The 57671-nt window shown below is 58.5% G+C and carries 54 protein-coding genes and 1 tRNA gene (2 of these 55 only partly in view); 17 read left to right on the top strand and 38 right to left on the bottom strand.

Going from position 1 to position 57671, the window contains the following annotated elements:
• On the bottom strand, positions 1-797 hold the 5' portion of the coding sequence (locus tag ASD54_RS10435; RefSeq protein ID WP_062554493.1) for a hypothetical protein. 172 nt of this gene lie to the left of the window's left edge; 797 of the gene's 969 nt are visible here — the first part of the coding sequence; its start codon is at positions 795-797; the stop codon falls past the left edge of the window.
• Positions 798-892: 95 nt separating this feature from the next.
• Between ASD54_RS10435 and ASD54_RS10430 the strand changes: the two genes are divergently transcribed.
• The 3 genes from ASD54_RS10430 to ASD54_RS10420 all read left to right on the top strand — a co-directional run bounded on the left by ASD54_RS10430 (position 893) and on the right by ASD54_RS10420 (position 3479).
• Positions 893-1480 carry a nitroreductase gene (locus ASD54_RS10430; RefSeq protein ID WP_062554492.1) on the top strand — a complete coding sequence of 196 codons (588 nt, stop codon included), beginning with the start codon at positions 893-895 and terminating at the stop codon, positions 1478-1480.
• Positions 1480-2085, top strand: coding sequence for a flavin reductase family protein (locus ASD54_RS10425; RefSeq protein ID WP_062554491.1), 606 nt, complete (start codon positions 1480-1482; stop codon positions 2083-2085). The genes ASD54_RS10430 and ASD54_RS10425 overlap by 1 nt, the downstream gene beginning before the upstream one ends.
• A 260-nt stretch (positions 2086-2345) precedes the next feature.
• Positions 2346-3479 carry a DUF2336 domain-containing protein gene (locus ASD54_RS10420; protein WP_062554490.1) on the top strand — a complete coding sequence of 378 codons (1134 nt, stop codon included), beginning with the start codon at positions 2346-2348 and terminating at the stop codon, positions 3477-3479.
• Here ASD54_RS10420 and ASD54_RS10415 read toward each other — a convergent pair.
• Positions 3476-3886, bottom strand: coding sequence for a hypothetical protein (locus ASD54_RS10415; RefSeq protein WP_062554489.1), 411 nt, complete (start codon positions 3884-3886; stop codon positions 3476-3478). The genes ASD54_RS10420 and ASD54_RS10415 overlap by 4 nt on opposite strands.
• Positions 3887-3964: 78 nt before the next feature.
• On the opposite strand from ASD54_RS10415, the gene ASD54_RS10410 reads away from it, so the two are divergent.
• Complete coding sequence (locus ASD54_RS10410; protein ID WP_062554488.1) at positions 3965-4426, top strand: GNAT family N-acetyltransferase; 462 nt, start codon at positions 3965-3967, stop codon at positions 4424-4426.
• Here the strand turns inward: ASD54_RS10410 and ASD54_RS10405 are convergent.
• Positions 4404-5555: an AI-2E family transporter gene (locus ASD54_RS10405; RefSeq protein WP_082547167.1), complete on the bottom strand. Its 1152-nt coding sequence runs from the start codon at positions 5553-5555 to the stop codon at positions 4404-4406. The two genes, ASD54_RS10410 and ASD54_RS10405, sit on opposite strands and share 23 nt — an antisense overlap.
• Before the next feature lie 355 nt (positions 5556-5910).
• Between ASD54_RS10405 and ASD54_RS10400 the strand changes: the two genes are divergently transcribed.
• Positions 5911-6309, top strand: a complete 399-nt coding sequence (locus ASD54_RS10400; RefSeq protein WP_062554486.1) for a biliverdin-producing heme oxygenase — start codon at positions 5911-5913, stop codon at positions 6307-6309.
• Positions 6302-8854, top strand: a complete 2553-nt coding sequence (locus ASD54_RS10395; RefSeq protein ID WP_062554485.1) for an HWE histidine kinase domain-containing protein — start codon at positions 6302-6304, stop codon at positions 8852-8854. Before ASD54_RS10400 ends, ASD54_RS10395 begins: the two co-directional genes overlap by 8 nt.
• Before the next feature lie 48 nt (positions 8855-8902).
• Here the strand turns inward: ASD54_RS10395 and parE are convergent, their stop codons facing one another.
• On the bottom strand, positions 8903-10966 hold the full coding sequence (parE, locus tag ASD54_RS10390) for a DNA topoisomerase IV subunit B (RefSeq protein ID WP_062554484.1): 2064 nt from the start codon (positions 10964-10966) through the stop codon (positions 8903-8905).
• Between the two features lie 207 nt (positions 10967-11173).
• On the opposite strand from parE, the gene ASD54_RS10385 reads away from it, so the two are divergent.
• From ASD54_RS10385 to ASD54_RS10370, 4 genes are all read left to right on the top strand, one after another.
• Positions 11174-12058: a phospholipase gene (locus ASD54_RS10385; RefSeq protein WP_062554483.1), complete on the top strand. Its 885-nt coding sequence runs from the start codon at positions 11174-11176 to the stop codon at positions 12056-12058.
• A 148-nt stretch (positions 12059-12206) separates the two neighbouring features.
• Positions 12207-12977 carry a triose-phosphate isomerase gene (gene tpiA / locus ASD54_RS10380; protein WP_062554482.1) on the top strand — a complete coding sequence of 257 codons (771 nt, stop codon included), beginning with the start codon at positions 12207-12209 and terminating at the stop codon, positions 12975-12977.
• 104 nt (positions 12978-13081) lie between these two features.
• Positions 13082-13480 carry a preprotein translocase subunit SecG gene (gene secG, locus ASD54_RS10375; RefSeq protein WP_062554481.1) on the top strand — a complete coding sequence of 133 codons (399 nt, stop codon included), beginning with the start codon at positions 13082-13084 and terminating at the stop codon, positions 13478-13480.
• 135 nt (positions 13481-13615) lie between these two features.
• Positions 13616-15244 (top strand): CTP synthase, encoded by a 1629-nt coding sequence (locus ASD54_RS10370; RefSeq protein ID WP_062554480.1) that lies wholly within the window; start codon positions 13616-13618, stop codon positions 15242-15244.
• Positions 15245-15320: 76 nt separating this feature from the next.
• Here ASD54_RS10370 and ASD54_RS10365 read toward each other — a convergent pair whose 3' ends face one another.
• The 11 genes from ASD54_RS10365 to ASD54_RS10315 form a co-directional block, all read right to left on the bottom strand.
• Positions 15321-16781, bottom strand: coding sequence for a deoxyribodipyrimidine photo-lyase (locus tag ASD54_RS10365; protein WP_062554479.1), 1461 nt, complete (start codon positions 16779-16781; stop codon positions 15321-15323).
• A gap of 59 nt (positions 16782-16840) precedes the next feature.
• A complete protein-coding gene (glp, locus tag ASD54_RS10360) occupies positions 16841-18070 on the bottom strand; it encodes a gephyrin-like molybdotransferase Glp (RefSeq protein ID WP_062554478.1) in 1230 nt (409 codons plus the stop codon).
• Between the two features lie 9 nt (positions 18071-18079).
• Positions 18080-18568: a cyclic pyranopterin monophosphate synthase MoaC gene (gene moaC, locus ASD54_RS10355; protein WP_062554477.1), complete on the bottom strand. Its 489-nt coding sequence runs from the start codon at positions 18566-18568 to the stop codon at positions 18080-18082.
• Positions 18565-19380 (bottom strand): indole-3-glycerol phosphate synthase TrpC, encoded by an 816-nt coding sequence (gene trpC / locus ASD54_RS10350; protein WP_062554476.1) that lies wholly within the window; start codon positions 19378-19380, stop codon positions 18565-18567. The genes moaC and trpC overlap by 4 nt, the downstream gene beginning before the upstream one ends.
• A 6-nt stretch (positions 19381-19386) precedes the next feature.
• On the bottom strand, positions 19387-20403 hold the full coding sequence (trpD, locus tag ASD54_RS10345) for an anthranilate phosphoribosyltransferase (protein ID WP_062554475.1): 1017 nt from the start codon (positions 20401-20403) through the stop codon (positions 19387-19389).
• 47 nt (positions 20404-20450) lie between these two features.
• Positions 20451-22337, bottom strand: coding sequence for a peptidylprolyl isomerase (locus ASD54_RS10340; RefSeq protein WP_062554474.1), 1887 nt, complete (start codon positions 22335-22337; stop codon positions 20451-20453).
• A 297-nt stretch (positions 22338-22634) separates the two neighbouring features.
• Positions 22635-23585, bottom strand: a complete 951-nt coding sequence (locus ASD54_RS10335) for a YbhN family protein (protein ID WP_062554473.1) — start codon at positions 23583-23585, stop codon at positions 22635-22637.
• A gap of 197 nt (positions 23586-23782) precedes the next feature.
• Complete coding sequence (locus ASD54_RS10330; RefSeq protein ID WP_062554472.1) at positions 23783-25300, bottom strand: tripartite tricarboxylate transporter permease; 1518 nt, start codon at positions 25298-25300, stop codon at positions 23783-23785.
• Between the two features lie 10 nt (positions 25301-25310).
• Positions 25311-25802: a tripartite tricarboxylate transporter TctB family protein gene (locus ASD54_RS10325; protein ID WP_062554471.1), complete on the bottom strand. Its 492-nt coding sequence runs from the start codon at positions 25800-25802 to the stop codon at positions 25311-25313.
• A complete protein-coding gene (locus tag ASD54_RS10320) occupies positions 25799-26743 on the bottom strand; it encodes a tripartite tricarboxylate transporter substrate binding protein (RefSeq protein WP_062554470.1) in 945 nt (314 codons plus the stop codon). Before ASD54_RS10320 ends, ASD54_RS10325 begins: the two co-directional genes overlap by 4 nt.
• Positions 26744-26958: 215 nt before the next feature.
• Complete coding sequence (locus tag ASD54_RS10315) at positions 26959-28011, bottom strand: ABC transporter substrate-binding protein (protein WP_156379188.1); 1053 nt, start codon at positions 28009-28011, stop codon at positions 26959-26961.
• A 142-nt stretch (positions 28012-28153) separates the two neighbouring features.
• On the opposite strand from ASD54_RS10315, the gene ASD54_RS10310 reads away from it, so the two are divergent.
• Together ASD54_RS10310 and ASD54_RS10305 are read left to right on the top strand one after the other, a co-directional pair.
• The gene (locus tag ASD54_RS10310; RefSeq protein WP_062554803.1) at positions 28154-28831 is read left to right on the top strand and encodes a response regulator transcription factor; all 678 of its coding nucleotides are present in this window, start codon (positions 28154-28156) and stop codon (positions 28829-28831) included.
• Positions 28828-30210, top strand: coding sequence for a sensor histidine kinase (locus ASD54_RS10305; protein ID WP_062554468.1), 1383 nt, complete (start codon positions 28828-28830; stop codon positions 30208-30210). The genes ASD54_RS10310 and ASD54_RS10305 overlap by 4 nt, the downstream gene beginning before the upstream one ends.
• Before the next feature lie 191 nt (positions 30211-30401).
• On the opposite strand, the gene ASD54_RS26815 is transcribed toward ASD54_RS10305, so the two are convergent.
• From ASD54_RS26815 to proV, 5 genes are all read right to left on the bottom strand, one after another.
• Positions 30402-30539 (bottom strand): hypothetical protein, encoded by a 138-nt coding sequence (locus ASD54_RS26815; protein ID WP_162249561.1) that lies wholly within the window; start codon positions 30537-30539, stop codon positions 30402-30404.
• A 221-nt stretch (positions 30540-30760) separates the two neighbouring features.
• A complete protein-coding gene (locus tag ASD54_RS10300) occupies positions 30761-31126 on the bottom strand; it encodes a helix-turn-helix transcriptional regulator (protein ID WP_082547166.1) in 366 nt (121 codons plus the stop codon).
• A gap of 88 nt (positions 31127-31214) precedes the next feature.
• Complete coding sequence (locus ASD54_RS10295; RefSeq protein WP_062554467.1) at positions 31215-32099, bottom strand: glycine betaine ABC transporter substrate-binding protein; 885 nt, start codon at positions 32097-32099, stop codon at positions 31215-31217.
• 75 nt (positions 32100-32174) lie between these two features.
• A complete protein-coding gene (locus ASD54_RS10290; RefSeq protein ID WP_062554466.1) occupies positions 32175-33077 on the bottom strand; it encodes a proline/glycine betaine ABC transporter permease in 903 nt (300 codons plus the stop codon).
• 14 nt (positions 33078-33091) lie between these two features.
• A complete protein-coding gene (proV, locus tag ASD54_RS10285) occupies positions 33092-34324 on the bottom strand; it encodes a glycine betaine/L-proline ABC transporter ATP-binding protein ProV (protein WP_062554465.1) in 1233 nt (410 codons plus the stop codon).
• Positions 34325-34847: 523 nt separating this feature from the next.
• Between proV and ASD54_RS26945 the strand changes: the two genes are divergently transcribed.
• Positions 34848-34997: a hypothetical protein gene (locus ASD54_RS26945; RefSeq protein ID WP_200958461.1), complete on the top strand. Its 150-nt coding sequence runs from the start codon at positions 34848-34850 to the stop codon at positions 34995-34997.
• A gap of 196 nt (positions 34998-35193) precedes the next feature.
• Here the strand turns inward: ASD54_RS26945 and ASD54_RS10280 are convergent, their stop codons facing one another.
• From ASD54_RS10280 to ASD54_RS10245, 8 genes are all read right to left on the bottom strand, one after another.
• Positions 35194-35676 carry a DUF2938 domain-containing protein gene (locus ASD54_RS10280; protein ID WP_062554464.1) on the bottom strand — a complete coding sequence of 161 codons (483 nt, stop codon included), beginning with the start codon at positions 35674-35676 and terminating at the stop codon, positions 35194-35196.
• An 18-nt stretch (positions 35677-35694) separates the two neighbouring features.
• Positions 35695-36519, bottom strand: a complete 825-nt coding sequence (locus ASD54_RS10275) for an MBL fold metallo-hydrolase (protein WP_062554802.1) — start codon at positions 36517-36519, stop codon at positions 35695-35697.
• A gap of 3 nt (positions 36520-36522) precedes the next feature.
• Positions 36523-37308, bottom strand: coding sequence for a TatD family hydrolase (locus ASD54_RS10270; RefSeq protein WP_062554463.1), 786 nt, complete (start codon positions 37306-37308; stop codon positions 36523-36525).
• 8 nt (positions 37309-37316) lie between these two features.
• On the bottom strand, positions 37317-38876 hold the full coding sequence (gene metG / locus ASD54_RS10265; RefSeq protein ID WP_062554462.1) for a methionine--tRNA ligase: 1560 nt from the start codon (positions 38874-38876) through the stop codon (positions 37317-37319).
• Between the two features lie 84 nt (positions 38877-38960).
• The gene (locus ASD54_RS10260) at positions 38961-39989 is read right to left on the bottom strand and encodes a DNA polymerase III subunit delta' (RefSeq protein WP_062554461.1); all 1029 of its coding nucleotides are present in this window, start codon (positions 39987-39989) and stop codon (positions 38961-38963) included.
• Positions 39986-40663 (bottom strand): dTMP kinase, encoded by a 678-nt coding sequence (tmk, locus tag ASD54_RS10255; RefSeq protein ID WP_156379187.1) that lies wholly within the window; start codon positions 40661-40663, stop codon positions 39986-39988. Before tmk ends, ASD54_RS10260 begins: the two co-directional genes overlap by 4 nt.
• Before the next feature lie 91 nt (positions 40664-40754).
• Positions 40755-41924: a D-alanyl-D-alanine carboxypeptidase family protein gene (locus tag ASD54_RS10250; protein WP_062554800.1), complete on the bottom strand. Its 1170-nt coding sequence runs from the start codon at positions 41922-41924 to the stop codon at positions 40755-40757.
• A 65-nt stretch (positions 41925-41989) separates the two neighbouring features.
• On the bottom strand, positions 41990-43204 hold the full coding sequence (locus ASD54_RS10245; protein WP_062554460.1) for a septal ring lytic transglycosylase RlpA family protein: 1215 nt from the start codon (positions 43202-43204) through the stop codon (positions 41990-41992).
• Positions 43205-43548: 344 nt separating this feature from the next.
• Between ASD54_RS10245 and ASD54_RS10240 the strand changes: the two genes are divergently transcribed.
• Positions 43549-43638, top strand: a tRNA-Ser gene (locus ASD54_RS10240).
• 67 nt (positions 43639-43705) lie between these two features.
• Here ASD54_RS10240 and ASD54_RS10235 read toward each other — a convergent pair.
• A complete protein-coding gene (locus tag ASD54_RS10235; protein WP_162249572.1) occupies positions 43706-44638 on the bottom strand; it encodes a LysR family transcriptional regulator in 933 nt (310 codons plus the stop codon).
• A 198-nt stretch (positions 44639-44836) separates the two neighbouring features.
• On the opposite strand from ASD54_RS10235, the gene ASD54_RS26560 reads away from it, so the two are divergent.
• The gene (locus tag ASD54_RS26560) at positions 44837-45847 is read left to right on the top strand and encodes a VOC family protein (protein WP_162249571.1); all 1011 of its coding nucleotides are present in this window, start codon (positions 44837-44839) and stop codon (positions 45845-45847) included.
• On the opposite strand, the gene ASD54_RS10225 is transcribed toward ASD54_RS26560, so the two are convergent.
• From ASD54_RS10225 to ASD54_RS10205, 5 genes are all read right to left on the bottom strand, one after another.
• A complete protein-coding gene (locus ASD54_RS10225; protein WP_062554457.1) occupies positions 45738-46487 on the bottom strand; it encodes an ABC transporter permease in 750 nt (249 codons plus the stop codon). The two genes, ASD54_RS26560 and ASD54_RS10225, sit on opposite strands and share 110 nt — an antisense overlap.
• On the bottom strand, positions 46487-47422 hold the full coding sequence (locus ASD54_RS10220) for an ABC transporter ATP-binding protein (RefSeq protein WP_062554456.1): 936 nt from the start codon (positions 47420-47422) through the stop codon (positions 46487-46489). The genes ASD54_RS10225 and ASD54_RS10220 overlap by 1 nt, the downstream gene beginning before the upstream one ends.
• Positions 47419-48585 carry an ABC transporter permease gene (locus ASD54_RS10215; protein ID WP_156379185.1) on the bottom strand — a complete coding sequence of 389 codons (1167 nt, stop codon included), beginning with the start codon at positions 48583-48585 and terminating at the stop codon, positions 47419-47421. Before ASD54_RS10215 ends, ASD54_RS10220 begins: the two co-directional genes overlap by 4 nt.
• A gap of 74 nt (positions 48586-48659) precedes the next feature.
• Positions 48660-49574: an ABC transporter substrate-binding protein gene (locus tag ASD54_RS10210; protein WP_062554455.1), complete on the bottom strand. Its 915-nt coding sequence runs from the start codon at positions 49572-49574 to the stop codon at positions 48660-48662.
• Between the two features lie 165 nt (positions 49575-49739).
• On the bottom strand, positions 49740-50963 hold the full coding sequence (locus ASD54_RS10205) for an MFS transporter (protein WP_244484723.1): 1224 nt from the start codon (positions 50961-50963) through the stop codon (positions 49740-49742).
• A 245-nt stretch (positions 50964-51208) separates the two neighbouring features.
• Here ASD54_RS10205 and dinB point away from each other — a divergent pair, with 245 nt between their 5' ends.
• Positions 51209-52288, top strand: a complete 1080-nt coding sequence (gene dinB / locus ASD54_RS10200; protein WP_162249577.1) for a DNA polymerase IV — start codon at positions 51209-51211, stop codon at positions 52286-52288.
• Positions 52289-52455: 167 nt separating this feature from the next.
• Here the strand turns inward: dinB and ASD54_RS10195 are convergent, their stop codons facing one another.
• Positions 52456-53019: a J domain-containing protein gene (locus ASD54_RS10195; protein ID WP_244484738.1), complete on the bottom strand. Its 564-nt coding sequence runs from the start codon at positions 53017-53019 to the stop codon at positions 52456-52458.
• A 79-nt stretch (positions 53020-53098) separates the two neighbouring features.
• Positions 53099-54319, bottom strand: coding sequence for an MFS transporter (locus ASD54_RS10190; RefSeq protein WP_062554453.1), 1221 nt, complete (start codon positions 54317-54319; stop codon positions 53099-53101).
• A gap of 220 nt (positions 54320-54539) precedes the next feature.
• Between ASD54_RS10190 and ASD54_RS10185 the strand changes: the two genes are divergently transcribed.
• Positions 54540-54965, top strand: coding sequence for a DUF4864 domain-containing protein (locus ASD54_RS10185; RefSeq protein ID WP_062554452.1), 426 nt, complete (start codon positions 54540-54542; stop codon positions 54963-54965).
• A 22-nt stretch (positions 54966-54987) separates the two neighbouring features.
• On the opposite strand, the gene ASD54_RS10180 is transcribed toward ASD54_RS10185, so the two are convergent.
• Positions 54988-55272, bottom strand: coding sequence for a hypothetical protein (locus ASD54_RS10180; RefSeq protein ID WP_062554451.1), 285 nt, complete (start codon positions 55270-55272; stop codon positions 54988-54990).
• 2218 nt (positions 55273-57490) lie between these two features.
• On the bottom strand, positions 57491-57671 hold the final stretch of the coding sequence (gene tgt / locus ASD54_RS10175) for a tRNA guanosine(34) transglycosylase Tgt (RefSeq protein ID WP_062554450.1). It continues 941 nt past the right edge of the window; only the last 181 of its 1122 coding nucleotides appear in the window; its start codon lies off the right edge, out of view; its stop codon occupies positions 57491-57493.

Here is a 57671-nt window from a genome sequence, read left to right as displayed (position 1 = left end):
CTCACCACGTCGCCACCGGCAGTCAGCACAGACCATGCGGTATCAGCCACGGCTTCGCCGCCGTGCTGAGAAACAAGCTTGAGGGTAATCTGCGCCGCCTTGTGCTGCAGCGTCGCCTCGGTCAACTTGCCTGCCTCGACCTGAAGGTCAGCCCGAACGCTCGCGTTGATGTCGCCATATTCTGAAACAATGTGATAGGTGCCAGTATTCAGCCGGATGATCGTGTTCGGCTTCACATTGGCCATCACAAGCGCACGCTCGCCGTCTTCGCGCACCTCCGCGGAATAGATCGAGAACTTCAGCTTGTTGGCCTGTATCCGTTGATCAGTGCCCGCAACGGCATTCAACACAAGACCGCCTGCATCAAGAACAAACGATAGCTTTTTGACGTCACCATTTTCCGGAACACTCAGTCGCTTTGTGATACCAGCGCGTCCGAATGCGACGTTGACGAAATAATCACCTGGCGCCAGTTGAAGATGGGCTTCGCCGCCTTCCGAGGAGGCAACAAGCTGAAGCTTGCCATCCGGGCCGGCGCTCGGGCTGAATACACGCCAGTTGAGCCCGGTCTGGAGAGATGTTCCATCTGCCGTCAACTTCGCTTCCAGCGTCACATCGCGCAGGGCCGGAACCTTACGGGCAGATGGCGCTGTAAAAGCATTCAGTTTCGGCATCTTTGGCGTGCCTTCCAACTGCTTGAAAGGCTGGAATGCGTCCTGAGCATGAGCGGATGGCGCCAGGGCAAGCGCCGCCAGCAGCGCCATCGAGAGCGAGACCTTCCGAGAAACTGCGTTCATAGTGGTTGCTGACCGTTGACTCTTGAATTCTGAAACGTCACTTCAAAACCAACCTAGCGGCAATTTCAAGATCCCTCCATTCACAGAGTCGTCGGATGCCCATTCAGAAGCCACTCTTCGATTATCTCAGTACGCGTCGATCCATTCCTGCGCTCCAGATGACGGAACCGGGCCCGGACCGGACCGAGCTGGAGCAGATCCTGACGCTCACCTCACGCGTTCCTGATCACGGCAAGCTCGCTCCCTGGCGTTTCATCGTTTATCGGGGACAGGCGAGGGCAGAACTTAGCGAGCAGCTTCTGTCCATTGCGCTGAAGAAGAACCCCGAAATGACCGAAGAAGCCCGGCAGATCGAGCGGTCGCGCTTGACGCGTTCTCCAGTCGTCATTGCTGTGGTCAGCACTGCGGCGGAGCACGTCAAGATCCCGGTCTGGGAACAGGAATTGTCTGCTGGCGCCGTCTGCCTCAATCTGTTCATGGCTGCCAATGCCCATGGTTATGCCGCCAATTGGCTGAGCGAATGGGTCGCCTATGACGCCGATGCCAAGACCGTTCTTGGCGTGAAGCCGGAAGAAAAAATCGCTGGTCTGGTTTACATCGGCTCCACGACGTTCCCGCAAACCGACCGTCCGCGCCCTGAACTCAAGGACATTGTCAGCTGGGTTGGTGAGGGAAGCGAGTAATGTTTTATACCACCGATCTCAACCAGCATGGTCTTGCGCACGACCCGTTCAAGGCCATTGTAGCGCCGCGACCCATCGGGTGGATCGGTACGAAGGGCAGGGATGGTTCGCTGAACCTCTCGCCCTATTCGTTTTTCAACATCGTCTCGGACAATCCAAAGATGGTGATGTTCTCATCCAGTACGCCGAAACACAGTAGCCGGAACGCCGAAGAGACGGGCGTCTTCACCGCAAGCCTCGTCAGCCGCAATCTCGTCGAACCGATGAACGCATCCTCTGCGCCGGTGCCCTATGGTGTCAACGAATTCGATCTCGCTGGACTGACGCCGAAACTTGGTGAGCTGGTGGACGCTCCATACGTGGCCGAGGCCTATGCTGCGCTCGAATGCAAGGTGACGGAGGTCCTTCGACCGAAGGGCTTGAATGAAACCATGTCCGAGTCGGTTATTGTGTTCGGTCAGGTAGTCGGAATCCATCTCAGTGAGATCATTGTTCGAGATGGTCGCATTGATATGGCCTTGGCCAAGCCAGTAGCTCGCATGGGCTACATGGATTACGCGGATGGCGGCAGCGATGTTTTTCAACTGCAACGGCCGACTCGATAGAAACCTTTGAGTATTAGTAGGGTCTGATGCGATAGTGCAGGCTGTTTTGCCTGAGAGCGACCAATTCTGTCTTGCTACGCGCGAAGGGGTTGCTCTGAAGACCCACACATACGCTGGGAATTGATTATATTCGAAGGCTGTTCGCCTCTTTTCACGATCCTTAAGGCGTATGGTGAACCGATCGTAAACTATTTCTGACTAGCTTGGCCTCATGGACGAATGGAGAGCGTAGAGTCGCTCCGGCGTTTGAGGTAGGTCAGTTGATTATCCAGGCTTTTTTGCGATGGGCGGAAACAGCAGGCGCGGCAGATCGCGCCAAGGCAGCGCGCGCCTTGGCCAAGGCCTACTTCCGTCTCCGTCCGGATGATCCGCAAAAGCAGGCGGCCTTGCATGCCATGATTCACCTGCTGGATGACCCTTCGTCAGCCGTTCGCTTCGCGCTTTCCGAGAGCCTTGCTGAAGAGCCGTCAGCACCACGCGCCGTGGTGCTGGCACTTGCTGAGGACCAGCCGGATATCGCATGTCCTGTCATTACGTTTTCACCGGTACTGACGGATATGGATCTAGTCGACATTGCAGGTCGAGGATCCAGCATGACCCGCGGTTTAATTGCGGCCCGTCCTGAACTGGGCCGCGGCGTCGCGGCAGCAATTGCCGAGATTGGTGATACGGCTGAGGCCGTCATCCTGTTGGAAAACGATTCGGCCGATCTCTCCCGATACGTACTCAAGCGGCTGGCAGAGCGCCACGCCCGCAGTTGCGAGGTGCGGAACCTGCTTCTGGACCGCGAGGATCTCCCCGCGGAAGCGCGCGATGTTCTCGTCCGCGAAATCAGCCGCGCATTGGCCGGTTCGCTGCTGGTGCAGGCGACGTTGAGTGCACCGCGCATTGCATACCTGACTGAAGAGGCGGCTACGCTCGCCACGCTACGTCTCGTCGGAAACGCTCTGTCGGATGAAATTCCGCTGCTGGTGCAGACGATGCGTGAGGATGGGCGCCTCACGTCGGCCTTTCTCATGCACGCGCTATGCTCGGGACGGATTGAATTCTTTGCTGCTGCCATGACGGACCTTTCGGGCCTGGACGATCGTCGCGTTCGCTCCATTATGGCAACCGGCCGAAAGCATGCGATCCGCGCTCTCTACGAATCCTGCGGTTTGTCTCGTGAAATCTCGGAAGTCTTTGTCGAGGCGACCATGCTCTGGCGCGAGAAACTGCGGGAGGTGCAAGGCAGCGGCGAGGGAATCTTCGACGCATTGATCGAACGGTATCCGCGCACGGTTGATACCTACACCACCATCAACGAGCTTCTCGACATCGTCGAGTCACTGCAGCGCCAGGAATACAGGGATATGGCCCGCGCTTACGCTGAGCAGACTGCCTACGCTGCCTAGCGCAGTCGCTGGGCGACCCAGGAATACCCACTTTCCACAATCCGTACCGGTCCCTTGATCAGGCTCTCGACGTTATCTCGCGTCGGCAGGATTGTCTTTACACGGTCCATGGCCTTGGCGGCCATCGACTGTTCCTCCTGCCTTGTTTCCTCCGGTGTCGGTGCAGGGGCGTCTGGTGTGTCGGTAGATTTCGGTGCGGTCGGGGATGCGCTCGCCACGGTCGGATCCTGGCAAACGGCAATGACGACGGGGTAGGAAACATTGGCGAACCGGCCCAATTCCTTTTCAGAAACTGCATTGCACAGTTCGACGCTGGGCCAGCGTTGATTAAGCGTTGCCACATATTGGCAGTCCGTGGCGCTGTCGTCGCAGCCAAGTATCGTCATGATGACCATCGCGGTGCGCATATGAACTTCCTTGCATATGATCTTGTAAGAACGTTAAGACGCAGCATAGCGACTTTGTGAAGGCAGGCAGGACAGGCAATGCAGGATTTGGTCATTCAACGAGAAGCGCCTCGGCAGCCGGGTGTGCTGAGATTGCTCGAATTGTCCGACGCCTACGCCGCATCGCTCTACCCTGCCGAAAGCAACCATATGCTGCCGATCGAGGAACTGGAAGCCGAGACGGTTTCGTTCTTCGTGGCGCGTCGGGGTGACGACATTGTTGGCTGTGCGTCCCTTGTCCGGCATGATGATGGCACGGCAGAAATCAAGCGCATGTTCGTTGACGGATCGGCACGAGGATTGAAACTCGGCAAGCGGCTGCTTGATCAGCTCGAAAGCGAGGCCCGGCGCTTTGCCATATCGATCATCCGTCTCGAAACCGGAATCTACCAGCCAGAGGCGATTGGCCTCTATCGGAATGCCGGATACGAGGAGATTCCGCCATTCGGCGGCTACAAGCTTGATCCACTCAGCCTGTTTATGGAGAAGCGCCTTCGTTAATGGGGGCCGGATCAGCCTTGAGGCGTTTGGGAGGCTCCGGGACGGTCGGGGTCTCTACTGCATCAGCGCTTGATGAAAGCTCGATCTCACGCATCCATTCACGCCAGATCGCAACGAGCAGCGCCATCAGAACCGGGCCGATGAACAGGCCGAGGAAACCGAGCGTCTTCACACCGCCCACGAGGCCGAAGAAGGTCGGCAGGAATGGAAGCTTGATAGGGCCGCCGACCAGGCGCGGGCGTATCGTCTTGTCGACGATGAAAAGCTCGACCGAGCCCCAGACAAACAAGGCAACGCCTGCGAAAAGCGATCCGCTGGCAACGAGATAGATCGATACGAGCGTGAACGACAAGGGCGCGCCGCCGGGGATCAAAGCCATGATGCCGGTCAATACACCGAGTGTTACGTGGGACGGAACGCCGGCGATCCAGTAGGCAATGCCAAGAATGATGCCTTCACCGATGGCGATCAGCGTCATGCCGGTCACGGTAGAGCTTATGGTAGCCGGGACCACCCGCGATATGCGCTCCCACCGCGAGGGGAGAATGCGCTCGCCCAGCAAATCCATCTGGCGCGCGAAGGCCGCACCGTCACGATAGACGAAAAACAGGGCGATCAGCATGAACAGCAGCGTCAGAAGCAGGTGAAACGCGCCATCCCCGGCAGCGATCACCGCACGGTAGATGTTGCCGATATTGGCGCCGCTGACCAGTTGAACCAGTTGGCCAATGGCGCCCGGTTCGCCTATGTGGCGCTCCCATTGCGTTGAAAGCCATTCACCAGCGACCGGCAGTTCCACGATCCATTGTGGCGGCGCAGACCCGACCCGGTTGATCTGGAGTGCCCAGCCAATCCAGTCCCGCAATTCACCGATCGCATAGGTCAGAGCGATACTGATGGGGATGATGATGAAACTTAAAACGCAGATAATGGCGATGGTCGCGCCGATGGTCGTGTTGCCGCCGACGCGACGCAACAGATCGCGATAGAGCGGCCAACTCGCAAAACCGATGACGAGGGCCGCGAGAACAGGGATGACGAAGCCGTGGAAGAAGTAGATCCCGGCAAAGACTATGAGAATGAGAAGCCATCGCGCAGCCGATATGGGCGGAATGAGCGCTATGCGCATTGGCGCGACGGGCCCCAGCCAGCGCGGTTCCGTCCTCGGTCTGTCATTCTCACGCACGATTGACTGCCATCCTGTTTGCGTCTCTCGTTTGTCTCCAGGCGCACCTGACGAGAGCTAAGATTAGAGATATTGAAGATTCAAGCTTGCCGTAAAGCGCAGATGCGCTAGAAATATGGGTAACGTCAACTCAGCTTTACAATACATGCCCCCATCGTCACGCCGCTTCCTCCTGCGGGAGCGTACGTCAGATCGCCATGCAGCGGTTGACGCTGCCGTAGGCTCATTTCGTACATTGGTACATTACAAGGCCTATTTGCAAGGTCTGCATGCCTTTCGCAGGCCCTTGGATGACCAAATGTTATCATGCCGTTTCCCCGTTGAATTCGGAACCTGGCGTCCTCAGGCCATAAGCCCTCTTATTGTCGCGGATATGAACGATCTCGCCCTCGCGCCGAAAAAGCCCGCGGATCCAATTTCCTTAACCGCCGATCTGGAAAGCCTGCTGGGTACGCTCTACGTACTGGAGGGCTCGACGCTGGGCGCGCGCGTTTTGTACCGCAGGGCAAATGAGCTCGGACTGAGCGGTACGCACGGGGCAAGGCATCTTCAGGGTCAAGCCGCATCGGATGGATTTTCCCGTTTCCTTCAGATCCTCGATGCCGCACCCGATGTCGATATGAACAAGGTAATAGGGGCTTCAGACCTGGCCTTCCAATGGGCAGAGACGGCCTTCAAGGACAATGTGAATGAATGAAGCGCCAAAGGTCGATCTGACAAATTGCGACCGGGAACCGATCCACATACCCGGAAGCATCCAGGCGCATGGCGCTCTCATCGTTTGCGATGGTACCGGCGGCGACGTTCTTGCTTACTCCGCAAATACTGCAGACATGCTGGGTATCCTGGCACCGGTCGAAGGCAGTCGGCTTGAGGACGCTGTGGGGCCGGATGTAGCGCACACGCTGCGCAATGCACTGGCGACAAGTGATGACCCCAGCCGCCCAGCGTTGCGAATGGGACTCGAGCTTCCTGGCGGATTGTTCGATGCAGCGGTTCACAGGACGCCTCAGGGTGCGTTCATGGAGTTCGAGCCGCACGCCAAACATTCTGACCAACCTCTCGAGACCGCACGAATGCTCATCAGCCGTGTGCGATCGATTGGAGGCATCGATGAACTCGTCGACAAGTCGGTTCGCCTGATATTTGCGATGCTGGCCTATGATCGTGTCATGATCTACCGGTTTGAACATGATGGTTCCGGCAAGGTCGTCAGCGAGCATAAGCGTCGCGATCTCGAGAGCTTCAAGGGACAGTATTTTCCAGCGAGCGACATCCCGAAGCAGGCTCGTATCCTGTATCTGAAGAACACCATACGCATTATTTCCGACGCGCAGGACGAGCGCATTCCAATTGTGTCGAATGGTCGCGCATCGGACGAACCGCTGGATCTGTCCTTCGCTCACTTGCGAAGCGTATCGCCCATCCACTGCGAATATCTCCGCAACATGGGCGTGGCGGCGTCCATGTCGATCTCCATCGTCGTTGACGGGGAGCTGTGGGGACTTGTCGCCTGCCATCACTATTCGCCCAAGTCTCTGGCCATGCAGCAGCGGGTGGCCGCAGAAATGTTTGGCGAGTTTTTATCACTGCATCTGAGCGCCCTGAAACAGAAACAAATTCTGGACACAGCCAACCGTGCGCGCCGTTCGCTGGATCGCTTCCTTCAGGCCGCTTCCCAGAGCGCCGACATCACGCAATTGCTGCGCGATTCCCTGCCTGAATTCGCGCATATCATGCCGAGCGACGGTGTTGGGCTGTGGCTTGAGGGTGGTTGGACGAGCATGGGATCTGTGCCGCCGCTGCCGGATATTGCCAAGATTGCGGAACTGGTCGGAACAGCCTCCGGTGGACGTATCTGGGGGACGGATCAACTGGCGCTACATTTGCCGGAAGCAGCATCCTACGCCTCTGCCGCCTGCGGTGTTCTGGCCATACCCCTGTCGCAAAGACCGAAGGACTACCTCTTCTTCTTCCGCAAAGAGCTAGTCCAGACGCTGAACTGGGCCGGAAATCCCGAGAAATCCTACGAGATAGGACCGCTGGGCGATCGACTGACTCCGCGCAAAAGCTTCGCGATCTGGAAGGAAACGGTTCACCTGAAAGCTCAACGCTGGACGGAGGAAGAGTGGGAGATCGCAGAAGCCATTCGCGCTGTCCTGGTCGAGGTCGTTCTGCATCATAATGAACTGCTTGCGGATGAGCGTGGCAAAGCGGATGTGCGCCAGCGCATGCTGAACGAGGAATTGAATCACCGCGTCAAGAATATCCTGGCGGTCATCAAGGCGCTTGTCGGTCATCCGGTCCGGGAAGGGCGTGACATTGGCGAGTATGTTTCGACTCTGAAGGGGCGAATTCAAGCCTTGTCTTTCGCGCATGATCAGGTTGTGCGCGGAGCAGACGGGGGATCTCTGAAGGAATTGCTTGAGGCTGAACTCAAGCCCTATAGTGGCGAACATCGTACCATCTTGATGAAAGGTGGCGAATTCTGGCTGGATAGCCGCGCCTTCTCCGTCATGGCACTCGTGCTCCATGAAATGTCTACGAATGCGGCCAAGTATGGATCCCTGTCCGAAGTCGGCGGTCGGCTCGACGTGAACTGGAAGCGCACCGAGGCGGGAGATCTGGAGATTTCCTGGCGCGAGTCTGGCGGACCACTGGTGAGAAAGCCCAGTCGCGCTGGTTTCGGTACAGTTCTGATCGAGCGTAGCATTCCGTACGAACTCTCTGGCGACAGTTCGGTTGAATATCTGGAAGGTGGACTAAACGCGCGGTTTCTGGTTCCTGCAAAGCACGTTCAGGGCGGCGAGGGTGCCGAGACGGTCTCGGATGCGGATCTCAATTCCGCCTCGACGCGAGAGATCAGTGACACCTTGCAGGAGATCGAAGTTCTGCTGGTTGAAGACCAGATGCTGGTCGCTGCTGACGTCGAGATCATGCTGGCAGAGAACGGTGTGCACAACGTCACGACCGCACCCTCGGTTGATGAAGCGATGAAGCGGCTGAAGAATTTTACGCCGGATGTCGCCATTCTCGACGTCAATCTCGGTACCGGTACCTCGCTTCCCATTGCAGAAGAACTTGAGCGGCGTGGCGTGCCATTCATCTTCGCCACGGGCTACAGCGATCGTTCCGTCGTTCCGGCCAGCTTCTCGGCTCCGGTCGTGCGCAAGCCTTACGAGGCGACAGCTCTTGTCGGCGCGGTTCTGCGCGTTCTTGCGGCACGAGACAATGTTCACTAGGTCCGTATCGGGTTGTTGAAACCCGATACGGACGTTTTCACGAAATCATCAGATATCGAGATTGTCTGCGAAGGCAGCCCGCTCCTGGATGAAGCGGAAGCGGGCGTCCGCCTTGGTACCCATCAGATTATCGACGGCTTCGCGTGTGCCTTCAAAATCTACCTCATCGATCGCCACGCGCAGCAACGTGCGTTTGGCGGGGTCCATGGTGGTTTCCTTCAACTGGGCGGGCATCATCTCGCCAAGGCCTTTGAAGCGACCGATTTCCACCTTCTTGCCTTTGAACACGGTCTCCATCAGTTCCGCACGATGCACGTCATCGCGGGCATAGACTGTCTTCGCACCCTGACGGATCACGTAAAGCGGCGGCACCGCGAGGAACAGGTGTCCACCGCGCACCAGCTCCGGCATCTCCTGATAGAAAAAGGTAATCAGCAGCGAGGCGATATGGGCGCCGTCGACGTCCGCATCGGTCATGATGATCACGCGCTCGTAGCGAAGATCCTCGTCCCGGTATTTGGTTCGAGTCCCGCAGCCCAGTGCCTGAATGAGATCCGCGATCTGCTGGTTTGCCGATAGCTTTTCGCGGCTGGCGCTACCCACGTTCAGGATCTTGCCACGCAGCGGCAGAATGGCCTGGTTCATGCGGTTGCGGGCTTGCTTCGCGGAGCCACCAGCCGAGTCACCCTCGACGATAAACAATTCCGCACCTTCCGCCGTATTCTGGGAGCAATCGGCCAGTTTGCCGGGAAGGCGCAACTTGCGAACGGCGGTCTTGCGGTTGACTTCCTTTTCCTTGCGGCGACGCAGGCGCTCTTCCGCGCGCTCGATGACCCAGTCGAGAAGTTTGGCTGCTTCGCCGGGATTGCCTGCGAGATAGTGATCGAAGGGATCGCGCAATGCATTTTCGACTATCCGCTGTGCCTCAACGGTGGCAAGCTTGTCCTTCGTCTGGCCAACGAATTCCGGTTCGCGGATGAACACCGAAAGCATGCCAACAGCCGAGATCATCACGTCGTCGGTAGTGATGTCCTTGGCACGCTTGTTCTGCGTCAGTTCCGCATAATTCTTCAGACCCTTGAGAAGAGCAATGCGCAGGCCCGCCTCATGCGTGCCGCCTTCGGGTGTTGGGATCGTATTGCAGTAGGAGTGGATCTGCGGGTCTCCGCCATACCAGGTAACCGCCCATTCCAGTGCACCATGACCACCGGTCTTTTCCGTCTTGCCCGAAAAGATCTCACGGGTGACGGTAAAGTCCTTGCCAAGTGTCGCGGAGAGATAATCCTTCAGCCCGCCCGGAAAATGGAACACGGCCTTATCCGGTATTTCACCGCCGGCGACAACGACGCCCGGATCACAGCTCCAGCGGATTTCAACGCCACCAAAAAGATAGGCCTTGGAGCGCGCCATGCGGAAAATACGGCCCGCATCGAACTTGGCATGCTCTCCGAAAATCTGCGGGTCGGGATGGAAGCGCACGCGCGTGCCACGACGGTTGTGCACATCGCCCAGCTCTTCCAGGCCACCCTGCGGAACGCCGCGGGAAAAACGCTGGCGATAAAGCTTGCGATTGCGCGCAACCTCTACTTCCAGCACATCCGACAGCGCGTTGACGACGGATACGCCGACACCATGCAGACCGCCGGATGTCTCATAGGCTTTTCCGTCGAACTTTCCGCCCGCATGCAGCTTGGTCATGATGACTTCAAGCGTGGATTTGCCCGGCACCTGCGGATGGTTTTCCACCGGAATACCGCGACCGTTGTCAGTGACCGTCAGGAAACCCTGAGCATCCAGATGCACTTCGATGAAATTGGCGTGACCTGCCACAGCCTCGTCCATCGAGTTATCGATGACTTCGGCAAACAGGTGGTGCAGCGCCTTTTCATCCGTGCCGCCGATATACATGCCGGGGCGCATCCGGACCGGCTCCAGACCCTCCAGAACCCGGATCGACGAGGCATCATAGGTGTCGGGGTTGGTCGCAGGGGAAGGTGCCGCAGTGCTTGCCGCAACCGTCGCGGGCTTGGCGGTAGCCTCGGTCTTGCCCTTCGGCTCTGACGGCTTTGCCGGCTGCGCGGGGAGACTGGCAAAAAGGTCGTTATTATCCATATGGGTTCGCTGGCCTTGCCTTGAATGGATGGCATGCTGAACGCAGTCGCGTTGATTGCCCTTATCGGCTTTCGAATCGCTGGCGAGTGTGCCAGATAAAACGGCGTCTCGCGACCTGTTCGTTCACGAATGGTTCGCATCAGGATTTGCGCCGCAGCGATGAAGAACGCAAGTCGTGCTGCTTCAAGGAAACGAAACCGGTCGCCTATGTCCACAGATCATTTGAGTTTGCGCGTACTGGTGGCCCTCTGCCTGTGCTTGTTCGCGTCCGCTACGGCAGCGGCAGACGGGCCGGTTCGCCCTTTTAAGGATGCCTTGTTCTCTTCCCAAGCGGTCCTGAAGACGGAGGATGAAGGCGCCTTCAAGGTGCTCGATTATCAGGAACTGCGCGACATCAACCAGCGCGATGAGGAGCCGGAGCGTCGCGTCAAGCGAGACTATGTCGATCTTGGAGTGCGGGAGTTTCAGGCCAACGAAACGCTGACGATTGCCTCCAGCCGCCTCGATGTTGCGCGCGTCGGGCGCATGCGTGACGCCACATTCACCATCATCTTCATTCATGGCAGGGGCGGGGATCGTCGCCTCGGAGTGAATGACTACACTTTCGGCGGCAACTTCAACCGGCTGAAAAATCTCGTCGTGCAGAGCGGCGGTGCCTATTACGCCCCCTCGGTCAAATCCTTCGATCCCAATGGCGCGGCCGATATCGCCGCCCTCATTCGGCATGTTTTCGAGCTGTCATCCGGTCGTCCTGTCATTCTTGCCTGCGCCTCCATGGGCAACTTCATCTGCCAGAGTGTGACGCGTGACAAGGAAGCCGTTCGATATCTGAAGGGTCTGGTCGTCATGGGCGGCCCGTCGGATCCGGGGTTCCTGACGACGCCTGCGGCCAAGCTGAAGATCCCGGTCTATTTTTCACATGGCAGCGCCGATAGCGTTTACAAGGCGGAGGAGCAGATCGCTCTGTACCGAAAGATGCGAAAGGCCGGTTATCCGACGATTTTCCGGCTGTTTCAGACCGGCGGCCATGGAACGCCGATCCGGATGAGCGATTGGCGGGAAATTCTCAATTTTATGCTCGCGGCAGGTTGATCCTTCGACCGCATCCGCTAAACCGACATTCCTGAAACGGATCCTATGAAAGCAATGGGCTTGCGGCCGCATTGCGGTTATGACGGTTCGATCAGGTCAACGGGGTGGCCAGCGACTGCTGGCCGGGAGCATAAGGGAATTCGCAGATATGACGCCGGATGTTCGTCCGCTTGTAGCGGGAAACTGGAAGATGAACGGAACGCGGGACTCGCTCGATCAGATCAAGGCGATTTCTGCCGGAGTGAGCGGCCCGCTGGCTGAGAAGGTTGACGCGCTGATCTGCCCTCCTGCAACGCTTCTCTATGTGGCGACGGCCTTGTGCACCGACAGCCCGCTGATGATCGGCGCGCAGGATTGCCATCAGAACAAATCCGGCGCTCATACCGGTGACATCTCCGCCGAAATGATTGCCGATTGCTTTGGCACCTATGTCATCGTTGGTCACTCCGAGCGTCGGGTGGACCACGCCGAGACCGATCATCTCGTTCGCATCAAGGCCGAAGCCGCCTATGCAGCCGATCTGACCGCCATCATCTGCATTGGCGAGACGGCCGATGAGCGCAAGGCGGGCCAGACGCTGGAGATTCTCAAGCGCCAGCTTGCAGGCTCGGTGCCTGACGATGCCAATGCCGAGAACACGGTTATCGCCTATGAGCCTGTCTGGGCCATCGGTACTGGCCTCACGCCGACCGTTGACGATGTCGAAAAGGCGCATGCTTTTATGCGCGATGAGTTGAAGAGCCGCTTCGGTGCGGAAGGCGCGAAATTCCGCATTCTCTATGGCGGATCGGTGAAGCCTTCCAACGCCGCGGAACTGATGGCTATCAGCAATGTTGATGGTGCTCTCGTTGGCGGCGCCAGCTTGAAAGCCCCAGACTTCCTCGCCATCTATGGCGCGTATGAGGCATTGGTGCGTTAAATCGCGTTTAATCGGCACTAGCCCCTTGGAATGCCGGTCCGGCTGAGCTAAAGGACCGGCAAAGCTTTATATGTGCCGCAACCCGCGCGCAGGACTGGACTGATATGCAGACCGTATTGATCGTTATTCATCTCATGATCGTGCTTGCGCTTGTTGGCGTGGTGCTGATCCAGCGTTCCGAGGGCGGTGGCCTTGGCATTGGCGGCGGTTCCGGCTTCATGTCGGCGCGCGGCACGGCAAATGCTCTGACCCGCACGACCGCAATCCTGGCGACATTGTTCTTCGTGACCTCCATGGCGCTTGGAATCATGGCGCGTCACGAGTCTCGCCCGACGGACATTCTGAACCGCATCCCGGCAACGCAGCAGGGTCAGGGCAACGGAATCCTCGATTCGCTCGGTCCGGCGGCAACGCCTGGTGCACCGGCAAATGGCACAGCGCCTGCACCGGGAGCTCCGGCCCCGGCTCCGGCAAATCCGTCTTCTGTTCCGACCGGCAACTAAGCCGCGTCAAGCTCCCATCATCCGGCAGGTCGAAAAGCCTGCCGGTTTTCTTTTGTTCAGATTCCACAGCTTTAACCGTCCCGAAGAATTTTTGGGCTGGCGGAATCGATCGTGAAAAGGTATCCGGTGACTCCCATGGCGCGATATGTATTCATCACAGGCGGCGTGGTTTCTTCCCTCGGAAAAGGAATTGCGGCCGCAGCCCTCGGAGCCTTGCTACAGGCGAGAGGTTATCGGGTTCGGCTACGTAAGCTCGATCCTTATCTCAACGTTGACCCGGGCACCATGAGCCCGACTCAACACGGCGAAGTCTTCGTAACCGATGACGGTGCGGAGACCGACCTCGATCTCGGTCACTACGAGCGTTTCACGGGACGCTCTGCGACCAAGACCGACAACATCACCACGGGTCGGATCTACAAGAACATCATCGACAAGGAACGGCGCGGGGATTACCTCGGTGCGACGGTTCAGGTCATTCCGCACGTCACCAACGAGATCAAGGATTTCGTGGTCGAGGGCAATGACGACTATGATTTCGTGATCTGCGAAATCGGCGGCACCGTCGGTGACATCGAGGCGATGCCCTTCGTGGAGGCGATCCGTCAGCTTGGCAACGAACTGCCGCGCGGAACCGCCGTCTACCTGCATCTCACCCTGATGCCGTACATCCCGGCTGCCGGCGAGTTGAAGACCAAGCCAACGCAGCATTCGGTCAAGGAACTGCAGGCGCTCGGCATTGCGCCCGATATCCTGCTGGTGCGTGCCGACCGCGAGATCCCGGAAGCGGAACGCCGCAAGCTTTCGCTGTTCTGCAACGTCCGTCCGTCCGCTGTCATTCAGGCGCTGGACGTTTCCAACATCTACGACGTGCCGATGGCCTACCACAAGGAAGGCCTGGACTCGGAAGTCTTGGCGGCATTCGGCATCGAGCCGGCACCAAAGCCGCGTCTGGAGCCTTGGGAAGAGGTTTCGAACCGCATCCGTACGCCGGAAGGCGAAGTCACCATTGCGATCGTCGGCAAGTACACCGGCCTGAAGGATGCGTACAAGTCGCTGATCGAGGCGCTCTATCACGGTGGCATCGCGAACCAGGTCAAGGTCAAGCTTGAGTGGATCGAGTCGGAAATCTTCGAAAAGGAAGATCCGGCGCCCTACCTCGAGAAGGTCAACGGCATTCTGGTGCCTGGTGGCTTCGGTGAGCGCGGCGCACAGGGCAAGATCAACGCAGCCCGCTTTGCGCGTGAGCGCAACGTGCCGTATTTTGGCATTTGCTTCGGCATGCAGATGGCGGTTCTGGAAGCAGCGCGCAATCTCGCTGGCATTGAAGACGCAAGCTCCACCGAGTTCGGTCCTTCCAAGGAGCCTGTCGTTGGTCTCATGACCGAATGGGTCAAGGGCAACGAGCTGCAGAAGCGTTCGGCGGCCGGCGATCTGGGCGGCACCATGCGCTTGGGAGCTTACAAGGCGGCGCTGAAGCGCGACACGAAGATCGCAGAGATCTATGGCTCGACGGATATCTCCGAGCGTCACCGTCACCGTTATGAGGTGAACGTGGACTATAAGGACCGTTTGGAAAACTGCGGCCTCGTCTTCTCGGGCATGTCCCCGGATGGGCTGCTGCCGGAAACGATCGAGTATCCAGACCATCCGTGGTTCATTGGCGTTCAGTATCACCCCGAACTGAAGAGCCGCCCGCTGGATCCGCATCCGCTGTTCTCCAGCTTCATCACGGCGGCGCTGGAACAGAGCCGACTGGTCTGATCAGGTACCAGATTGAAATCCAAAGGGCCGGTGGTGATTATCCTCCGGCCCTTGTCACATCTAAACGGTCGAATGCTCAATCGCGTGGATCTGCGTCACTGCTGCGGCCCGTCACATGTGCGTAGGCGGCTAGTGCCTTGTCACGCGCCTCACCGTGATTGACGATGGGCTTGGGATAGGTCTCGCCAAGTTTGATCCCGGCACGCTCCAGAACTTCCTTTGGCGCCTCGAAGGGTCGATGGATATATTTCTTCGGCAGCTTGCGCAGTTCCGGCACGAAACGGCAGACATAATCGCCATTCGGATCGAACTTCTCGCCCTGCAGGATCGGGTTGAAGACCCGGAAGAAGGGGGAGGCATCAGCGCCGGATCCCGCGACCCACTGCCAGTTGCTGGCGTTTGAGGCTGGGTCCGCATCCACGAGCGTGTCCTTGAACCATTCCTCGCCCTTGCGCCAATCGATCATCAGATCCTTGATCAGGAAAGATGCGGTGATCATGCGAACGCGGTTATGCATGTATCCATGGCGCCAAAGCTGGCGCATTCCGGCATCCACGATCGGGTAACCGGTCATGCCTTTGGTCCAGGCAGAAAATTGTGCCTTGCTGAAATGCCACGGAAAGGCATCGAACTTATCGTTCCAGTTATCGGTGGCAAGCTTCGGAAACTCGACGAGAAGATGGTAGGAAAATTCCCGCCAGACCAGTTCCTTGCGGAAATGGATGACGTCATTCGTTGCCTCCAGCCCCTTGGTCTCATGCCAGATCCGGGCGGGCGAAATCTCGCCGAAGGCGAGGTGAGGGGAAAGCAGCGATGTCGCATCCTCAAGACCGGGGTGATCGCGATCGCTCTTGTAGGTCTGTATCGGCTTCTTCAGGAAACGCTTCAGTTTCTTGTGCGCGCCTGCTTCCCCCGGTTGCCATATCCGTCCGAACTCGGTCGCCCAGTCCGGTTTCGTCGGCAGCAGGCTCCAGTCCTTGAGCGCCTCCGATTTGGGGAAAGAGCCCGGCGCGGCGATCTTGGATGGAGCCGACACCGGATCGCGCGGCTCACCATCCTTCTCCAGCGCGCGCCAGAACGGCGAATAAACCCGGTAAGCACCACCAGAACCGGTCTTCATCGTCTCTGGATCGTGCAGTAGCTGGCCACGAAAGCGCTTGATCTCCAGCCCTGACGACTTCAGGGCACCGACGATATCCTTGTCGGCCGCATCACGCTCATAGTGACGGTTATAAAAGAGCGCTTCGGCCTGCGTCTCCTTGGCCAGTCCGGAAAGCACCTTGGCTGCTTCGCCGCTCCGCAGTATCAGCCTGTTGCCCTTGTCGGCAAGCGCTGCAGCCAATGCATCCAGCGAGTGATGCAGCCACCATTCCTGAGCACCGCCCAGCGGACCGATGCCGTCCTGCTTCGGTTCGCGGATGTAGACGCAGACAATCGGTCTGCCGCTTTCGCAGGCCTGCGACAGCGCACCATTGTCGTCGAGACGGAGATCCTTGCGAAACCAGAGAAGGATTGGCGGCTGATGATCTGACGACAAGGCGTAAACTCCGGTTATCGAATAATTACCGGTATTTACGTCTCAACATCAAACGCGGATCACCGATCGAAATCCCTCAGCAGAAGGATAGGGCAGGGCGTCAGTGCGGCAAGTTCCGGTGCATGCGGGGGGCGCACGATAAGGCAATCCGAATCGGCAAAAATCTTCATCATCGAAGAATCCTGCTTGTCGAAAGGTTCAGCAATCAGACGGCCGTCAGCGTCACGGCTCAGCCGTGCCCGAAGGTAGTCCTGTCGCTGGTCATTGGCGGCAAGCGGCTTTCCGGCAAGGGCTTCGGCCATCCGCGCCTTCGGTCGTGTGCCGGAAAGCTTGGCGACGACTGGCTCCAGAAACAGCGTGCCGCAGACAAGGCTCGCAACCGGATTTCCCGGAAGGCCCAGCACGCGCATATCTCCCAGCGAGCCCACCATCAGTGGCTTGCCCGGGCGCATGGCGATACGCCAGAAATCGAGCGACATGCCTTGGGCTTTCAGGCTGGCCTGCACCAGATCGTGGTCACCGACCGATGCCCCGCCCAGCGTTACCAGCACGTCGACTTTTTCCGCCACAGCCTTCGCAATCGCATTCTCGATCAGATCCTGGCGATCTGGTATGATTCCGAGATCGATGACTTCGCCACCGTTGGCGCGAATGAGGGCGCTGATGCCAAATGTATTGGATGCGATGATCTGTGAAGGCTGCAAACTGCTGCCGGGGTGCACCAGCTCATCACCGGTCGCCAGCACCGCCACGCGCGGCCGACGCAGAACCTCGACCTGCGGGTGGTTCGTCGCCGCTGCAACGGTCAGATGGGCATAGTCGAGCCGGACCCCAGCGCGCAGCACCGTCTCGCCTTCAGCAAAATCCTGCCCGCGCGGGCGAATATGGCGCCCGACCGTTACCGGAAACTTCGTGCGAATTCGGCTTTCAGACAGTCGCTCCGCATCCTCCTGAATGAGAATGCTGTCGGCACCTTCTGGCAATGGAGCACCGGTGAAAATGCGCACGCATTCTCCCGGTCCTACCTGGCCGTTGAATGCATGGCCCGCCGCTGCCTGGCCGACGACCGTCAGTTCTGCCCCAAGATCTGGAGCATCGGCGGCGCGAAGAGCATAGCCATCCATGGCGGAGGCGTGAAATGGCGGCTGTGTGAGTTTCGCGACCAGATCAACGGCCAGAATGCGGCCTGCTGCCTCATCAAGGGGAACGCTCTCGTTATCCGCAACCGCTCGCACCGGTTCCAGCAAACGTGTCAGAGCTTCGGAAACGGGAAGGAGAGGTGACGCCACAGTCAATTCCTAGGTTTTTCGCCAGTCGCCGGATTTTCCGCCGCTCTTGGCAAGCAATTGAATACCGCCGATCTCCATGCCTTTGTCGGCGGCCTTCGCCATGTCGTAGATGGTGAGACAGGCAACGGACACCGCCGTCAGCGCTTCCATCTCGACGCCCGTCTTGCCGGTCAGCTTTGCTGTCGCCGTGACCCGCAGGCCGGGGAGATCCGCGTCTGCCGCTATATCAACGGATACCTTGGTCAGCATCAGCGGATGGCAAAGTGGAATGAGACTGGAGGTTTGCTTGGCCGCCATGATGCCCGCCAGCCGGGCCGTACCGATGACATCGCCCTTTTTGGCATCGCCCTTGCGGATGAGTTGAAGCGTTTCCGGCAACATTCGCACGAAGCCTTCGGCGGTTGCCTCACGCACCGTCTCAGCCTTGCCGCCCACATCCACCATGTGAGCCTCGCCGCTTTCGGTAATATGCGTCAGGCCCTGCTCGGTCATGCTCATTCTGCTGCCTGGCTTGCGCTCTCACCGGTCAGCAACAGCCTTGTTGCAGCCGAAACATCCTGCTGACGCATCAGGCTTTCACCGACCAGATAGGTGGAGATACCGACCGCCTTCAGACGCAGGCAATCCGCATTGGTGAAGATGCCGCTTTCGCCCACCAGCAACCGGTCCGCTGGCACCATTGGGGCCAGCCTTTCGCTGTTCGTGAGGCTGACTTCGAAGGTACGCAGATTGCGATTGTTGACGCCGATCATGGGCGAGGCGAGCTTTAACGCACGCTCGGTTTCCTGTTCGTCATGCACCTCGATCAGAACGTCCATACCAAGCGAAAATGCTTCATCCTCAAGACGCTTCGCATCGTCGTCGGTCAGCGATGCCATGATCAGGAGAATGCAATCGCCGCCCCAGGCGCGAGCCTCATGCACCTGATAGGTCTCAAACATAAAATCCTTGCGCAAGGCCGGAAGCGAGCAGGCATTGCGTGCTGCCGTCAGAAACTCGGGCGCACCCTGGAAACTCGGAGCATCCGTCAAAACGGAAAGGCAGGCCGCACCGCCGGCCTCATAGGCTTTGGCCAGCATTGGAGGATCGAAATCCGGGCGGATCAGTCCCTTCGATGGACTCGCCTTCTTGATTTCGGCTATCAGGCCAAGTTCGCCGCGCGCACGACGGTCCGCGAGCGCTTTGTAAAAGCCGCGTGGCGAAGGCTGATCCTGTGCCATGGCCTTCAGGTCTGCCAGGGTAACGCGCGCTTTGGCTGCTGCGATTTCCTCGCGCTTGTAGGCCTCGATTTTCTGCAGAATGTCGCTCATGACAGCTTAGATATCCTCGTTCGAGACGGCGACAAGCTTGTCGAGCACAGAGGCCGCGCTGCCGCTTTCAAGTGATTGCGTCGCAAGGATCATGCCCTCCAGAACATCGGCTGCCTTGCCTGCGATGACCAGCGAGGCCGCAGCGTTGCAAAGTGCGATGTCGCGATAGGCGTTCTTTGCGCCGCCAAGGACAGCCCGCAACGCCTTGGCGTTCACTTCGCCGTCGCCACCCTTCAACTCATCGATCGTTGCACGCCCAACGCCAAAATCTTCCGGTGTCAGCTCGAAGCTGCGGATCTGCCCGTTCTCGAGAGCCGTAACATGAGTCACGCCCGTTGTAGTGATTTCGTCCATGCCGTCGCCATGCACGACCCAGATCGCCTCGGAACCGAGATCGCGCATCACCTCGGCGATTGGCTGCAGCCAGCGAGGAGAGAAGACTCCCAGCAATTGCCGTTTGGCACCTGCCGGATTCGAAAGCGGACCGAGCAGGTTGAAGATCGTGCGTGTTCCAAGCTCCACGCGGCTGGGACCGACATGTCGCATGGCGGCGTGGTGCACCTGAGCGAACATGAAGCCAATCCCGGCCTCGGAAATGCATCGTGCGATCTGCTGCGGCGGAATATCAAGTTTCACGCCCAAGGCTGTCAGGGCATCTGCCGTGCCAGACTTGGAGCTGAGCGCACGGTTGCCATGCTTGGCAACGGGAACCCCGGCACCCGCCACGATGAGAGCGGCGAGGGTCGAGATATTGTAGGTGCCAAGCCCATCGCCGCCGGTCCCGACGATGTCCATGACGCCTTCAGGCGCCGCAACCGGCAGCATCTTCGCCCGCATGGTCGAAACCGCACCGGCAATTTCCTCGACGGTTTCGCCGCGAACCCGCAGAGCCATGAGAAAGCCACCGATCTGCGATGGTGTAGCCTCACCCGACATCAAGATGTCGAAAGCGGCGCGCGCCTCCTCGCGCGAGAGCGGATCTCCCGTCGCCACTTTGCCGATAAAGGCCTTCAGATCCGGCATTGTTCAGTTCCCCCTAAGGCCAGCCACCGACCAGGTTTTCCCCGGCGTTAGCGAACCATTGCCTGTTCGGCGAGCGCGCGATTGATGGAAACGCCATAATCGTTTTGCAATTGCACGACCATCTGATCCAGAAGATCGTCACCTGCCGCGCCTGCAATCTGCTTGATCTGCTGATCATTGGCATCGAGCGCGTCGGACGGCTGCTGCTGCACGTTGGTCACGTGCATCAGAAGACGCGATTCGCCATCGGCTGCCAGTGCCGTGGCATAGATTCCATTCGGACCCGAGAAGGCCGCTTTGGCTGCGTCACCGCCCAGGATTGCGTCATTGCTCTGGCGGCGCAGACCCGTCTTGGTTTCCACGGTCAGGCCGAGTTCGGTCGCAATGGCGGCCAACGTCAATCCGCCCTTGTCCAATTGCGCCTTCAGGTCCATCGTCTTCTTCGAAAGCGCTTCGCGCTGCTGTTCTGCTGTCCAGTCGGCAGTGGCGCGCTCACGCACTTCGCTCAGCGCACGATCACGCTCAGGAATGACTTCGCGCACATCAAACCAGACATAGCCGTCGTTGCCGAGGTTGGATGGAATGGACTCAGCGCCCACATCCGTCCGGAAAACATCGGTCAGAAGTGTGTCGGCAGGCGGCAGGTCGATCGTTTTTCCGTCGCCATCATGGCCGGTACGATCGCTCGCTACTGTAACAGTCTTCAGCTTCAACTGAGACGCAGCTTCTTCGAGCGACGAGCCGGAGCCGCGCAAGTCTTCGAAACGGTCATGTACGGATTGAACGGCCTGGCTTGCGGCAGCAAGCGCCAGTGTCTTGCGAACCTCGTCCTTCACTTCATCGAACGACTTCGTGGTTTCGGCGCGCACATTGGTCACACGCAGCATCACCGGACCAAAGGAGCCCTGAATGATGCCGGTCGTGCCACCAGCGGCGGGCACCGCGAATGCCGCATCAGCAATCGTCTGATCCGGAATCTGGTCCTTGGTGAAGTCACCGAGCATCACGTCCGCAGCCGTCTTGCCCTGATCGGCAACCAGCTGGTCAAAGGTCAGCTGGCGCTCCTTCATCTGCTGAAGCGCTGCAACGGCCATTTCCTTGCTCGGGAAAGCCAGCTGCTCGATGGTGCGGGTTGCCGGTGTCTTGTAGGCATCCTTGCGACGATCATACTCCGCGCGAACCTGCTCATCGGTCACGGCTGCCGGGTCGGCAACATCCGTCGGCTGCAGGGTCACGTAAGCGAACCGACGCAGTTCCGGTGCGCGGTACTTGTTCTTGTTGGTCTGGAACCATGCGGCAAGAACGGCCTCGGTCGGCGCCTTGATCGGATCGATATTCGCATTGGAGAGAACGAGGAATTCCAGATCGCGGCTTTCGTCGCGGTACTTCTTGAGCGCATCGACCATGACTGTCGGAGCCTGGAAGCCGTCGGCGATGGCGTCCACCACCTGGCTGCGCACGGCGACCTTGCTTCGTTCGGTAATGTAGTCCTGTTCACGCAGTCCGGCATTGCGCAAGCGCGCACTGAACACGTTGCGATCGAACTGGCCGTTGTTTCCGTGGAATGCAGGATCTTCTGCAATCAGGTTGGCAAGCCGGTCCTGAGACAGGCCCAGGCGCATCTTGGAAGAGAGTTCATCCAGCGCGGCACCGGCAGAAAGCTGCGAGAAGGTCTGCTGTTCGATGCCGAAGGCACGTGCCTGCTCAGAGGTCAACTGCATGCCGAGCTGACGGCTGATTGCGCCCAGCTGCCTCTGATAGGCCAGGCGGAACTCTTCAGGTGAGACGCGCTGGTTGCCCACCGTCATGACCGAGTTGCTGGCACCACTGAATATCGATGCAGAGACGCCCCAAATGGCGAAGGAAACCACGAGCAGCATCAGCAGCAATTTCGCGACCCAGGACCGGGCGGCGCTTCTAAGCGTATCAAGCATCGATCGACATTACCTTGCAAAACATACGAAAGCCGCCATTCCGGCGGGTCTGGAGCAATGTCTCTAGAACAAACTGCACGAGAATTGAAGGTATGTCCGACCAAAAGAAGCGTGAGAATTCATGTGTGGGAGCGGAAAAGGAACAGGTTCTCCGTCAAATCAACTTGCACAGCAGGCACTGCATTCGCAGCGTCGCGCCAATGGGAACAGGATTTCATCGTGAGCAGATCCCGATTCTTGCTCTCCGCGGGCGGAACCCGATCCTGTAGCCTATCGGATACCGTCCAGACATGAACCTCAGACAGATGCGGCGGGTTCAGTCTTATCGCGTCCCTTGCGGGCCCGAAAGACCGCTTCACCAATCAGCGAAATCGGCAGTGCCACGAAGAATGGGATGAAGAAGTAGATAACACGAAACGCAACCAGCGCACCGATGGAAGCCTGCTCGCCCATCACATGGCGAACCGTTACTTCCAGAACACCGAGCCCACCTGGCGCATGGGTGATGAGAATAGCAATATTGCCCAGCACGAAGGCCGTTGCAGCCTTCAGGTAGCTGACGTTTTCAGTCGCCTGCATCAGCTCCATCAAACAGGCAGAAACCAGTGCGAAGTTGATTGTACCGATCACGATCTGTGCGACCGCTAGACGCGCCGTCGGCATCTTGAACGTCCACTTGCGGATCTTCACCGGTGCTCGGGCAAACGCTGCCAACAGCACATAACCGGCTGCCGCGAGCAGAAGCCCGATCCCGATCAGCAGAACTGCGGAGGGACCGATTTTCAGGATCTTTGCCGTGTCATCCGGGTTCAGCACCATCACGAATCCGCCCAGAACCATGAGCCCAAGCCCAACCGTCACGCCCGACAAAAGAACGATCTTCGCAACATCCTCGGTCGAGAGGCCCCAATGGGCGTAGTAGCGATAGCGGATGGCGCCGCTGCTGAGACCTGCGAGCCCGATGCTCTGGCCAAGGCCCAAGGCAACGAAGGATGCGAGTGCGATCTTGGGGTAGGGCAGGTCGCTTTTCACATAGCGAACGCCTGTCCAGTCGAACCCCGTCAGGCAAATGTACGAACCGGCGCAATAGGCCAGCGCCAGAAGCAGGTTCTTCGTCGGAATCGCAGTAACAGACTGGACGATTTCATCCCAGGTAAACTGGCTCAGGCCGCGATAGAGAAGATAGGCGGCGATCGCAAAGCCGAACACCATTGTGCCGTAGGTGAAGAGGCGCTTTTTGCCGCTCATTTTCCGCACCTCGCGCTATGCCGAAGTGTGCAAGTTGCAATGCGCGTCGAGCGAAGGAAAAAAGGCGCCGCAAGGCCTGTCATGTATGCTGTCCCCAATGATCCGCCTAAACGCGACCCTGGGACAATGGTTCCGTCTTTGCAGCCTCGAACGGAATTACCCCCGCTCTGAAATGAGCGGGGGTAATCGGTTTTGGATCAATCCTCGTTGGCAGCCATTTGGGAGAGAACTTCTCCGCGACCGCGTGCCCGCAGGATAAGCGGTACGATCAGCGCCAGCGCGGCAATGGCAAGAAGTACGGCCGCAATCGGTGATGTGAAGAGCACTGTGAAGTCACCTTGGCTGATCGCCAAAGCGCGACGCAACTGCTGCTCCGCAAGAGGCCCGAGGATCAGGCCAACGACGACCGGTGCGATTGGGTAGCCCAGAACGCGCATGATGTAGCCCATCACGCCGAACGCAAGCAGCATGCCCAGTTCGAAGACGGAGGGGTTCGCACCGATGGTTCCGAGTGTGGCAAACACGAGGATGCCTGCGTAAAGCCAGGGCTTCGGGATTGTCAGCAGGCGGACCCAGAGACCGATCAGCGGAAGGTTCAGCACCAGCAGCATGAAGTTGGCAATCAGCAGCGAGGCGATCAGGCCCCAGACCAGTTGCGGATTGGTGGCAAACAGCAGTGGACCCGGCTGGAGACCATATTGCTGGAAGCCCGCAAGCATGATCGCGGCAGTCGCGGTCGTCGGAAGGCCCAGCGTCAACAGCGGCACGAGCGTTCCCGCAGCAGATGCATTGTTGGCAGCCTCCGGCCCGGCAACGCCTTCGATTGCGCCGTTGCCGAACTCTTCCGGATGTTTCGTCAGTCGCTTTTCGGCGGCATAGGAAAGGAAAGTACCGATTTCAGCGCCGCCCGCCGGCATTGCGCCGATAGGGAAGCCAATCGCTGTGCCGCGCAGCCACGGCTTCCAGGAACGCGCCCAGTCATTCGCGCTCATCCAGATCGAGCCTTTGACAGCCTCGACCTTATCAGGACCAAACGACCCCTGCGCAGCGATAAACAGCGTTTCGCCGATGGCGAACATGGCAACCGCCAGCGTGGTGACCTCGACGCCGTCCAGAAGGTCGGGCACACCAAAGGCGAGGCGGGTCTGTCCGGTCAACTGGTCGATGCCGATCAGCGACAGGGCAAGACCGATGAAGAGCGATGTGAGGCCTCGCAGCGTGGAATCGCCGAATGCGGAGGAGACCGTGATGAATGCGAGCACCATGAGTGCAAAATATTCGCGGGGGCCGAAAACCAGCGCCAGCTTGACGATGTAAGGAGCAATGAAAGCAAGGCCGACGGTGGCAATGAGGCCCGCAACGAAGGAGCCGATCGCCGCTGTCGCCAGCGCAGGCCCGCCGCGTCCGGCCCGTGCCATCTTGTTGCCTTCAAGCGCAGTGACGATGGAGGCACTTTCTCCTGGCGTGTTGAGAAGGATCGACGTTGTCGAACCGCCATACATGCCGCCGTAATAGATCCCGGCGAACATGATGAGAGAGCCGGCCGGGTCCAACTGGTATGTAACTGGCAGCAGAAGGGCGACCGTCAATGCCGGACCGATGCCCGGAAGCACACCGACAGCCGTGCCGAGCGTAACGCCGATCAGGGCGTAGAGCAGGTTCATGGGTTGCATGGCAACCACGACGCCCTGCATGAGGAACTCAAAAGTGCTCATGGCAATACCTTTACTGGAAGAGGCGCTCGAGCGGACCGGCAGGAAGCGAAAGCTGCAGCAATCCGGCAAAGATCAGCCATACGACAAGACAGAGCACGATCCCGATGGGCAGTGAGATCCAGATCTTGCGCTTGCCGAAACCGGCAGCAGTCGCGGCAAACAGGATGCCGGTCGCAATGGAGAATCCGGCCGTATTCAGGAGAAGCATCTGTGCCGCAAGGCCGCCGATCACCCATACAACCGGCTTGATTTCCTGCTTTTCACGCTCTGGAAAATCGCCTCGGAAGGCTGCAATGATGGTCCAGATGGCCAGAAGAACCAGACCGATCGCGATCCAGTGGGGAACCGTTGCGGGACCGACCGGAGAATAACCGGTCACTTCGCGCAGCCGTGCAGCATCGAAAAAGATGACGCCAGCAATGGCAATGAGGATAGCGGCGATAACAAGCGCCGCCCAATCGGGGCGGCGCTGTTCTGCCTTGATCAAAGGCTCTTGGCTCATTTCACCAGACCGATATCTTTCAGGATGCCTTCGGTGGCGGAGATGTCCTTGGCAAGCTGCGCCTCAAAAGCCGGGCCTGCGAGGAAGGTGTCCTGCCAGCCCTTGGTCTTCAGCGTTTCCTGCCAGGTCTTGGAGGTTGCCAGCTTCTGCACGTCAGCCGTTACCTTTGCCTTCTGTTCTGCGGAAAGGCCAGGAGCTGCAGCGACCATGCGCCAGTTCTGAACGGCAACATCCACGCCGGCTTCCTTCAGCGTCGGGGCATCTACGCCCGGAATGCGCTTCTCGCCAGACGTGGCCAGCAGGCGAAGCGTTCCGGACTTGACCTGGCTTTCGAATTCACCGTAGCCGGAAATGCCGACGGTCACCTGCGAGCCGAGAATGGCAGCAAGCGCTTCACCGCCGCCGGAAAACGCGATGTAGTTGATCTTGGTCGGATCAACGCCGGAAGCCTTTGCAATCAGGCCGGCAGCGATGTGGTCCACGCCGCCTGCGGAACCGCCACCCCAGGAAACCTTGCCCGGATCCTTCTTGAGGGCAGCGACGAGGTCGGCCATCGACTTGATCGGCGAGGATGCAGGAACGACGATCGCTTCGTCTTCGCCGGTCAGACGTGCGATCGGGGTAACGTCCTTCAAGGTGACCGGGGACTTGTTGGTCAGGATTGCGCCAACCATGACGTAGCCGCCGACGATCAGGGCGTTGTCCTTGCCCTTCTGCTGGCTGGCGAACTGTGCGAGACCGATGGTGCCGCCGGCGCCCGGAACGTTCATGACCTGTACGTTCTTGGAAACCCCTTCCTGCTGGAATGCCGTCTGCAGAGAACGCGCCGTCTGGTCCCAGCCGCCGCCTGGCGCTGCGGGAGCCATGATGGTGTAGTCAGCGGCATAGGCCGGAAGAGCGATGGAACCTGCAATCAGGGATGCGAGAAATACGTGTTTCAAGTGTTATCCTCCGTTGGCGCACTGGCTGCGCATGTTCTGGCTGTGCCGGAAGGAGAACGGTTCACGTCATTCGGCCAATCCTGGCTCGGATCGGCTCACTCCCCCCAGTCACATCGGGAGCGCCTCCACGATCCCGAATGCCATTAAGCGACCACATTATCCTGACATTTAACTGACGTTTAACAAATTCCCCTGATACGCGAATTACAATTACTTTATTGCAATCTCAGGACGTCGTTCCACTTCGCTATGAGTCGCGAGCGCTTGACCTGATCCAAGTAGACCATGAGGCCGGGGCTGACTGGTACCGGCTTCAACTGACCTCCCAGCATTTCGCGCATCGTCGTCGCCGTATTTCCAACCGCAACGTCAGGATTAACGGCCGGGATCTGCAGTTCCTGTGTCAGGATGGTCTGGCCCTCCCGCGACATGAAGAAATCGAGAAACTTGCGCCCCAGTTCCGGCGTGGCTGCCGCCTGCGGAACAAGCCCGATTCGTGACATGACGACGGTGTAATCCTTTGGCAGGACGATGCCGACATCGGGGTGACGTGCCGCCCAATCAGCGGCGTAGGAGCCCAGGATATTGTAGCCCAGCACGAAGCGCCCGTCCGCAACCCGTTCCAGAATCGCCTGGCTTGTAGAATAGAGCTTCACGCCCGCTGCGCCCATTGCCTTCACGACGGACCAGATATCGTCGAACTGTTCCTGATCCCGAGACATGAAAAGAAAACCAACGCCGGATCTCTCGATATCGTAGGTTGCGATGCGCCCGTGTACGGCATCGCCCTGGCTCTGCAGGAACTGAATGAATTCGGCGCGGGTTGAAGGCACCGTCAGGTCCTTGAAGCTCGGCTTGTGATAGACGAAGACAGCAGGTTCGAAGGTCAGCGCATAGGCGGTATCACGCCAGTTCGCCCAGTTCGGCCACCGAAGGCTCATCGGCAGATGGCTCGCCTGCGCATAGCCATCATTGGCCAGTTTGACCTGCAGGTCCATGGCCGATGAAAACGCGAAATCCGCCGTTTTCCGCCCGGCGTCCGTTTCCTGTACGATCCGGTCGTAGATGACACCGGTCAGCATATCCTCATAACGGACGGCAATGTCGGGGTTCGCCTGCTGGAACTTCACGATCATCGGCTTCGCGAGTGGTTCGTCCAGCGAGGAATAAACCACCAGTTCCGGCGCGTTGGCCCGTCCGGAAATCGCCGGAAACAGTGTGACTTCCGCATGCACGACCGATGCGGAGAAAAAAAGTGCGATGAACATGGCAAGGCGTGAGGCTTTCATGCTGGCCATGATGCCGAACGCCATCGCTATCCACAAGCGGAAGCTCGCGAATCTGGGTCACCGCGGCGTGACAGGCGCTCATTTCGCCTCTATCGTGATGCATATCGAGGGGGAGATTTCTTTGCGAATTCTGCTGGTTGAAGACAACGCAACGCTTTCGGAAGGTCTGGCGACAATCCTGCGCGGCAGCGGCTACACGGTCGATGTCGTGGGTGACGGTCTCTCGGCAGAATCGGCCGCAAGAGCGGAAGCCTTCGATCTCATCATCCTCGATCTGAACCTTCCGGAGATGGATGGGCTGGATGTGTTGCGCTCTCTTCGCTCGCACCAGAATCAGGCAGCCGTCATCATCGTTACCGCGCGTGGCGCGCCTGAAGAACGGGTGAGGGGGCTGGATCTTGGCGCAGACGATTATCTTACGAAGCCGTTTGATGTTTCCGAGCTTGAAGCGCGCATTCGCGTCCTCCTCAGGCGTCAGGCGGGTTTGCGCAGTTCGCGTGTCGAGTTTGGAGCGCTGGCTTTCGATCTGACATCGCGCAGCTTCACAAGTGCAGGGCGTCCGGTCGATATTCCGGCGCGTGAACTGGCTCTGCTGGAGCTTCTTTTTTTGCGGGCTGGGAAAGTGGTCAGCAAGGATGCCATCATCGGCTCGCTCTCCGGTTTCGATGATGATCTGTCCGCGAATGCGATCGAGCAATATGTCAGCCGCCTGCGCAAACGGCTGCAAGCCTATGGGCTGACCGTGAAGACCGCTCGCGGAATAGGATATTACCTTGATCAGGCACAGACCGAGACATGAGGTCTGTCACGCACTCCATCCGCGGACGCCTGCTTCTCTGGCTACTGGCCGGTACGGCGGTGCTCGGCAGCATTGCTCTGGTCGATACCTGGAGAGAGGCGCAGCAAACGGCCAACGAGGTATCTGACCGCGTTCTGGCTGGCTCTGCGCTGGCAATTGCCGAGCGGGTGGTCGTTGCCGAAGACGGCTCGTTGGAAGTGGATATTCCCTACGTTGCGTTGGAAATGCTGACATCCGCTGCGCAGGACCGTGTGTTCTACAGGGTCGATGGCCCATCGGGCAGCTTCATCACGGGCTATCAGACCTTGCCGACGCTTCCCCAGAAGGAAGGGCAGGCGGCGGTCTTCGACAATCTGCTGTTCCGGGGCGACCCTATCAGAGTGGCTACCCTTGCCCGCTCTGCCTCCACAGGCATTTCCTCTGTTCCCTTCACGGTTACGGTTGCAGAAACAACGATTGCACGGCGGCAACTGGCGCGGTCGATCCTTCTGCACTCGGCGTTGCGGCTGATCCTGATGATGTCTGGAGCGGCTGTCATCGTTTGGGTGGCGGTTTCTCTTGCCTTGCGACCGCTCAATCGTCTGGGAGCGGCCATTGCCCGGCGCAATCCCGAAGATCTGGAACCCATTCAGGAGACAGTCCCGTCAGAGGTCGAGGGCCTCGTGGAGACCATCAATTCCTTCATGATCAGGCTTCAGTCCTCGCTGGAGGCGCTCCGTCACTTCACCGGCAATGCCAGCCATCAGTTACGGACACCGCTCGCTGTGGTGCGAACGCAGCTTGCTCTGGCCGCCAGGTCGAATGATCCGACTGTTGCACGAGAAGCGATCGAGCATGCCGACGCGGCAATCGCTCGTGCCGAACGGGTGCTTGCGCAACTGCTGACCATGTCGCGGCTCGACGCAACCGCATCTTCCATTGCCAAGCTCGAACAGGTCGACCTTGTTCATCTGGCCCGCGATGTCACGGGCGAATACGTACCGGCGGCAGCAGAAGCCGGAATTGATCTGGGTTTTGAGGGCGAGGGGGAGGCGTTCATTCGGGCAGAACCGCTTCTCATCGCTGAACTTCTGAAGAACCTCATTTCGAACGCGCTGCTCTATGCCGGGCAGGGCGCCGAGGTCACAACGCGCGTCATACGAACCGAGCGTTTCGTTCGATTGGAGGTCGAAGACAATGGACCGGGAATACCGCAGGACAAGATCGAAACCGTCATGAGACGGTTCGACCGGGCAGACCGGGCTGATGATCGTGGCACGGGTCTCGGCCTCCCCATTGTCGAGGAAATAGCCACTGTGCACGGTGGGTCTGTTTCATTGTGCTCGGGGTTAAACCAGCGTGGCCTGATCGTGAAAATTGATCTTCCCGCCTCACTGTAGGATAAGGTTTACCCGCTTACAGGCACCCAGGCAAAGCGCTGGAACTCTTTATCGCCGTACACTCAAATGCACGGCGATGGACCGGTCAAAACATGTCGTAGCCAACAGTGTGCAGCAATTTTGCGATAACGACATGCGTCAAAACAAGGAGCTAAAGAGTCAGGAGCGAGCCTGAAAGATCGCGACGCGCTTTAGTGGAGGGTTTCGCGCCCGGCATCTTCCTGCATCAGGCGAAGGGCGTCATCAAGCGCAGCAACGAGGATATCAGTCAGCCGGTCACCGTCGTTCTCTTCGAGGTAGAGTGCGAGTGCTGCTTCTTGTGAGTCCATATGTTGTTCCAAGTCGGTCATATCATTGCCCCTTTCTGCGCCCGGTTCATCCTGGCTGTGACATAAGGGTTACCACCTCATGCTTGCGTCTGGCTGGAATCCGCCCCAGCCATCACGCCGATCTACATCGACAAAACGTCCCAATTTGGGTCACGGTTCCAATTTGGACCGGACCAAATCAAGATTCGGATTCGTCGGTGCGAGGAGGCGAGAGATAGCCGTTAACGACGAGCAGTCAACCGGCTTGACGGGAAAAAGATATCGACCAGAGGGGAAGGCTCCATCGCTTGCCAGCAGCACTCCAACGTAGAGGCCGAAATCTCAATGAGATCCTGCCAACGCGGCCCGACTCCACGTCCAGTCAACAGCCAGTAGAGGGTCACCTGCAGGGTCTCGGCAATACGAGCCAGCATTTGCGGTGGTGGCTCGCTGCGATCGCGTTCCCAGTCAGACCAGACGGCTGGGCCGACATCCACTGCCCCGGCGGCTTCGATTGGAGAAAGGTCCAGCGCCTCACGGGCGAGCGAGATACGGCCGCCGATCGTGTCCTGTTCCGGCTCGTCACCCGCAGTACCGTTGCATCTCATTTTCCGCTCCCTTGGCTCCATTGAGGCGCTGTCATGCAGACTTCCTGCCACCGAAAAAAGGTCGGCACGAATGCCGACCCTCGAAAGCTTAACCTTCCTGGCCAAGCCACGATTTGATCTGGTCCGGGTGTTCGGAAATATATTTGTCGACGGCCTTCTCGTAGGATGTCTCCTGTGCGTCAAACATTGCTGCTTCAAGATCGGCGATCGGAAGCTTCATCCGCGACATGAATTCTGCAACTTTCGGATTTTCGGTCTTGAACTCCTTGCGCGCCAGAACGTCGACATGTTCCGCCTCGCCAAGCGCACTCTTTGGATCCTTCAGATAACGAAGTTCGTACTTCCCGAACATCCAGTGAGGGCTCCAGGAGGTTGCGACGAACCATTTCTCGCCACGATAGGCGCGATCGACCGTCGTCAGCATCCCGGCTTCGCTCGAGATCTGAAGCTTGTAGTCCTTCAACGCATAGGTTTTCAGCGCTTCCTCGGAAAGGCGTGTCAGCCCCGCACCCGGATCGATACCCTGAACCGTTCCAGACAGCTTCTTCTGGACGTCTTCCTTTTTGAGATCCTCGATCGAGCCGATCTCGCTCTCAGGAATATATTTGGGAACGACCCAGCCGAGCTTGGCACCCTCATACACTGTGCCGAGCGTCTCCACCTTGCTCTCAACGCGCTTGTAATAGTCCGCATGTGTTTGCGGCAGCCAGGCCATCATCATGAAATCGATGTCACCGCGGCTGACCCCCTGATAGAGCGGCGCCACATCCGTCTGGACGAGTTCAACCTTCTGACCGAGCTTGTCCTCGATCAGCTTTGCCGCAAGCTTGGTGACGAATTCCGCATCAGACCAGGCAGCCCAGCCGATCTTCACCGGCTTTGCGTCCTGCGCGACCGCTGCTGTCGATGCGCCGAAGGCGACGCTGGCGGCAAGGGTGAGGGTAGCGCCGAAGGACGCGAGCGATTTCAACATGGTATCTCCTTTCGGGAGGTTTGCATTTGCGGGTTCAGCACCCGCCATAGTCAGCTGACCCGATGGCCAGCGTGATCAGGTCGTTGGGTTGAGGACTGCGGCAGCCTGTGCCTCGCTTCCGGTCCGGGTAGGCCGGAAGGCGAAGAGCCGGGTCAAGGTTGCGGGCTTTTTGCCAAGGCTCTGCGTGATGCGGTCCAGAATGACAGCGAGGATCACGACGGCCAGACCGCCTTCGAAACCGGTTCCGACGTCAAGGCGCTGGATGCCGGTGAGGACCGTGTTTCCAATACCGCCTGCTCCGATCATCGATGCGATGACCACCATGGAAAGCGAGAGCATGATCGTCTGGTTGATACCGGCCATGATGGAGGGCAGGGCATTCGGCAGCTGTACCTTGAACAAAAGTTGTGACGGCGTGCAGCCAAAGGCGTGACCGGCTTCGATAAACTCCGGATGCACCTGCCGGATGCCGAGATTTGTCAGGCGAACGACAGGAGGCATCGCGAAGATGACCGTTGCAATCGTGCCCGGTACTGCACCCAGCCCGAAGAACATGGCGGCCGGGATGAGATAGACGAAGGCAGGCATGGTCTGCATCAGGTCCAGGATCGGCCGAACACCGGCCGCAACACTATCGCGCCGCGCCATGGCAATTCCGAGCGGAAGGCCGATAAGCATGGCGATGAAGGTCGATGCCACGACCAGCGAAAGCGTCTCCATCGTTGCCTGCCAAAGCCCCATATGCTGCACGAGCCACAGTGCGATGACGGTGAAGACCGAAAAGCCGACACCGACGCGCCACAGCGAGAGCGCTGCAAAGATGGCGATTCCCACCGGCATGGGAACGGCGGTCAATGTGTTCAGGATTCCATCCGTCACGAAGCCGATGCCTGCGGCGATGGCGTCCAGCATCGGACCGAAATTGTCGAGAATATAATTGACGACGCTATCCACGCCGCTACCGATTTCAAAATCCATGATGGGCTTTCTCCTCAGTTGGTGCGGTCAAGCGTTTCGAGCAAGGTGGACTTGCTGATGGAGCCCAGATAGCGTTTGTGCTCATCGATAACCGGAACGGGCCAGACGCTGCCCGCCACACGACCGAGCACATTCGACAGCGGTTCGTCAGCGGCGATTGGATCGATGTCTCGAAGAAACGCGCTGCGATAAGGATCCGGATCCTTCGCCTTCAGCTTCTCGATCAGGGAATTGCGGGAGACGACACCGTGATAGGTCTTGTCGCGACCGAGGATGATTGCATAATCGCGGTCAAAGCTCTTCATCCGCTCCAGTGCTGCCGCGGCTGTCACACCCTGGCGCTCGATGATCGTTACCTGCGTCTTGCGCGCAACATCGCCTGCCTTGAAGACGTGAGAAATATCCACATTGCGGAAGAATGAGCGGACATAATCATTGGCAGGCTGGGTGACGATCTCGTCGGGCGTGCCGACCTGGATCACCTCGCCGTCCTGCATGATGCAGATTCGGTCGCCGATGCGCATGGCTTCATCGAGATCGTGGCTGACGAAGACGATTGTGCGGCTGTGCTCTGCCTGAAGACGCACCAACTCATCCTGCATCTCGGTTCGGATAAGCGGATCGAGCGCCGAAAAGGCCTCGTCCATCAGAAGGATTGTCGGCTCACTTGCCAAGGCTCGCGCCAGCCCGACGCGTTGCTTCATGCCGCCGGAGAGCTGGTCCGGCATGCTGTTGGCGTAACCGGAAAGCCCCACGGCCTCAAGTGAAGCCATGGCGCGCTTGTTGCGCTCGGCTTCTGCCATGCCTGCTACTTCCAGACCAAAGGCTGCATTGCTGAGAACAGTCCGGTTGGGGAGAAGCGCAAAGGACTGAAACACCATGCTGATTTCGCGCCTGCGCAGTGCAATAAGCTCCTGTCGCGACATGCGCGTAATATCGATTCCGTCGACCTCGATCGCGCCAGATGTGGGCTCGATCAGACGGTTCAGCAGGCGCAGCAGCGTGGATTTACCAGAGCCGGAAAGCCCCATGATGACGAAGATTTCGCCGGCGTGAATGTCGAAACTGGCGTTGGAAACACCAATCGTGCTGCCTGTGGCCTTGTGCACTTCGGCTTTCGATTTGCCTGCTTTGAAAAGGTCAAGCGCCTTGTCGGCACGCTCGCCAAATACCTTGTAAACGGATTTGAGACTGATCTTGGGCGTCACGCTTTGCAGCGAAACGTCAGCTTCAGCGATTATGGTCATAGGTTATCCAGCCCCCGGCTCGACAGCCGGGAGAACGCTCCTTCTAGAGGGACGCAAATGCGCCGCCTGCGGTGAATGCAGGGCGCAAGAGGTCCGGTTATTGTAACGCGGCGAGAGGACGCCGCACCTGAGCTGAGTTGTTTCCTGACCGGCCGAAGGCGATGAGTCGGGAAAAGTCGATAAGGATCAGAAAGCGACATGGCCTCTGGATCGACGTTCAATTTCTTTCTACATATAGGCTATATGCTGGAAAGTCCATAAAAAAATCTAGATTTTGTATATCGCGTTTGCGACACGTGATGTTTTTACACGCTCTTTGTTTCAAGCGGGGTAGGGTGCGGCCCTGCTCCGTGTCTCGAATTTGGATATTGCGGTCTCTGAATTGTCCTGTGCATCAGTGATGTTGCCATGAACGATACAGGCCTTAGAATGGCGAACAGACCGGAATCATCACACGAATTGCCGATACGGTGCGACAGCATCGGCCGGACAAACGCAACAGATCAGGAATACGGAATTTCTTATGGGCGACGTCATCAAGTTTAACAAGCCGAAGCCGGTCAAGCCTCCGCGTAAAACGCCACCTGCAGCCAAGAAGGCGCTGATTGTCGTGGGTGTCATCGCAGCCTTCGTTTTGGTCTGGGCCTATTTCCAGTATGTCGGCGGTGCCTGAGCCGTCATGTCCCGCAAATGCGATGCCGTTCAATAGGCTCGGTTATAGATCTACCGGCACTCGGTTCATCGCATTTGCCTCCCATATCCAATCAAGTTCCATAATCTTCCTTATCTGATTTCAATCAGTGGTTGTTCAAGAATATATGTTTGGTTGTGCCCTTTTCTTCCTGGGTTCGGCAATCCTCTGATCATCGCTATGCGATCAGGATCAGCGCGCTCACATACATGCCCAGCGCAAATACCGTGTGAGCTGCAAAATTCAAGAGACGCACCTTGTTTGGATTGGGTGTCTTCGACGCAGCTATCCCAAGCCCCATCCCTGGCTGCATGATGAACCAACCGGCGCCGATGGTCACGATCCCGAAGATCCAGGCCGGGATGAATGTTGGCGCTGCGAACCAGACAGGCCCGACGATCAGCGCGAAGATGATCCCGTAGGCAACGCCAACCGCGTAATGACCAAACCAGCCGACTGCCTGTTCCTGAGGAAACGCTTCGATTGCGCTGAGATCCTGATGCAGGAAATGTCCGCGCGCGACGCGGTGAAACCAGCGCCCCGCTGGCGCCCAGTTTGGCTTGTTCTGCTTGAAAACCAGATGCAGGATGAGTGCCCAGATATCCATCGCGACGGTCGCCGCCAATCCGATCACAATACCGTTCCAGATCAGCAGACCCATACGCTTCAATCCTTAGCTTCAATCGTGTCCGTGCACTTCGAAACTCAGCCCGTCATAGGCCGGTTCGACATGGTCGGGAGTTTCCTGCTGCACCGTCCAGTAGTCCAGCGGAATATGCATATGCGTCAGCAAGGCCTTGCGTGGCTTGAGCCTGTCGATCCACTCCAGCGCTTCGCTCAGGGAATAATGGCTGGGGTGCGGACGATACTGAAGTGCATCAATGATCAGCGTATCGAGATCCTGCAGCTTTTCCGGCGTTTCGAGTGGAAAACCGCTCACATCGCTGCAATAGGCCACATCGCCGATGCGATAACCGAGAGACTCGATGTCTCCATGAAGCTGGCGATGCGCGACAAACGGGATCGCGCCCCCCGGCCCTTCAACGATAACTGGTTGATCGAGATCGGTTATCAGGTTCGGCGTCACGATTGGCGGATAATTGCCGCCCGCCGGTGTTTCGAGGCAATAACCGAAACCGGCCCGGATGCGATCCATCGTGAACGGGTCCGCATAGATCGGAATCCGCATCCGCTGAGAATGAAAATAGCCGCGAATATCGTCGATACCGTGCAGGTGATCGGCGTGCGCATGCGTGTAGAGCACGGCATCGATCCGCTTCACGCCAGCCGAAATCATCTGTTCGCGAAAGTCCGGCCCGGTGTCGATGACGACAGTGGTCATCTCGCCATCCGGGGCAATCTGCTGGACAAGGAACGAAGCGCGCCGCCGGCGGTTTTTCGGTTCCAGAGGGTCGCACGCGCCCCAGTCACCATCCAGGCGCGGCACGCCGGGAGACGACGAACATCCCAGTATGGTGAACCGCCGCCTGTAACCCTTTGCCAGCACTTATGCGACCTTCTTCATCTTTGAAAAGCAGCGGAACGCATTCTCCGTCGTGACGCGCGCCATCTCCTCGTAGGAGATGCCCTTCACCTCGGCCAGTACTTCCGCTGTGTTGACGACATAGGAAGGCTCGTTGCGTTTCCCACGCCAGCGCTTCGGCGCAAGGTACGGCGCATCCGTCTCCACCAGCAGCCGGTCGAGTGGGACCGTTTTCGCAATCTCGCGGATGTCCTCGGACTTCGGGAATGTCAGAATACCGGAAAAGGAAACATACCCGCCGAGTTCGACACCTGCATCGGCAAGCGCCTGACCTGCGGAGAAGCAATGGAGAATGAAGGGAAAGTCCCCCTTCTTAGTCTCCTCACGCAGGATGGCGGCCATGTCTTCATCAGCGCTGCGACTGTGGATCACCAGTGGAAGCCGTGTGCGTCGCGCCGCCTCGATGTGGCGGCGAAGGCCCGTCTGCTGGTCTTCCGGCTTCTGCGTGTCATAGAAGTAATCCAGACCCGCCTCGCCGATCGCCACGATTTTTTCGTGGCTTTCCGCCAGCCGCACGAGATCGTCGGCGGTTACGTCTAGTTCTTCAGCAGCATTATTCGGGTGCGTGCCCACGGAACAGAATACACTGTCGTAGCGCTCGGTCAGATCCAGCAAGGTCTGAAGTTTGCGCACGCGAGTCGAGATCGTCACCATCTGCTTGACACCTGCGGCGTGCGCGCGAGCCACAAGCTCGTCACGCTCCGCATCGAAGTCGGCAAAATCCAGATGGCAATGGGTATCAATCAGCATTTCGACTATCAGGCCTTGTCTGCTTCCGGGGCAACGTAGCGCGGGAAAACCGGGCTCGGCGCTTCCAGTACGGTACCGGGCTTCAGGCGACCCGCCTCGCCCAGTTTGTCGAAGGTGCGGTCTTCCTCTGCAACAGCCACCAGATCAAGGATCTTGGCTGATGATGCAGGCATGATCGGCTGGAAGAGAATGGCGATCTGACGCACGACTTCTGCCGTCACCCACAGCACCGTGCCCATGCGGGCGACATCCGTCTTGCGCAGAACCCATGGCTCCTGCGCCGCGAAATAGCGGTCGGCTTCGTTGACGATGTTGATCACCGCAGCCACGGCCTTGTGGATCTGCTGGCGGCCCATTTCCTCGCGGCAGATGGCGATTGCCTCGTCTGCCGTTGCCAGAATGGCCTTGTCGGCATCCGTCAGCGGGCCGGGTTCAGGGATCTTGCCCTCGCAGTTCTTGGCAATCATCGAAAGAGAACGCGATGCCAGGTTGCCGATGCCATTGGCGAGATCGGCGTTGATGCGGGTTGCAATCCCCTCCTCCGAATAGCTGCCGTCCTGACCGAACGACACTTCGCGCAGGAAGAAATAGCGCACCTGGTCGAGACCGAAATGGTTCACCAGATTGACCGGATCGACCACGTTGCCCACCGACTTCGACATCTTCTCGCCCTTGTTGAGCAGGAAGCCGTGTGCATAGACGCGTTTCGGCAGCGGCAGGCCCGCCGACATCAGAAAGGCCGGCCAATAGACGGCGTGAAAGCGAATGATGTCCTTGCCGATGATGTGCGCATCCGCAGGCCAGTATTTCGCGCGCGGACCGTTCTCATCTTCCACATAGCCGGTGGCGGTAATGTAGTTGGTCAGGGCATCAACCCAGACATACATCACATGCTTGTCGTCGCCGGGTACCTTGATGCCCCAGTCGAATGTGGTGCGCGAAATCGAAAGATCCTTGAGGCCGGATTTGACGAAAGAGATGACCTCGTTGCGGCGCTCATTCGGACCAATGAAATCCGGCTGGTCTTCGTAAAGCTTCAGCAGCTTGTCTTCATAGGCGGACAGCTTGAAGAAATAGCTCTCCTCCTCCACCCATTCGACAGGCGTTCCCTGCGGACCATAGCGCAGGCCATCGCCACGCAGTTCCGTCTCTTCTTCCTGGTAGTAGGCTTCATCGCGGACGGAGTACCAGCCTGCGTAGCTGTCCTTGTAGATGTCGCCGTTCTTTTCCATCCGGCGCCACACTTCCTGCACGGTCGCGTGGTGACGCGCCTCGGTCGTGCGAATGAAGTCGTCGTTGGAGGAGTTCAGCAGCTTGCCCATCTCGCGGAATTCATTGGAGTTCCGCTCGGCCAGTTCCGCAGGCGTAATGCCTTCATTGCGCGCCGTCTGCTGCATTTTCTGGCCGTGTTCATCCGTTCCGGTGAGGAAGAACACGTCCTTGCCGTCCAGCCGCTGGAAGCGTGCCATGGCATCGGTCGCGATCAACTCATAGGCATGGCCGATATGCGGCTTGCCGTTGGGATAGGAAATGGCGGTCGTAATGTAGTAGGGCGTTTTTGAGGACATCAAAGCCAGCGTTCAGTTCGTGATTTCTATCGCCCGCGTCTTACCCCATGTTTCGGCATCGCGAAACAAGCAAGTTGCGTAATCTCAGCGGGCAATGTCTTCGAGCAGTGAAAGGATGGTCTGCTTGCGGTCGAGATTGTACCCTTGCGAGATCGAAATGCGCTCCCTGACCTCCGAGACCAGACGGGATACACGATCCGCTTGCCTCAGATCTCCCGCGAGAGCCGCATCGCGCGCACGTCGCATCAGGTGGGTAGAAATGTGATCGAGGAAGAATCCGAAGATCACGTCATTGTCCTTGCCGGACAGGACATCGGCCAGTCTGTGCATTGCGCGTCGGGCCGAAGGTCCTTCCGCGGCAAGGATATCATCGAAGGCCGAGACGATCTCCGTGCCGCCATAGTTCAGGAGCTTCAGCGCCTGCGATACGCTACCGCCAGCAGAGGCAAGCACGTTCAACGCAGTTTGACCACCGTCCAGCTCGATCCGTAGGTGACCGAGCGCGTGCGTCAGATCTTCAGTTGAGAGGGGGTCTAGTTTCAGCGGCAGGCAGCGCGAGCGAATGGTGGGCAAAAGCTTGCCCGGCGCGTGACTCAGCACCAGAAACAATGAGCGCTTGGGCGGCTCTTCGAGGATCTTCAAAATGGCATTTGCAGCATTGCGATTGAGATCGTCGGCTGGATCGATAATCACGATACGCCAATTGCCGGTACCGGAGGTCTGCGAAAAGAAGTGCCCTGCCCGCCTCACCTCGTCAACGGTGATGGCGGTCTTTGTCTTGCCGGTTTTTTCGTCAACGGGTCGCGCAAGATGCAGCAGATTGTGCGATGCGCCCGATGCAATCTGTCGACTGACCATACTGTCGAGGTCAGGATCGTCCAGATGATCCGGCGCCTCTTCAGGGTTGGGATGAGAGAGCACGTGATTCGCAAACCGGAAGGCAAGCGTAGCCTTGCCAATCCCCTCGGGGCCCTCGATGAGAATCGCGTGATGACTGCGCCCGGACTTGTAGAAGCGCGCCAGAAATTCCTCGGCCTGTTCATGCCCGAACAAACGGTTGTTCAGTTGCGGTGGGATTGCCCCATCCAGCACCGCGCCGCTCGTCTCGCTCATTGTTCCATGCCCGTGCCGCCGCGCTCTTGCATCATAGCATCCACGATGGCCATGATCTCGCTTGCGACCTCCTCTTCGGTCTGCTGCGCATCGATCAGGCGACAGCGTTCTGGGGCGGCTTCAGCAATTTCGCGAAACGCCTGCCTGCGCTTTTCGTGAACTTCGACCTCTTCCTTTTCAAAGCGATCCGGCGCGCCCGATGCGCCTTCCGCCTCGCCTCGCTGGCGTGCTCTGGCAAGGCCAACCGAAGCCGGAAGATCCAGAATGATCGTCAGATCGGGACGAACTCCATCGATTGCGATTTCTTCCAGCGCATCGACGAAAGCAGCATCCAGATTGCCGGTTATACCCTGATAGACCCGCGACGAATCGATGAAACGATCACACAGCACCACCCTGCCCGAGTTCAGTGCTGGCCGGATGACCTGCTCCACATGGTCGTTGCGTGCCGCTGCAAACAACATGGCCTCCATGCGAACGCCAAAGCGTTCCGCGCCACCGGACAGCAGCACATGACGCACGGCTTCCGCACCCGGCGATCCGCCCGGTTCGCGTGTCACCAACACATCATGGCCCTTGTCCTTCAGGCTCGCGGCAAGCCGGCGGATCTGGGTGGATTTGCCAGCCCCCTCGCCGCCTTCGAATGTCACGAACAAGCCAGTGGCTCCAGTCACGGTCATCATGTCTCCGGTGGCGCTGGTCGGTGCGTCGTCCTGTACCGGCTGCAACCACGCCAAAATTGAATTTGATCGACTGGCCGCAAGATCACAGCCAGAAGAACATGAGTTCCAGTACGGCATCCGTGGCCTTCGACACAAGTCCGCCGACACCAACGAATTGATTTGCGTAGAGAGGAACCGTCTTTATCTCGCGTTCGCCTTCCGAAATCCGGAGCGTTCCGATCTGCTGTCCCTGCTCGATGGGCGCACGCAAAGGCCAGTGATAGACGATACGCCCGGATAGCCGCTCCGGGTTCTTGGTCGGCACATAGACATCCACCGAATCCTTGGCCACCAGATCCACGTGCGAACGATCACCACCATAGACGGCGGCCTGCCCGATGACTTCCTGGGCCTTGAAAACCGTTCTGGTTTCGAACGAACTTAGAGCCCATTCCAGGATCCGGCGCGACTCCTCGGAACGTTCCTTGTCGCTGGCAAGCCCGCCGAGCGCCATGAACAGTCGCGTGCCGTTGCGTTCCACCGATGCAACGGCTGCAAAACCGGCACCTTCGGCATAGCCTGCTCCCAGTCCGTCTATGCCAATGCCCAGCGCAAGAAGCGGATTCTTGTTTCGCTGAAAAATCTTGTTCCAGGTAAAATCCGGCTGGCTGTAGAGCTTGTAGAAATCCGGATATGCCGTGTGGATGTGGCGGGCAAGTTCAACCAGATCACGCGCCGTCGTGCGGCTCTCCTGTTCGGGAAGACCGGTCGAATTGCCGAAGGTGGTGCGCGTCAGTCCGAGGTCTCTCGCCCTGGCAGTCATCCGGGCAGCAAAACTCGCCTCATTTCCAGAGATGCCTTCTGCAAGGATGATACAGGCATCATTGGCATTATGAACCACGACCCCGCGCACCAGATCCATCACCGGGATCTGGGATCGCAAAGCGGCAAACATGGTCGTCGTGCCAGACGGTGCCCCGCCGGTTCGCCACGCGTTTTCCGAAACGGGGAAGGTCTTGTCCGGCTGTAGCTCACCCTGCGTGAGTGCTTCGAACACCAGATCCATGGTCATGAGCTTGGCAAGCGAGGCGGGCGGGAACGCCTGGTTCTCGTTCTGGGCGAGGAGCACCGTCCCGCTTTTTGATTCAACCAGATAAACCTGCTTCGCCTTCAGGTCGGTCAGGCCCTGCGCAACCGAAGGACTGGCAGTCAACAGGCCGCCAGCCATGGCGGCGACCATCAGAAGCGTCGAACGGGTATAGCCGCAAATCATGGTGAAACTCGTCAAGCGCATGCTTGCATAGCTAGCAGTGCAGTAGCGCCTGCGCAACCAAAGGATCAGCGCTTGGCAGGCTTTTGCCCTGCGGAATCGTTGACCTGTTGCATCATTCCGTCATCGCGCAGAATGACGTTTCCAAAAACCACCTGCGGCCCGCTTGGTGCGCGCTTTGCCGGTGCCGCATAGGCAGTTTCAGACGTGTAGGCCGGCGCAGCACTGCGCTTGACGGGCTGCACTGCGTTCTTGGGCTGAGGTGCGGCAACTGCCACTTGCGCGGGCTGAGGCGCATGAACGGGTGCCGCCACGGGCCTGGACGTCACTGGCGCAGCAACGGGAGCGGCAGCCGCGATTTGCGGACGTGCACTGGGAAGATTGGCCGGTCTGTCACTCGGCTTCGGTGCGGAAAGTGCCGCAGTCTGAACCGGCTTCGGAGCAGAAACAGCGGCGGTCTGCGCCATCACAGGCGCGGCGGGCATGCGCATTTCCGGCTTTGCTGCTTTGGGCGTATTGGGGCGCGCCGCTGGGGTGGTCGTGCCGCCATTGCGGGCAAAGCTCTGCAACTGGTCGCCCAGCGGCTGGTTGGAAGCCACCATCACGCCTGTTGCAATCTGCGGATCAGGATAGATACCCGGCAGGCGATTTCCCTTACGCACATAGGATGCCATCAAGTACGGCATGTCATGGCCGCTGAGATCCGCCTTGCCGACGTACTGAACATTGACGCGTGCCGTGCCGATCCGCTTGAAGTCCAGCAGTTCAGCCGTCTTGTCGGAGACGTCGATGATACGACCCGGATGGAATGGACCGCGATCGTTCACGCGAACAACAACGGACGAGCCGGTATCCATGTTGGTCACGCGGGCATAGCTCGGCAGCGGAAACGTCGGGTGCGCCGCAGACAGATGTTCGCTGTCATAGACCTCACCGTTGGCGGTGTAACGACCGTGGAAGGCTGATCCGTACCAGGAAGCGAGGCCGGTCTTGTTGTAGTTGGGATCTTCCTTAGGAACATAGACCTTGCCTTTGACCTCGTAGGGATTGCCCACCATGTAGCGGCCACCACCCTTCGGTACGGGTTGGCCATCGGCCACCACGCGCGGACTGGCCTTCACGCCATATTCGCTCTCGGCAAAGTATTCCTTGCTCTTGGGCTTGTTCTTTTTCGCCGCCGTCGGCGTGTTGGATGTCGAAGCGCAGGATGCCATGCTTGCACAAACAAAGGCGACGCCAAGCCACTTTGCACCCAAAACGAGCTTATTCTTTCGCGAACTCAAACTCTTGCCCCACGCATAACACACTACAGGCGCCGTCCCAAAACGGCGAGCAAGCAAGGGCCGAGACCCTGTCGCTCTCATGTGCCCGAAGTTTTGCCCTCAACGTGGCCAAATTGCGATCCAAAAGAGTGGATAATTAAAATTACTCGCAAATATGGTTAATATCTGACTAAAATCCGAAGGGTGCGCCGCGACCGGTTGAGCCACCATTTCGCTCGGATGCGCGCCATTGTCTGACGATCATGGAAAATCCGTTGCGTGCGGTACGAGTGCAGTTGACGCAAGCCATCACATCACTATAAACCGCTCCAAACCGAGCCGTCGCGCTTTGCGTCGGCAGACATGGAAGAGTGTCCGAGTGGTTTAAGGAACCGGTCTTGAAAACCGGCGTGCGTGAAAGCGTACCGTGGGTTCGAATCCCACCTCTTCCGCCATATTCGCCTCCTGTCTGGGAGTGCACGGAATGGTGTTCACAGCGTCACGTAATCCCTGGTTCTCTTGCTACAATGAGCCCGATTCCGAAGTTGTTTCATCACCGTTGATCAACCAGCCGAGATTGCTGCGATGGCGGATGAAATCCAGGAATGTTCTGATCTTCGCCGGAAGATAGGCGCTGGAAGAGTAAACCGCATAAAGGGGTGGAGCAACGTTGATGACGCTCGGCAAAACACGCTCCAGCCTGCCGTGAGAGAATTCCTCTTCTGCCAATATGGCGGGCAGGAACATGAACCCCATTGCTTTCCTGGCGCATTGAAGAAGTAGCTGCTCGTGGTCGCTGCAAAACACCGGTTTGAACTGGAGATCCACAATCCTATTGCCGTCCTCATAACGGATACGACCATCTGTCCCGTACGGAGAATAACAGAGAAACGGTTTGTCGTTCAGATCGGAAATCTGTGCTGGCCGACCCAATTTTTCGAGCAGGCACGGTGCAGCGGCGAGATGAAACGGCACATGTCCCAGCTTGCGCGCGATCAATCCCTCGTCAAGCGAGTAGCTTGTCCGCAATGCGATGTCGAAACCTTCCGCCGCAAGGTTAACCACCCTGCCCTCCAGATCGATATCCATTTTCACGTTTGGATAACGCTGTGCATACTCGACAAGGCATTGCGAAAAGCCAGGATTTGCAAGGTATTGCGGCGCGCTGATCCGCAATGTACCTCGGGGTACCTGTCGGCTCTCGCCAATCTGGGCCTCCACGTCGTCAAGGCCCTCGATAAGCCGTCGAACCCGCTCAAGATAGATGACGCCGTCTTCCGTCAGGCTCACGCTCCGGCTGGTTCGATGCAGCAGTCGCGTCGCGAGCCGTTGTTCAAGCTTCTGAACATGCTTGCTGGCCATGGCTGCAGAAAGTTCAAGGCGCTCTGCGGCGGCGGCGAAGCTCCGCAATTCGGCAACGGCTGCGAAAACCCGCAAGCTGAGCAGACTGTCCATCATCAACACCTGAGAAATCGAGCATTCACAATCTAGATCATGATCACATGAGAATAAAGAGATATTTTCGATCAACACGAAGCAAATCGCTGAACTAACCTCTGTTATCTATTCGGATGCCAATAATGAAAATTGCGAATATTTAGAAGTGACGAATTAAATCGTATTTATTTATTCTATGTTCCTGGGAGGGTGACATTGGAAATTTTGGCAAACCACAATGCAACCGTGTCTCCTCTTTCGTTGACCGAGGAGACGACATTCTATGGATGCGTTCATCTGGAGGTGACGGATTTTGAGCGTGCAATTGCATTCTGGCAGGGTGTCGTCGGTCTGAAACCTCGGAGACTCGGCGCGGTCGCAGAGCTCGGTACAGCGTGGCGCACGTTGATCGTGCTCCACCCGTGCGCAAAGGTTGCCGCGCAAGAAGGTTTTGACGGACTTCATCATCTTGCGATCCATGTTCCGTGCCAGGCAGAGTTTTCCCGTATCTTCAGGCGTCTCCTCGGCAAGAATGTAGAGGTGGAAGCAACCGACCGGGTCATCGCTAAATCATTGTATTTCACGGATCCTGACGGATTAGGTGTGGAGGTCACTCTGGAAACTCCGGAGCGGCGGCGCACGGAGCTCGACGCAGGGTCCCGCTTTGCAGCGACTGGTGTTTCGGATCGCCCTCTCGGTCCTCCTCTTCCACTCGATGTGGAATGGGAACTGGCACAGGTCTGCGATCTGGCCGCGGTCGCTCCTGTTTCCGATCTCGCCTATATCGGCCATCTTCATCTCGATGTTTCCGGTTTGGAAACAGACTATGCCTTCTTCAAGTCGCTTGGCTTTCGAGAAAACCGTTTCCTGCCGGATAACGGCTTTGGCGATCTGAGTGCAGGCGGCGAATTTACCCATCGTCTGGCCTTGCAGGTTCGCCGCGATGGTGTCCGGCGCCCGGCTCCGAACGGAATGGCGCGCATGCGCGAGTTTACGCTTTATGTGCGGGACGACTGTCGTTTGCCCGTCTACCAGGATGGCAGCGCCGACGGCGAGTCGGTTGACCTGCGCGACGGGATCTGTTTGCAGGCGCCCGGAAACGCACTGGTTCGTATCTTCATTCACTCAAGGGGCGTCGAAGCCGCTGGACCCGATATTCCACGATCATCAGGGTATCATGGATCAGCAAAGCCAGTGCCGCCACAAGCACTCCTCCCTGGAGAATGAAGGCGTAATTGTAGCTCTGCAGGCCTGCAACGATGACTTCGCCCAACGTCTTTGCCGCCACCGTGGAGCCGATCGTGGCCGTCGCAACGCTGATGACTGCGGATAGTCGAATGCCGGATATGATCAAGGGCATGGCGAGCGGCAGTTCGACCCGCATGAGCTTTTGTGGCTCGCTCATCCCGCTGCCTCGTGCCGCGTCCAGAACCGCCGGATCTATCGTGCGCAGCGCTGTCAGCGCATTCTCGAAGATTGGAAGAAGGCCGTAGAGGATCAGTGCTACGAGGGTGGGTCCGTTGCCGAACCCCAGAACGGGCACGCAAAGGGCCAGAACTGCAACGGGCGGAAAGGTCTGGCCGATTGAAACGATGCTGCGGGAAATCGGCAGAAAATCACTACCGACCGGCCGCGTGACGAAAATGGCGGCGCTGATAGCCAGGATGGCAGCTACCATTGTTGCGGCAAGAACCAGGGCCAGATGTTGAAGCAGAAGAGACAGCAGGTTGCCCTGAAGGTAGATGACCGGCATGTTCTGCTCGACAAGCAGCCGGAGAACCGGTTCAAACCATTCCGGCCTCGCAAGAAAGGCCAGAATGCCGACGCCGAATAGCGCTCTTGTCAACGAACCCGCCGTGATCTGCATCATCGCTCCGCCGCCGCCGCAAGCAGGCGCGAAAGCGTTACACGTTTTGGCGGCAGCCCTTCCGGCTGGGCAATAGGCGCCGCATCACGTCCGCTCCAGAGAAGGTCTGACAAGGCTTCGCGCTGGGTCAGATCCGCGGGCAAAGCTGCGCCAGCGGCCTGCCCATCTTCGCCAATCGCATCCACGCCATTCAGGGACAATAGGCGGAAAGCGCGCTCTGCCTGCCCCACCATTTCCGCCACGAAGGAATCCGCTGGATGCGTCAAAAGCGTTCGCGGTTCTGCATACTGCAGCAACTTGCCCGCATTCATCACGGCAATCCGATCGGAAAGACGAAATGCTTCGTCCATATCGTGGGTCACAAGCAGAATCGTCGTGCCGAGTTTGCGCTGAATATCCCGCAAATCGCTTTGCGCCTTGGCCCGGATGATCGGATCGAGCGCGCCGAAAGGTTCGTCCATCAGCAGCAGGTCGGGCTCTGCCGCAAGGGCGCGTGCTACACCGACGCGTTGCTGCTGACCGCCGGATAATTCATGCGGATATCGCCGCGCGAAGCTGTCGAATTCCAGCTGAAAAAGGGCCAGCAGTTCGCGCACCTTTTGCTCGATCTTTGCTCTGTCCCAATTCAGGAGACGCGGTACCGTCGCGATATTGTCGTAGACCGTTTGGTGCGGGAAGAGGCCGTGTCCCTGGATGGCGTAGCCGATTCGCCTCCGCAATTCGTGGGGCTGTGTGCCTGTTATATCCTGCCCGTTGATTTTGATCTTCCCGGAGGTGGGGTCGATCAGGCGATTGACCATGCGCATGAGCGTGGTCTTGCCGGAGCCGGATGTGCCCACGATCGCGGTGATCGTCGACGCTGGAATCTGCATCGAAACCCGGTCCACGACAGCGCGCCCATCGTAAAGTTTGGAGATCTCGTCTATCTCGATCATGCGGTAGCAATCTCCTTGCGAGCGCGGGTGGCAAGTTCGGTCAACGCGTCCATGATCACGGCGGCACTAAGCGCAAGCGCGACAGTTGGCAGCGCCCCAAGCAGCACAAGATCCGTCGCAGTCTGCCCTATTCCCTGGAAAACGAAGACGCCGAAGCCGCCACCGCCAATCAGCGCCGCGATCGTCGCCATGCCGATGTTTTGCACCAAGACAATGCGAATGGCCGTGAGGATGGCGGGCATGGCAAGCGGCAACTCTATCCGTCGCAGGATCTGTCCATCGGTCATGCCAAGGCCTTTGGCAGCATTGCTGACGGCAGCATCCACGCCAACCAGGCCGCTCACCGTATTGGCCACAATGGGAAGCAGCGCATAGAGAACGAGCGCGATGAAGGCGGGTGCGGCTCCTATACCCCGGATGCCGAGTTCCGATGCGCCAGGCAGATTTGCCGCTATCCAACCGAGCGGCGCGATCAGCAGTCCGAAGAGCGCGATCGATGGGATGGTTTGAATGACATTGAGAACGTTCAGTATCGCGGCTCTCAAACGCTCGACCCGATAGCACAGAATGCCAAGCGGCAATCCCATGGCAAAGGCAGTCACGAGCGATCCGACCGCAAGCGCCAGATGTCGCCACGCTTCGCGCCAAAAGCTGTCAGCTCGGCTTGAAAACTCTTTCAAGAGAGAAAGCTCATTCCAGACGCCGCTCCGCGCAAGCAGTCCCAACAGCACGAGGCCGGCCAGGAGAAGGAAAATTCGGACCAGTGGTCTTGGACGCAATCGGGCCAGTGCATCAATCAGCAGCATCGAAAACGCAAACAGCAGCATCCAGAAACCGCTCGCCGTCGAGACGCGCGCAAAACTGTTGCCTTCCGGCGTGAGAAAGCTGGCTGCGAGGCCGATCGCGACGAGTACCGTGACAAGACCAAGGCATGCCGCGATCATTCTGACCAGCACGCCCGCTTTCAAGATCGCGCTTACGAGCACCGCAACGACCACCAGCGTCAAACAGGCGGCGGCCCATGCAGGCAAGGCCGAGAAAACCCAAACCGGCTGTCCCTGTACAATCCGGTTGGCCTTGAACGTGACGAACGGGACAAAGAGGAGCGCTGGCATGGCGATGAGCGCGATGACAACCCCCAGTTTGTCGATCTTTTGTTTGATCAAATCCGCCCTGCCCGTTTCACGCTTCCCGACCGGAGCCGGAAGACGATCCGGCTCCGCGATCAATCATAGGATTACTTCAGAAAGCCGTTCTTCTTCAGAAAATCATCGGCCACTGCCTTGGCAGGTTCGCCACCCAATTGAACGCGTCCATTCAGTTCCTGCAAAGTCACGAGATCTAGCTTTGCGAAAACCGGCTTGAGGATGTCCTCGATTTTAGGGTTCTTCTTGAGAACGTCTTCGCGAATGACCGGCGCCGGCTGGTAGACCGGCTGCACGCCCTTGTCGTCTTCCAGAACCACAAGCCCGGATGGCGCAATGCCACCGTCGGTCCCGTAGACCATGGCAGCATTTGCGCCATTGGTCTGATTGGCCGCCGCCGCGATTGTCGCGGCCGTATCGCCACCGGAAAGCGTAATCAACTGGTTGGGCTGGAGCTTGAAGCTGTAGGTCGTCTGGAAGGCTGGCAAAGCTGCAGCGGAATTGACGAATTCCGCAGACGCTGCGAGAACGACCTGCCCGCCACCGGTCACATATTTCCCGAAATCCGAAAGCGATTTCAGTTTGTTCTTGTCGGCCACATCCTTGCGAAGGGCAATTGCCCAGGTGTTGTTGGCCGGTGAAGCTGAAAGCCAGACCACCTTGTTCGCGTCGTAATCCAGCTTCTTTACGGTCTCGAACGCCTTTGCCGCATCCTTCCAGGCCGGATCGTCCGCCTTGTTGAAGAAGAAGGCGCCATTTCCCGTATACTCCGGGTAGATGTCGATTTCGCCGGCCAGAAGCGCCTTGCGTACGATCGGCGTTGCGCCCAGTTGCAGACGATCGGTTGCTTCGATGTTGTTTGCCTTCAGCATGCTGAGAATGATGTTGCCCAGCACGCCGCCTTCAGTGTCGATCTTCGAGGAAACGACGACCTGGGCCTGTGCCGCTGTGACCGATAGTCCAAGCGCCACGACGAGCGCGCTGATGTGTTTGCGGATGGCAGTCATTGAAAATCCCTTCCCCGGATCAAGCCATGAAAAAACGTGTACAGACGAAAACGCACAGACTGGCGCCAGCGGATCTGGACCGGGCTTCATCTAGTGCAAGGATTGCAACTGGCGAGGCGCAGTGAGCGAATTTCCGATCCTCCTACGCGGGATCCATCGCAATTGTTACGCAACGCCTTTACGCGGCTCAGGCGCGATCGCCTTTGCGCCAAACATGAACAGGAGGAGCGCGAAGGCAGCAACACCACCGTGGACGAAATAGGCGAGCGAATAGCCACCCTGATCCGTCAGCCATCCGGCCACGATATTGCTCAGCGAAGCGCCAACCCCCTGCACTGTCATCACCGCTCCAAGCCCGACATTGAAGCGCCCGGTGCCGGACAGAATTCGTTCTGCCGCCAGCGGTGTCGCAATGCCGATGAGACCCGCCCCCACCCCGTCGAGAAACTGCACGGGATAAATGGCTGCGAAGTCAGAGAAGCTCCCTGCGATAGCACCGCGGATTGGAAGAGCCATCAGCGCGACCACGAACACGAAGCCCAGCCCGAACCGGGTGATGAGCCACGGTGCGATCAGGGCCATGACGATCATGGAAACCTGCGATATGCCCGTCGTAATGGCCGTCGTACGAAAAGGGCTGCCTAGCTGGATCGAAAAATCCTGCGCAATCAGCCGGCTGATCGGCGCGTTTCCGAAGTGGAAAATCATCAGCACAAGCGCCAGCAGGATGAGGCCCTTGCTATGGGTGAGTACGGAAAGACCGGATGGCCCATCGTCCTGCTCCTTTGCCCCCATGCCGCGCGCCACACGGTTGTCGATATGCGCGGGGTTGATTGCCAATGTCGCGATGATCGCCGCCAGGGCCGTCAACAACATCAGGCCCACGACCCCGTTCAGGCCGAAGTAGAGACTTCCGACATAGATTGCACCCAGAGAGAACACATTGCCTGCATGGTTCCAGAACTCGTTGCGCGAGACTTGATCCGAGAATCGTTTTTCGCCAACGAGCCCGAGCGTCAGCCCCATCAGGGCAGGCCCGATTACCGCGCCAACCACAGCCGTTGCCGATTGCCCGCCGAAGACGGAGAAATTGTTGGGCGTGGCCAGCGTCCAGAGCGCCATGGCGGTCACAAGCACCACGGGCAGGATGATCAGCGTTCGCTTTCGAGAGGAAGCATCGACGAGCGCGCCGAAAAGCGGTGTCGCGACCATGCCGAGCACGCCGCCGATTGTCGCCAGGAGGCCCAGCGTGAAGGGCTCCCATCCGCGGGTGGCCAGAAATCCGTCCAGAAACGGTCCCAGTCCATCTCGGGCATCGGCCAGAAAGAAGTTCAGCGCAGCAAGCGCATAGATGGAGCGGCGAAGATCGGAAGATGTGGGAGCGGTCACGGAAAGCCCTCGATGTGCGGCTCGCATCAATCACGAGACCCCCGCTCCGGTTCCGTCACTCTGCGACTCCTCGGTTGCTTTCCATGGGGAGTTGAAGGAACATTCTCCACAACCGCTAAATTCGTCTTCCAACATCAAGGCAGGGCTGATATGTTCCATATTTGTTCCGGCCATGAGAGATGATGGAATTCGCCGTGCAGACCTCTGCAGAAAACCAGTCCGTCGAGTTGTCCAAGGCGGCGCCGATATCGACATACGCGATCCGCAAGATCATCCATGTCGATATGGATGCCTTCTACGCATCTGTGGAGCAGCGCGATAACCCGGATCTGAGAGGCAAGCCGGTTGCCGTTGGCGGGGCAGCGGCGCGCGGTGTCGTGGCCGCCGCCAGCTACGAGGCGCGCAAATTCGGCGTCCATTCCGCCATGCCCTCGGTGACGGCGGCGCGCAAATGTCCAGACCTCATTTTCGTCCGCCCGCGCTTCGAGGTCTACAAGGCCGTGTCGCAGCAGATCCGTGAGATCTTCGCGGAATATACGCCGCTCATCGAGCCGCTCTCGCTGGATGAAGCCTATCTCGATGTGACCGAGAACCTGAAGGACATGCCGATCGCGACGGAAATTGCTCTGGAGATCCGCCAGAAGATCAAGGCTGTCACAGGCTTGAATGCCTCGGCGGGCATCTCCTACAACAAGTTTCTGGCCAAGATGGCGAGTGACCTGAACAAGCCCAATGGTCAGGCCGTCATCACGCCCCGCAACGGCCCGGCATTTGTGGAACAGCTTCCGGTGAAGAAGTTTCACGGCGTCGGTCCTGCAACGGCGGAGAAAATGCACCGGCTCGGCATCCATACAGGCGGCGACCTCAAGACGAAATCGCTGTCCTTCCTGACCGATCATTTCGGCAAGTCCGGCCCCTATTTTTACGGTATCGCGCGGGGCATCGACAACCGTCAGGTGAAGCCGGATCGCGTGCGCAAATCCATCGGTTCGGAAGATACGTTCGCGGCCGATATCAGCGACCTTGGTGCTGCAAAGGCGGAACTTGCGCCGCTTGTCGCCAAGATCTGGGCCTATTGTAGCGCCCGCAACATGACCGCCAAGACAGTCACGGTGAAGGTCAAGTACAGCGATTTCCAGCAGATTACCCGCAGTCGCACCCAAACATTGTGCTTTGTGAACGAGGCAGAAGTTCTGGGCATATCGGAATCGCTTCTGGAAACCGTCTATCCGTTTCGCAAGGGTGTGCGATTGCTCGGCGTCACGCTGTCCAGCCTCAGCGAGGAAGCAACAGAAACGTCCGCCCAACTCCCGCTTTTTATGTAACTGGTCTGGAACAGTCTGGGGTTGTGCCGGTTTGGCTATCGAACCCGGGCTGTGTCAAGCGGACGCGACAGGGATGGAGAACATAGGCATTTTTCCGCTTTCTGCCTATGGCCAACGAACAGGCAGGCGAGCTTCCCACCTGTCCAGCCCGGGATCACCCTTCCGTATTATTCCGCAGCCTTGGGAAGTTCCACTTCCAGCTCATAGGTATAGCCGTCGAGCATGGAATAGGCCTGTTCAATCACCTTGATCTCACCCTCGGCTTTGGTAATGGCATCGGCAATCGTATCGCAACGGGCGGTCAGCATGCGGCCTATGACGTCGCTGTCCGGGCGCCTGCCCATGCGGTCCATATGGTTGCGAATACGACCGCGATGGCGCTCCAGCTCCAGAATATGAAAACGTGTATTGACGATCCGGTCTGTCAATTTGCGGCGCATGGCGGCAATCGGGTCGAAGCTGCCGGGTGCCCGCTCATCCAGTATGATCTCGTTGACCAGCGTGTCGAGGACCAGCAGTCCCTCCAGATCCTTGCTGTCGGTGAGTTGCGGATCATAACCCGTGTCATCGTAAACCTTGCGGCGCACGGGATCGAGCAGCAGTTCATAAGATGCCGTCAGCTTCGAAAATGCGTCCACATCACCGCCTGCATCCGGATGTGCTGTCTTTGCTCGGGAGCGGTAGGCGGTTTTGATGGCTGCGCCGTCTGCATCGCGCGCCACGCCCAGCATCTTGTATGGGTCGATCACGGTTCCACCTGGTGCAAGATTTTCCAAGGTCACCCTCTCGTACTGCGTCACATCGCTCGCCTCAACCCCTCGCCGCATCTTGTGGCGAAACAGCGGCCAGCACCTCTTTTTCCCCATCATTTGCAGCAACAGGCACACGCCCTGCCAGCAATCGGGGCACCCGTCCCTGAGCGACGGGCGCCATGATGAAGCTTATGACCAGGAAGGGCAAGAGCACAGCAAAGCTTGCCGGAAGCCCGGCATGTTCCGCAACGAACCCGAGGAGTGGTGGAACGCCGATATTCGAAAGCAGAAGCGTCAGCGATAGCGCGGCCAGATTGTCTGCGGGCTGCCCCTGCCCCCGTTCGATCGCCGTGGCCACGGCCAATGGAAATGCAAGCGCAACACCACATCCGATCAGGAAGAGCGCAATGCCCGCCTGCCAAAGGCCCTGCGCAGACAAAAGCAGCGCAATCCCAACAGCGACGCCGCCTGCAGAACCTCGCACCAGCGTCTTGGCACCGAACTTCTCCCGCAGCTTGTCACCCACCAGTCGCGTGGCACCCATGCCGACGGTAAACAGCGCATAGAGAATGCCGGCGGTCGAGGCATCGGCGGAAAGAACTTCCCGGAGGTAGAAAATCCCCCAGTCGTACACGGCCCCTTCGCTGATGCAGATGCCGAAGACCATCACGCAGATGAGAATGATGATGCGGTCCGGCAGCACGAAAACCTGTCGCTTTCCCGCCGTCGCCGTAAACTGCATGTCGGGCGGCGCGATGCGCCAGACCGTAAAGCAGCAGAGGAAAACCACAAGCACCGCACCGGACTGGTGCAGGAACGGGCTGAGCCCTGCTTCCGCCAGATACCCCGACGCCAGCGAACCGATCAGAAGACCGATCGACCAGAAACCATGGCTTCGCGAAAGCACCTTCTTGCCCGTCCGCTGCTCGATCCCGGTGGCAATCATGTTGGCTGCGACATCCTGAATGGTGCGCAAAAAACCAAACAGCAGGAAGCAGAGAAAGAACCCCCAGAAGGGAGCGATGGTCAGGAATGGCGTCGTCAGCGCCGCAGCCGAAAGCAGAAGCGGTGCAGCTACACGAGGGGTGAGCGCATTCACCACGCGCCCTGCAACGGGCAGCGCCAGAAAAGTGCCAATCGGCGCGCCAAGAAGCGCGAGGCCAAGCCACGCCTTGTCCACGCCCAGGCTTTGCTGGATCGCAGGCAGACGGGTGAACAATGTAACGAAGACAATGGCGTTGCAGAAAAACAGCAACGCCGGAGCGCCAAGGATTTTCATGTCGAGATAACCGGGAGGGAGTGCGAACCAACGAATCTCACTTCGCTGTGGCGGAAACAAGATCGCCGCCCAAACCAATGCATGATCGGATTCTGAATTATCGCCGTAGTTGCGTCTCGGAAACAGTTTGTGTCGGCTTTGTGAAGGTATGCGCGGTTTCCCCTCTTCACCTCGGCAAAATCTGGATTATCCTGTCACTCCATCTTCGAGGAGAACGCGCATGGCATTTCGACTCGCATTCGCTCTTGTTGCCCTCGTCCTTGCTTTCGTGCGCCCGGCTTCTGCGGAAGATCCGGTCGCGGAAGCGCAGAAAATCATCGCTGATCAGATCAAGGCCCTGAAAACCGATGACGCGCGCACCGCCTACTCCTTCGCATCGCCCGGCATCCGCAGCATGTTCCCCGACGAGCGGGTTTTCCTCACCATGGTGCGTGAGAAATACGAGCCGCTTTATCACGCCGTGAACTACGCGTTCGGTCGGTCAAAACTTGTCGGTGGCGGCGAGGTCGTATTCCAGGAAGTCATTCTGACGGGTCGCGGAACGAAGGATTCTACAGCGATCTACGACATGCGCCTGCAGGATGATGGCACCTACAAGGTGAATGGCGTTCGAATGCTGGCCAAGACCACCAGCCAGGGAATCTGAACTGTTTCGCGCATCGCTCTCATCAATCGCGTCTATCCGGCAGCGGCTGGTCAATGACGCATGCGAGTTTTGGCGCCGAAAGATGCGTGATCGCGAAAGGCTCAAGATCAAGCTGGGCAGTCGAAGGGGCTGCAGCGCCTTGATCAATAATCTTCGCTGGTAGTCGCGCCGCCTTTCGTCCTGAAAGCAGCAGTTTGAGCACCGCAAATGCAAAGCCCGGCGGCACGATCAGCCATAGCGCCTTGATGATATCCGGCGAGGCTCGGAAGGTGGCCAGCAGGTCGGCAGCGAGATTGTAATTGTCCATGGCTTTGACGCCTCCCGGTCTACGCGTCTTCAAGGCGCGGAACACGGGCAGCCGGTGAACGACCAAAAGCCCGCCCACCGACACGCCGCATCGTGTAACACGCAGTGTTTGAAACGGAGGAGAAGGCGCGCCAAAGGCCAAGTTGCTTGGAAGCCTCTGGCGGCCGGGGAGTTCGAAAAATCGCCGAAAAACGACCGCCCTGACCTTTAGGTGCAAGCACCTTGGACATGCGTCAGGGCCTCCCCAGCCATAGAAGGTGGAGAGCTTATAAGCCAAGCTCAATCACTCAGCCACCAACCAGTGACTGAGAGGGCATCTCGTATCGCGGATGCCAGCCGTTCTCGGAGGGGTTTTCGACGCCCCGGAACCGGCCCGTTACTTCCGGTTCCGCGGTCAGTCTATGCCGCCGAGGTTGCAGCTGCAATTGCAAGATGTGGGGGATTTATTCCGTGCATGCGCATGCAATCAGCCGCTTTACCTTTGGAAGTAAGTTCGGGCGATGCCCATAGGGCGCGGACGCCGCATACCCCCCTCTGTCCTGCCGGACATCTCCCCCTGGAAGCGGGGGAGATCGATTCGTGGTTAGCCCTTCGCTCCAAAATCCTGACTTGTTGGGTGCAGGAAAGTCCCACAACGGAAGATGGGTAGTGAATGTCTACCGTTCTGCCGATCTCCCCCCTTGAGGGGGAGATGTCCGGCAGGACAGAGGGGGGTTAAGCCCCGGATAAAGGCTGTGCGACATGCTCGCGCACCATCTCCCGTCGATGGAGTTTTGCTAGGCACGATAGGGCCAGATCTGGAGCGAAGGTCTACCNGTTCTGCCGATCTCCCCCCTTGAGGGGGAGATGTCCGGCAGGACAGAGGGGGGTTAAGCCCCGGATAAAGGCTGTGCGACATGCTCGCGCACCATCTCTCGTCGATGGAGTTTTGCTAGGCACGATAGGGTCAGATCTGGAGCGAAGGGCTACCGTTCTGCCGATCTCCCCCCTTGAGGGGGAGATGTCCGGCAGGACAGAGGGGGGTTGAGCCCCGGATAAAGACCGTGCGACATGCTCGCGCACCATCTCCCGTCAATGGAGTTTTGCTAAGCACGATAGGGCCAGATCTGGAGCGAAGGTCTACCGTTCTGCCGATCTCCCCCCTTGAGGGGGAGATGTCCGGCAGGACAGAGGGGGGTTAAGCCCCGGATAAAGGCTGTGCGACATGCTCGCGCANGTCTACCGTTCTGCCGATCTCCCCCCTTGAGGGGGAGATGTCCGGCAGGACAGAGGGGGGTTAAGCCCCGGATAAAGGCTGTGCGACATGCTCGCGCACCATCTCCCGTCAATGGAGTTTTGCTCCACACGATAGGGCCAGATCTGAAGCGAAGGGCTAGCCACGAATCGATCTCCCCCCTTGAGGGGGAGATGTCCGGCAGGACAGAGGGGGGGCAAGCCCCGGATAAAGACTGTGCGAGATGCTCGCGCACCATCTCCCATCGATGGAGTTTTGCTAGGCACGATAGGGTCAGATCTGGAGCGAAGGGCTACCTACGGATCGATCTCCCCCCTTGAGGGGGAGATGTCCGGCAGGACAGAGGGGGGTTAAGCCCCGGATAAAGACTGTGCGTCGAGCACTCAAGTCCGATCCGACCCACCTACGTTCGAAAAAATCGTCGCCGTCTCAAATATTTTTCGCCCCTCACTCCGCCACCCTATTCCACTCATGTTTCACTACTCCCGTTCCGCAACGGTTACACCGGCAGGCGTGCTGGCGATGCGGGACCGGCGCGGGCGTGAAGGGGTAGACGCAAAACCTTCACCTCCGGGTTCGCGGAAAATGGTCTCCCTCTGACGACACGGGGGAAATGGCAGGGCATCGGATCTAACCCTCCATTTCATCTCCGAACTGGCGCGTCAGGCGTGCCTGTGTGGCACACATGGGGAATGGTGGTTTGGGCTTCGCCGCTTGTGGTCCGTCCGGTTTCATCGGGCAGGCGGCGGTTAAAGGGCTCAAATCATCATTCTAGGCAGAGAGACCGAAGTCGCGAGCATAAACCGCTGAACGGGGCGCTGAGAGGTGTCACTTACTACTACCATATCGAGGCAGCTTTCAGCGCCCCGACCGCATACCCCGTATCCCGACAAGATACGGCCCGAACTGACCCTCACACCACGGGCAGGTTCTGCCGCGTGCGCGCGAAGTCGCGTCTGCTCTTTGACAATCGGTCTCAGACTTATCAATCGTCGCCGCGCGCCCAGGCTTCCTGCGTTTCAGCCATGAAATCCTCGAAGCGCCCTTCGGCAATCGACTTGCGAATGCCCTGCATCAGCTCCTGATAATAGGAAAGATTGTTCCAGGAGAGCAGCATGCCGCCGAGCGCTTCATTGGAGCGCACGAGGTGGTGCAGATAGGCGCGG

Source organism: Rhizobium sp. Root149 (assembly GCF_001427345.1).
Lineage (GTDB): Bacteria > Pseudomonadota > Alphaproteobacteria > Rhizobiales > Rhizobiaceae > Neorhizobium > Neorhizobium rhizoryzae.
This window is presented reverse-complemented; position numbering and strand designations above follow the sequence as displayed.

Excerpts from the sequence above, each read along its gene's own strand:
- secG (WP_062554481.1), top strand. The coding sequence starts at position 13,082 with ATGCAGACCGTATTGATCGTTATTCATCTCATGATCGTGCTTGCGCTT.
- ASD54_RS10330 (WP_062554472.1), bottom strand. The coding sequence starts at position 25,300 with ATGAGCACTTTTGAGTTCCTCATGCAGGGCGTCGTGGTTGCCATGCAA.
- ASD54_RS10340 (WP_062554474.1), bottom strand. The coding sequence starts at position 22,337 with ATGCTTGATACGCTTAGAAGCGCCGCCCGGTCCTGGGTCGCGAAATTG.
- ASD54_RS10405 (WP_082547167.1), bottom strand. The coding sequence starts at position 5,555 with ATGCGCATAGCGCTCATTCCGCCCATATCGGCTGCGCGATGGCTTCTC.
- ASD54_RS10370 (WP_062554480.1), top strand. The coding sequence starts at position 13,616 with ATGGCGCGATATGTATTCATCACAGGCGGCGTGGTTTCTTCCCTCGGA.
- ASD54_RS10335 (WP_062554473.1), bottom strand. The coding sequence starts at position 23,585 with ATGAGCGGCAAAAAGCGCCTCTTCACCTACGGCACAATGGTGTTCGGC.
- metG (WP_062554462.1), bottom strand. The coding sequence starts at position 38,876 with ATGTCCTCAAAAACGCCCTACTACATTACGACCGCCATTTCCTATCCC.
- tpiA (WP_062554482.1), top strand. The coding sequence starts at position 12,207 with ATGACGCCGGATGTTCGTCCGCTTGTAGCGGGAAACTGGAAGATGAAC.
- ASD54_RS10260 (WP_062554461.1), bottom strand. The coding sequence starts at position 39,989 with ATGAGCGAGACGAGCGGCGCGGTGCTGGATGGGGCAATCCCACCGCAA.
- ASD54_RS10185 (WP_062554452.1), top strand. The coding sequence starts at position 54,540 with ATGGCATTTCGACTCGCATTCGCTCTTGTTGCCCTCGTCCTTGCTTTC.
- ASD54_RS26815 (WP_162249561.1), bottom strand. The coding sequence starts at position 30,539 with ATGGACTCACAAGAAGCAGCACTCGCACTCTACCTCGAAGAGAACGAC.
- ASD54_RS10250 (WP_062554800.1), bottom strand. The coding sequence starts at position 41,924 with ATGATTTGCGGCTATACCCGTTCGACGCTTCTGATGGTCGCCGCCATG.
- ASD54_RS26945 (WP_200958461.1), top strand. The coding sequence starts at position 34,848 with ATGGGCGACGTCATCAAGTTTAACAAGCCGAAGCCGGTCAAGCCTCCG.
- ASD54_RS10425 (WP_062554491.1), top strand. The coding sequence starts at position 1,480 with ATGTTTTATACCACCGATCTCAACCAGCATGGTCTTGCGCACGACCCG.
- ASD54_RS10400 (WP_062554486.1), top strand. The coding sequence starts at position 5,911 with ATGTTATCATGCCGTTTCCCCGTTGAATTCGGAACCTGGCGTCCTCAG.
- ASD54_RS10295 (WP_062554467.1), bottom strand. The coding sequence starts at position 32,099 with ATGTTGAAATCGCTCGCGTCCTTCGGCGCTACCCTCACCCTTGCCGCC.
- ASD54_RS10300 (WP_082547166.1), bottom strand. The coding sequence starts at position 31,126 with ATGAGATGCAACGGTACTGCGGGTGACGAGCCGGAACAGGACACGATC.
- ASD54_RS10220 (WP_062554456.1), bottom strand. The coding sequence starts at position 47,422 with ATGATCGAGATAGACGAGATCTCCAAACTTTACGATGGGCGCGCTGTC.
- ASD54_RS10195 (WP_244484738.1), bottom strand. The coding sequence starts at position 53,019 with ATGCTGGGCGTGGCGCGCGATGCAGACGGCGCAGCCATCAAAACCGCC.
- ASD54_RS10410 (WP_062554488.1), top strand. The coding sequence starts at position 3,965 with ATGCAGGATTTGGTCATTCAACGAGAAGCGCCTCGGCAGCCGGGTGTG.
- ASD54_RS10190 (WP_062554453.1), bottom strand. The coding sequence starts at position 54,319 with ATGAAAATCCTTGGCGCTCCGGCGTTGCTGTTTTTCTGCAACGCCATT.
- ASD54_RS10415 (WP_062554489.1), bottom strand. The coding sequence starts at position 3,886 with ATGCGCACCGCGATGGTCATCATGACGATACTTGGCTGCGACGACAGC.
- trpC (WP_062554476.1), bottom strand. The coding sequence starts at position 19,380 with ATGAGCGACATTCTGCAGAAAATCGAGGCCTACAAGCGCGAGGAAATC.
- ASD54_RS10315 (WP_156379188.1), bottom strand. The coding sequence starts at position 28,011 with ATGTTCATCGCACTTTTTTTCTCCGCATCGGTCGTGCATGCGGAAGTC.
- ASD54_RS10180 (WP_062554451.1), bottom strand. The coding sequence starts at position 55,272 with ATGGACAATTACAATCTCGCTGCCGACCTGCTGGCCACCTTCCGAGCC.
- trpD (WP_062554475.1), bottom strand. The coding sequence starts at position 20,403 with ATGCCGGATCTGAAGGCCTTTATCGGCAAAGTGGCGACGGGAGATCCG.
- ASD54_RS10235 (WP_162249572.1), bottom strand. The coding sequence starts at position 44,638 with ATGGACAGTCTGCTCAGCTTGCGGGTTTTCGCAGCCGTTGCCGAATTG.
- ASD54_RS10225 (WP_062554457.1), bottom strand. The coding sequence starts at position 46,487 with ATGCAGATCACGGCGGGTTCGTTGACAAGAGCGCTATTCGGCGTCGGC.
- moaC (WP_062554477.1), bottom strand. The coding sequence starts at position 18,568 with ATGAGCATGACCGAGCAGGGCCTGACGCATATTACCGAAAGCGGCGAG.
- ASD54_RS10430 (WP_062554492.1), top strand. The coding sequence starts at position 893 with ATGCCCATTCAGAAGCCACTCTTCGATTATCTCAGTACGCGTCGATCC.
- ASD54_RS10305 (WP_062554468.1), top strand. The coding sequence starts at position 28,828 with ATGAGGTCTGTCACGCACTCCATCCGCGGACGCCTGCTTCTCTGGCTA.
- ASD54_RS10280 (WP_062554464.1), bottom strand. The coding sequence starts at position 35,676 with ATGGGTCTGCTGATCTGGAACGGTATTGTGATCGGATTGGCGGCGACC.
- ASD54_RS10395 (WP_062554485.1), top strand. The coding sequence starts at position 6,302 with ATGAATGAAGCGCCAAAGGTCGATCTGACAAATTGCGACCGGGAACCG.
- ASD54_RS10325 (WP_062554471.1), bottom strand. The coding sequence starts at position 25,802 with ATGAGCCAAGAGCCTTTGATCAAGGCAGAACAGCGCCGCCCCGATTGG.
- ASD54_RS10290 (WP_062554466.1), bottom strand. The coding sequence starts at position 33,077 with ATGGATTTTGAAATCGGTAGCGGCGTGGATAGCGTCGTCAATTATATT.
- parE (WP_062554484.1), bottom strand. The coding sequence starts at position 10,966 with ATGGATAATAACGACCTTTTTGCCAGTCTCCCCGCGCAGCCGGCAAAG.
- ASD54_RS10385 (WP_062554483.1), top strand. The coding sequence starts at position 11,174 with ATGTCCACAGATCATTTGAGTTTGCGCGTACTGGTGGCCCTCTGCCTG.
- ASD54_RS10210 (WP_062554455.1), bottom strand. The coding sequence starts at position 49,574 with ATGACTGCCATCCGCAAACACATCAGCGCGCTCGTCGTGGCGCTTGGA.
- ASD54_RS10270 (WP_062554463.1), bottom strand. The coding sequence starts at position 37,308 with ATGCTGATTGATACCCATTGCCATCTGGATTTTGCCGACTTCGATGCG.
- proV (WP_062554465.1), bottom strand. The coding sequence starts at position 34,324 with ATGACCATAATCGCTGAAGCTGACGTTTCGCTGCAAAGCGTGACGCCC.